At 63.8% G+C, this 40,927-nt stretch carries 37 protein-coding genes, 1 tRNA gene and 1 pseudogene; 17 read left to right on the top strand and 22 right to left on the bottom strand.

Annotated elements, in window-relative coordinates; all coding sequences use genetic code 11:
• Together LQ952_RS06310 and LQ952_RS06305 are read left to right on the top strand one after the other, a co-directional pair.
• Positions 1-1,038, top strand: a 1,038-nt coding sequence (locus LQ952_RS06310) for a toxic anion resistance protein (protein ID WP_238621805.1), incomplete at its 5' end; no start/stop codon positions are given.
• Positions 1,039-1,445: 407 nt separating this feature from the next.
• Positions 1,446-1,808, top strand: coding sequence for a hypothetical protein (locus LQ952_RS06305; protein WP_238621804.1), 363 nt, complete (start codon positions 1,446-1,448; stop codon positions 1,806-1,808).
• 155 nt (positions 1,809-1,963) lie between these two features.
• Here LQ952_RS06305 and LQ952_RS06300 read toward each other — a convergent pair whose 3' ends face one another.
• Positions 1,964-2,977, bottom strand: coding sequence for a thioredoxin family protein (locus LQ952_RS06300; protein ID WP_430733413.1), 1,014 nt, complete (start codon positions 2,975-2,977; stop codon positions 1,964-1,966).
• Positions 2,978-2,996: 19 nt separating this feature from the next.
• Entirely contained in the window at positions 2,997-4,280 is a 1,284-nt protein-coding gene (gene serS / locus LQ952_RS06295) for a serine--tRNA ligase (protein ID WP_238621803.1), read from the bottom strand.
• Positions 4,281-4,419: 139 nt separating this feature from the next.
• Between serS and LQ952_RS06290 the strand changes: the two genes are divergently transcribed.
• The 6 genes from LQ952_RS06290 (at position 4,420) to LQ952_RS06265 (ending at position 12,334) form a co-directional block, all read left to right on the top strand.
• Positions 4,420-5,937, top strand: coding sequence for an FAD-linked oxidase C-terminal domain-containing protein (locus tag LQ952_RS06290; protein ID WP_238621802.1), 1,518 nt, complete (start codon positions 4,420-4,422; stop codon positions 5,935-5,937).
• 342 nt (positions 5,938-6,279) lie between these two features.
• Complete coding sequence (locus LQ952_RS06285; RefSeq protein WP_347402053.1) at positions 6,280-8,259, top strand: propionyl-CoA synthetase; 1,980 nt, start codon at positions 6,280-6,282, stop codon at positions 8,257-8,259.
• 139 nt (positions 8,260-8,398) lie between these two features.
• Complete coding sequence (locus tag LQ952_RS06280) at positions 8,399-9,157, top strand: GntR family transcriptional regulator (protein WP_238621800.1); 759 nt, start codon at positions 8,399-8,401, stop codon at positions 9,155-9,157.
• Between the two features lie 36 nt (positions 9,158-9,193).
• Entirely contained in the window at positions 9,194-10,078 is an 885-nt protein-coding gene (gene prpB / locus LQ952_RS06275) for a methylisocitrate lyase (RefSeq protein ID WP_238621799.1), read from the top strand.
• Positions 10,079-10,095: 17 nt separating this feature from the next.
• Positions 10,096-11,250, top strand: coding sequence for a bifunctional 2-methylcitrate synthase/citrate synthase (prpC, locus tag LQ952_RS06270; RefSeq protein ID WP_238621798.1), 1,155 nt, complete (start codon positions 10,096-10,098; stop codon positions 11,248-11,250).
• A gap of 121 nt (positions 11,251-11,371) precedes the next feature.
• Complete coding sequence (locus LQ952_RS06265; RefSeq protein ID WP_238621797.1) at positions 11,372-12,334, top strand: MBL fold metallo-hydrolase; 963 nt, start codon at positions 11,372-11,374, stop codon at positions 12,332-12,334.
• A gap of 120 nt (positions 12,335-12,454) precedes the next feature.
• On the opposite strand, the gene LQ952_RS06260 is transcribed toward LQ952_RS06265, so the two are convergent.
• The 6 genes from LQ952_RS06260 to LQ952_RS06235 form a co-directional block, all read right to left on the bottom strand.
• A complete protein-coding gene (locus LQ952_RS06260) occupies positions 12,455-14,629 on the bottom strand; it encodes a malate synthase G (protein WP_238621796.1) in 2,175 nt (724 codons plus the stop codon).
• Between the two features lie 60 nt (positions 14,630-14,689).
• Positions 14,690-15,208 (bottom strand): L,D-transpeptidase, encoded by a 519-nt coding sequence (locus tag LQ952_RS06255; protein ID WP_238621809.1) that lies wholly within the window; start codon positions 15,206-15,208, stop codon positions 14,690-14,692.
• A 142-nt stretch (positions 15,209-15,350) separates the two neighbouring features.
• Entirely contained in the window at positions 15,351-16,859 is a 1,509-nt protein-coding gene (gene purF / locus LQ952_RS06250) for an amidophosphoribosyltransferase (protein ID WP_238621795.1), read from the bottom strand.
• Positions 16,860-16,901: 42 nt separating this feature from the next.
• Positions 16,902-17,396: a CvpA family protein gene (locus LQ952_RS06245; protein WP_238621808.1), complete on the bottom strand. Its 495-nt coding sequence runs from the start codon at positions 17,394-17,396 to the stop codon at positions 16,902-16,904.
• A gap of 77 nt (positions 17,397-17,473) precedes the next feature.
• Positions 17,474-18,061 carry an SPOR domain-containing protein gene (locus tag LQ952_RS06240; protein ID WP_238621794.1) on the bottom strand — a complete coding sequence of 196 codons (588 nt, stop codon included), beginning with the start codon at positions 18,059-18,061 and terminating at the stop codon, positions 17,474-17,476.
• Positions 18,062-18,122: 61 nt separating this feature from the next.
• Positions 18,123-18,635, bottom strand: coding sequence for a GNAT family N-acetyltransferase (locus LQ952_RS06235; RefSeq protein WP_238621793.1), 513 nt, complete (start codon positions 18,633-18,635; stop codon positions 18,123-18,125).
• Positions 18,636-18,772: 137 nt separating this feature from the next.
• Here LQ952_RS06235 and hpnC point away from each other — a divergent pair, with 137 nt between their 5' ends.
• The 4 genes from hpnC to LQ952_RS06215 are packed head-to-tail and all read left to right on the top strand — an operon-like array spanning position 18,773 to position 22,632.
• Positions 18,773-19,642 (top strand): squalene synthase HpnC, encoded by an 870-nt coding sequence (gene hpnC / locus LQ952_RS06230; RefSeq protein ID WP_238621792.1) that lies wholly within the window; start codon positions 18,773-18,775, stop codon positions 19,640-19,642.
• Positions 19,643-19,694: 52 nt separating this feature from the next.
• Positions 19,695-20,558 carry a presqualene diphosphate synthase HpnD gene (hpnD, locus tag LQ952_RS06225; protein WP_238621791.1) on the top strand — a complete coding sequence of 288 codons (864 nt, stop codon included), beginning with the start codon at positions 19,695-19,697 and terminating at the stop codon, positions 20,556-20,558.
• Entirely contained in the window at positions 20,555-21,889 is a 1,335-nt protein-coding gene (gene hpnE / locus LQ952_RS06220; RefSeq protein WP_238621790.1) for a hydroxysqualene dehydroxylase HpnE, read from the top strand. The genes hpnD and hpnE overlap by 4 nt, the downstream gene beginning before the upstream one ends.
• Positions 21,886-22,632, top strand: a complete 747-nt coding sequence (locus LQ952_RS06215; RefSeq protein ID WP_238621789.1) for a YciK family oxidoreductase — start codon at positions 21,886-21,888, stop codon at positions 22,630-22,632. Before hpnE ends, LQ952_RS06215 begins: the two co-directional genes overlap by 4 nt.
• Here LQ952_RS06215 and LQ952_RS06210 read toward each other — a convergent pair.
• Positions 22,599-23,207 (bottom strand): endonuclease III domain-containing protein, encoded by a 609-nt coding sequence (locus LQ952_RS06210; RefSeq protein ID WP_238621807.1) that lies wholly within the window; start codon positions 23,205-23,207, stop codon positions 22,599-22,601. The two genes, LQ952_RS06215 and LQ952_RS06210, sit on opposite strands and share 34 nt — an antisense overlap.
• Before the next feature lie 53 nt (positions 23,208-23,260).
• The gene (rluB, locus tag LQ952_RS06205; RefSeq protein WP_238621788.1) at positions 23,261-24,052 is read right to left on the bottom strand and encodes a 23S rRNA pseudouridine(2605) synthase RluB; all 792 of its coding nucleotides are present in this window, start codon (positions 24,050-24,052) and stop codon (positions 23,261-23,263) included.
• A gap of 73 nt (positions 24,053-24,125) precedes the next feature.
• Here rluB and moaB point away from each other — a divergent pair, with 73 nt between their 5' ends.
• Complete coding sequence (gene moaB / locus LQ952_RS06200; protein ID WP_238621787.1) at positions 24,126-24,647, top strand: molybdenum cofactor biosynthesis protein B; 522 nt, start codon at positions 24,126-24,128, stop codon at positions 24,645-24,647.
• Positions 24,648-24,658: 11 nt separating this feature from the next.
• Here the strand turns inward: moaB and scpB are convergent, their stop codons facing one another.
• The 5 genes from scpB to LQ952_RS06175 are packed head-to-tail and all read right to left on the bottom strand — an operon-like array spanning position 24,659 to position 28,668.
• Positions 24,659-25,234, bottom strand: coding sequence for an SMC-Scp complex subunit ScpB (scpB, locus tag LQ952_RS06195; RefSeq protein ID WP_238621786.1), 576 nt, complete (start codon positions 25,232-25,234; stop codon positions 24,659-24,661).
• Complete coding sequence (locus tag LQ952_RS06190; protein WP_238621785.1) at positions 25,224-26,069, bottom strand: segregation and condensation protein A; 846 nt, start codon at positions 26,067-26,069, stop codon at positions 25,224-25,226. Before LQ952_RS06190 ends, scpB begins: the two co-directional genes overlap by 11 nt.
• Positions 26,066-27,283, bottom strand: a complete 1,218-nt coding sequence (locus tag LQ952_RS06185) for a tryptophan--tRNA ligase (protein ID WP_255722268.1) — start codon at positions 27,281-27,283, stop codon at positions 26,066-26,068. The genes LQ952_RS06190 and LQ952_RS06185 overlap by 4 nt, the downstream gene beginning before the upstream one ends.
• Before the next feature lie 49 nt (positions 27,284-27,332).
• Positions 27,333-28,013: a site-2 protease family protein gene (locus tag LQ952_RS06180; RefSeq protein WP_238621784.1), complete on the bottom strand. Its 681-nt coding sequence runs from the start codon at positions 28,011-28,013 to the stop codon at positions 27,333-27,335.
• 28 nt (positions 28,014-28,041) lie between these two features.
• Positions 28,042-28,668: an L-threonylcarbamoyladenylate synthase gene (locus LQ952_RS06175; protein ID WP_238621783.1), complete on the bottom strand. Its 627-nt coding sequence runs from the start codon at positions 28,666-28,668 to the stop codon at positions 28,042-28,044.
• Between the two features lie 551 nt (positions 28,669-29,219).
• Here LQ952_RS06175 and LQ952_RS06170 point away from each other — a divergent pair.
• Positions 29,220-29,519 carry a YciI family protein gene (locus LQ952_RS06170; protein WP_238621782.1) on the top strand — a complete coding sequence of 100 codons (300 nt, stop codon included), beginning with the start codon at positions 29,220-29,222 and terminating at the stop codon, positions 29,517-29,519.
• 46 nt (positions 29,520-29,565) lie between these two features.
• On the top strand, positions 29,566-30,402 hold the full coding sequence (locus LQ952_RS06165; protein ID WP_238621781.1) for a peptidylprolyl isomerase: 837 nt from the start codon (positions 29,566-29,568) through the stop codon (positions 30,400-30,402).
• Between the two features lie 100 nt (positions 30,403-30,502).
• Here LQ952_RS06165 and LQ952_RS06160 read toward each other — a convergent pair whose 3' ends face one another.
• From LQ952_RS06160 to LQ952_RS06140, 5 genes are all read right to left on the bottom strand, one after another.
• Positions 30,503-31,864: a phosphohexomutase domain-containing protein gene (locus tag LQ952_RS06160; RefSeq protein WP_238621780.1), complete on the bottom strand. Its 1,362-nt coding sequence runs from the start codon at positions 31,862-31,864 to the stop codon at positions 30,503-30,505.
• A gap of 33 nt (positions 31,865-31,897) precedes the next feature.
• Positions 31,898-32,905 (bottom strand): NAD-dependent epimerase, encoded by a 1,008-nt coding sequence (locus LQ952_RS06155; RefSeq protein ID WP_238621779.1) that lies wholly within the window; start codon positions 32,903-32,905, stop codon positions 31,898-31,900.
• Entirely contained in the window at positions 32,906-34,186 is a 1,281-nt protein-coding gene (locus LQ952_RS06150; protein ID WP_238621778.1) for a nucleotide sugar dehydrogenase, read from the bottom strand.
• A gap of 78 nt (positions 34,187-34,264) precedes the next feature.
• Positions 34,265-37,570, bottom strand: coding sequence for a DEAD/DEAH box helicase (locus LQ952_RS06145; RefSeq protein ID WP_238621777.1), 3,306 nt, complete (start codon positions 37,568-37,570; stop codon positions 34,265-34,267).
• 142 nt (positions 37,571-37,712) lie between these two features.
• On the bottom strand, positions 37,713-38,714 hold the full coding sequence (locus LQ952_RS06140) for a TIGR00341 family protein (RefSeq protein ID WP_238621776.1): 1,002 nt from the start codon (positions 38,712-38,714) through the stop codon (positions 37,713-37,715).
• Between the two features lie 82 nt (positions 38,715-38,796).
• Here LQ952_RS06140 and LQ952_RS06135 point away from each other — a divergent pair, with 82 nt between their 5' ends.
• Complete coding sequence (locus LQ952_RS06135) at positions 38,797-39,282, top strand: DUF2721 domain-containing protein (protein WP_238621775.1); 486 nt, start codon at positions 38,797-38,799, stop codon at positions 39,280-39,282.
• A gap of 268 nt (positions 39,283-39,550) precedes the next feature.
• Here the strand turns inward: LQ952_RS06135 and LQ952_RS06130 are convergent.
• A pseudogene (locus LQ952_RS06130) lies at positions 39,551-39,967 on the bottom strand (secondary thiamine-phosphate synthase enzyme YjbQ); the annotation flags it as partial.
• Between the two features lie 170 nt (positions 39,968-40,137).
• Here LQ952_RS06130 and LQ952_RS06125 point away from each other — a divergent pair.
• Positions 40,138-40,214 (top strand) — tRNA-Arg (locus tag LQ952_RS06125).
• 132 nt (positions 40,215-40,346) lie between these two features.
• Here the strand turns inward: LQ952_RS06125 and bfr are convergent.
• Positions 40,347-40,811: a bacterioferritin gene (bfr, locus tag LQ952_RS06120; RefSeq protein ID WP_238621774.1), complete on the bottom strand. Its 465-nt coding sequence runs from the start codon at positions 40,809-40,811 to the stop codon at positions 40,347-40,349.
• Positions 40,812-40,927 lie beyond the last annotated feature (116 nt).

The raw sequence follows: 40,927 nt of genomic DNA, 5'->3' as shown, positions 1-40,927 counted from the left end.
CAGATTGACCCCCGGCAACGCCGGGCTGTGGACGAGATGGGGCTGGACATACAGCGTCAGGCGGCCCATCGCAGCAAGTTGTTGCAGACCCCCATCCGCAAGCTGGCCCATCAGGGGGATGAGGGTGGGCCGGTGGCCCGTTCCCTGATCGATCTGCGTACCCGCATGCTGGAACTGGACCCCCGCAATCACAATCTGAGCCGTGAAGGGATCGGCCGCATCCTGGCCTTGATCCCCGGGGTCGGCACCCCCCTGCAGCGTTATTTCCACAGGTTCGAAACCGCCCAGGAGGCCCTGGACGCCATCATCAGGGACCTGGAGGCGGGCAGGGACATGCTGCACCGGGACAATCTCACCCTGAGCGATGACCAGCAGTCCCTGCGGGAGAGCCTGGTGCAGCTCCAGCGGCAGATCGCCCTGGGACGGATCATCGACCGCAAGCTGGCCGGCGAGGCCGCCACCCTGCCCCAGGACGCCGCCAAGCGCCGATTCCTGGAAGAGGAGCTGCTGTTTCCCCTGCGCCAGCGGCTCGTCGATCTGCAGCAACAACTGGCCGTCAGTCAGCAGGGCATCCTCGCCCTGGAGGTGGTGATCCGCAATAACCGGGAACTGATGCGGGGTGTTGACCGGGCCATCAATGTGACCGTCTCGGCGCTGAATGTGGCGGTGACGGTGGCCCTGGCCCTGGCCAATCAGCGGCTGGTGCTGGATCGGGTCGAGGCCCTCAACACCACCACCTCCAGCCTCATCGCCGGTACCGCCGAGGCCCTGCGAACCCAGGGGGTGGAGATCCAGAACCGGGCCGCCTCCACGGTGCTGGACATGGAGCAACTCGAATCCGCCTTTACCAACGTCATCGGCGCCATCGACGAAGTCTCCCGCTATCGCCGCGAGGCCCTGCCCAGGCTGGATGCCCAGATTGACCGTCTGGAGGCGCTGGCGGCCCAAGGGGATGCGGCGATCCGGCGCATGGACAAGGGTGACGGGATCGAGATGGACAAGGTGGTGGCCCGGCAGGGCGCAAATGATATCCCGTAGAGGGGCACAGCCTCGCACCGGGGCATTCCCACGTGCGCGGGAATCCAGCTTTGCCCGGCACCACCCGGCCGACCAGAAAGCCGTCATTCCCGCGCACGCGGGAATCCAGGCCAGGCCGGCAGTGACCAGCCAGGCGAGGCTCAGTCATTCCCGCGAACGCGGGAATCCAGGGGGGGTAGCTGTACTTGCCCTGCTCCCTATCCCGTCATTCCCGCGAACGCGGGAATCCAGTCAACTGTTGAAGGCTGAAAATCCTTGACTCCCGCTTTCGCGGGAGTGACAGCATGGGTAATACGGGAGTGACGGCATGGGTAGCGCCGGAGTGACGAAATATGCAGCGCGGGAATACCTGCGTCGGCGCGATGTCGTAGACTGGATTCCCCTCTCCCCTGCCCGCCTGGAACCCCATGCCTTCGAACCCGACCTCCGACCTGCCTGTCCACCACGCGGTGATCGCCTACTTCTGGGCGCCCTGGCATCTTCGCCGGATGCCGAGGGCCACGCCGGAAGACCGGATGGCTCGGGCCGTCTGGTGCCGGGATCACTGCGCCACCCTGGCGGGACGCTGGATCCTGCTGGGCTTTGCCCTGTGGATGATCCAGATTTCCCCGCTGGGCTTTGTGTTCGTGATCGGGGGCTGGCCGGTACTGGGCCTGCTGTTTCCGGTGACCTTCATGGTGGGCATCGGTCACCTGGTGGCCCATCTGGTGGCCCAGAAAAAGGCCGGACCACCGAAGATCGATCCGCCGGTGGAACGGGACGAGGAATGAGCGACCGAACCCGCCGCCGCCGTATCCCTAACTCTCATGAATCTTGGTGGCGATACACCCTCGATGATGAAGGACGGCCATAGGGGGGGTGTACCACGCCCTTCTCCCCCAAGGGGAGAAGGGCGTGTCTGTGACTGAACCCGGCTTCTTTCGCGTTAACGGTTGCGCCAGCGCTGGAATGAGGGGTATGCCTCGTAACCCCGGGTGAGCACATATTCCAGCACCGCCTGCAGGCGATGCAGGCGGATCACCGAGTCCACCCGCAGGACCTCCTCCCCCAATTCATCGAAGAACACCAAGGTGGGGGCATAGAACAGGTCCATCTCCTCGGCCCACTGTCGGGCCGTCAGGTGACGGCCATTGGGTGTCACCACCGGGGTGTCGGACCACATGTCCAGCTGCACCACATCGAACAGGGACAACAGTTTCAGCACCTCAGGATCACCCAGCGGCTCGGTGTGCAGCACGTCGCAGGCATGACATTCCCCCTGCTCGAAAAACACCACCAGGGGTCGTTCGGCCGCCACCTGCGAGCGGTCCAGCTGATGGGGAGGCGCACTGAAAAAGTCCCGATGATTAAGATCATCGGCATCAAAGCGCGGCGGCGGATCGGCCCGGGCCAGATAATCTCGGAAGCTCTCGCGCTGGTAGTGGGCGTCGGCCACGTATTCCAGCGCGGCACGGAAACGGTAGGGGGAATGGTAGCCCCGCAGGATGAAGACCGGCTCCCCTTCCAGATCATGGAAGAGGAAGGAGGGGGTAAAGTTCAGGCGCTGCCGGATGGCGAACTCCCGTTCCGTGAGTGACCGACCTTCCAGGGTGATCATGGTACGACTGCCCAGCACGTCCAGGGCCACCACCAGAAAGTGCCGACGGGTGTATTCGACGATGTCCGGCTGCTGGAAATTGACCTGGAACAGGGCCTCGCAGTAGGGACAGTCATCCATGCCCAGATAGACCACCAGCCCGCGCTTGCCCTCATCGCGGGCGGTCTGCAGGTCCTCGCCCAGGTCCAGGAACGACAGATGGAACCAGTCCGGGGCCTGCAGGCCGATGAGCCTGGGACGGTCATCGATCGGCGGCTGGTCGTCAGCGCAGACGACACCGGCCAGGATCAGGACCAGCCATCCGAGAATCAGTCGGGCAAGGCGGGATGACAGTCTCGGCACGGTTCAACCTCCAGCGGGATCAGGCCCCGGGATCAAGCACCGTCATGCCCCCCATGTAGGGCTGCAGGACCGACGGGATGTGAATGCGGCCCTGGGCATCCTGACCATTCTCCACCAGGGCCACCAGGGTGCGGCCCACGGCCAGACCCGAACCATTGAGGGTATGCAGCAGTTCCGGCTTGCCCGTCTCGGGGTTGCGGCAACGCGCCATCAGGCGCCGGGCCTGGAAATCCTCGAAGTTGGAACAGGAGGAAATCTCCCGATAGCAGTTCTGGGCCGGCAGCCACACCTCGATGTCGTAGGTCTTGGCCGCCGCAAAGCCCATGTCCCCGGTGCACAGGGCCATGACCCGGTAAGGCAACTCCAGCCGCTGCAGGATCGATTCCGCATGACCGGTCAGCGCCTCCAGGGCATCCCAGGACTCGCCGGGGCGCACCAGCTGCACCAGCTCCACCTTCTCGAACTGGTGCTGGCGGATCAGACCCCGGGTGTCCTTGCCGTAGGATCCGGCCTCGGAACGGAAACAGGGGGTGTGACAGACAAACCGGGCCGGCATGGCGTCGGCGTCCAAAATGCTGTCCCGGGCCAGGTTGGTCACCGGCACCTCTGCCGTGGGGATCAGGTAGTAACCGGGATCACCACCCATGCGGAACAGGTCGGCCTCGAACTTGGGCAATTGTCCGGTCCCCCGCAGGCTGTCCGCGTTCACCAGGTAGGGCACATAGACCTCCTGGTAGCCATGCTCCCGGGTATGCACGTCCAGCATGAACTGGATCAAAGCCCGGTGCAGGCGGGCCATGGGGCCGCGCAGTACCGCAAAGCGACTGCCGCTGAGCTTGGCAGCGGCCTCGAAATCCATCCAGCCCTGAGGGGCGCCCAGATCCACATGGTCCAGGGGCGTGAAGTCCAGACGTCGGGGCTCACCCCAGCGGCGCACTTCCTGATTCTGGGCCTCATCCCGTCCCACCGGCACGGATTCATGGGGCAGGTTGGGAATTCCCATCATGAAGTCGGACAGGGACTGCTGCAACTCCGCCAGACGGGCCTCGCAGGCCTTGAGTTCGTCCCCCAGTCGCCCCACCTCCGCTTTCAAAGGCTCGATATCCTCACCCCGGGCCTTGGCCTGACCGATGGACTTGGACCGGGTATTGCGCTCGTTCTGCAGTTCCTGGGTCCGTACCTGCAGGGCCTTGCGCTCGGACTCCATGTGGTTGAAGGCCTCCACATCCAGGGCAAAACCCCGGGTGGCCAGGCGGGCGGCAACGGTATCCAGGTCGGTACGGAGGGTCTTGGGATCGAGCATGAGGTCTGGGTCCGGGATTGAATGGACGGTTTGTTTTGGTCTCGGCGATGGTAGCACAGGGCCACCGCCGGTGATTGACCCGGGTGCGCGCCGGGTAGACACTCAGACCTGAATGCCCGGCAAGCGCAAGGAGTCCGCCATGGCTGACCATGATCCCGCTCGCGACCCGCTCTATCCCGACCCTCGGCGCCAGGTCTCCCCCCAGGAGCGAGACGCCCTGATTGCGGCCCTGGACCAGGTGCTCCCCAAGGACGCCCTGCTCCACCACGGGGAAGACCTGCGGCCGTACGAGTGCGACGGCCTGTCCGCCTATCGACGTCTGCCCCTGGCGGTGATCCTGCCCCATGATCTGGACCAGGCCCGGGCCGCCCTCGGCATCTGCCGGGAGCGAGGCATCCCGGTGACGGCCCGGGGCGCCGGCACCGGCCTGTCCGGCGGTGCCCTGCCCTTTCCCGACGGCGTGCTGCTGAGCCTGGCCCGCTTCAACCGCATCCTGGAACTGGACCCGAACCGCCGTATCGCCCGAGTCCAGCCCGGGGTCCGCAATCTGGCCATTTCCGAGGCTGCCGCACCCCATGGTCTCTACTATGCCCCCGATCCGTCTTCCCAAATCGCCTGCTCCATCGGCGGCAACGTGGCGGAAAACTCCGGCGGGGTGCACTGCCTGAAATACGGCCTGACGGTCCACAATGTGCTGGCCGTGCAGATGCTGACCATCGATGGTGAACTGCTCACCTTGGGTGGCGAGGCCCTGGACAGCCCGGGCTATGACCTGCTGGCCCTGGTCCACGGCTCCGAAGGCATGCTCGGCATCATTACCGAGGTCACGGTCAGGCTGCTGCCCAAACCGGAACGGGCACAGGTGCTGATGGCGGCCTTTGATGATGCCCAGAGCGCTGGCGAGGCGGTGGCCGGCCTGATCGGGGCCGGGATCATCCCCGGCGGCCTGGAAATGATGGACAACGACGCCATCCGGGCGGCGGAGGATTTCGTTCATGCGGGCTATCCGGTGGACGCCGCCGCCATCCTGCTCTGTGAGCTGGACGGCACCGAAGCGGAGGTCTCGGAACAGGTGATACAGGTACGCAACCTGCTGCTGGAAAGCGGCGCCACCGAGGTGCGCACGGCCCGGGACGAACAGGAACGCATGCGCTTCTGGGCCGGCCGCAAGGCCGCCTTCCCGGCGGTAGGCAGGATCTCCCCGGATTACTACTGCATGGACGGCACCATTCCCCGGCGCCATCTGGGTAAGGTCCTCGGGGGCATCGCCGAGCTATCCCGCGCCTACGGGCTGCGGGTGGCCAACGTCTTTCATGCCGGTGACGGCAACCTGCACCCGCTGATCCTGTTCGATGCCAATGTGTCCGGAGAGCTGGAAAAGGCCGAGGAACTGGGCGGGCAGATCCTGGAGCTGTGCGTGGAGGTGGGCGGCACCATCACCGGGGAGCACGGGGTGGGCATCGAAAAGATCAACCAGATGTGCGTGCAGTTCCAGCCGGCGGAGCTGACCCAATTTCATGCAGTCAAGGCGGCCTTTGACCCGAAAGGCCTGCTCAATCCGGGCAAAGCAGTGCCCACCCTGCATCGCTGCGCCGAATTCGGCGCCATGCACGTGCACCGCGGGCAGCTCCCCTTTCCCGATCTGCCTCGATTCTAGGACGCCGGCCAGCCGGCGCAATGCCCGGCCCCCCCCGGCAAAACGTTATCAATCGCCCGGCACACTGCCGGGGAGAGCGGGATTTTTTGCTTTTGAAGCCTGCAGGGAAAATACGGAACAAGCGCCTCTGCCCTCCCTCCCGCGCTCGCGGGAATCAATGATTTTCAGCCTGTTACCGGATCCCCGCGGGCGCGGGAATGACTGACTCAGAACATTCTGACCGACGCAGAACAGTCTAAAGGAATGACCTTAGTCCAAAACCTGCACCAGGATTGTTGACACTTTTCAAAAATCCTCTAAGGTCATGCCCTGACAAGATAACCACAAGCACCCCGGCCGAGGGTGCGGACACCACGATGCCGCGCAGACGCAGGCAGCACTACCCCCGCCTGGGGCACTAACAAGCAGGAGCGAGTCATGGGTTATGCAGAGGTTTACGCACGCGCAGTAAACGATCCCGAAGGCTTCTGGGCCGAGGCCGCGCAGGCACTCACCTGGTCCAAGCCGTTTGAGAAAGTGCTGGATGACAGTGCCGCCCCCTTCTACCGCTGGTTCGCCGGCGGGGAGATCAATACCTGTTATAACGCCGTGGACCGGCACGTGGAAAACGGCCGTGGTGAGCAGACGGCCATCATCTACGACAGCCCGGTCACGGACACCAAGCGCTGCATCAGCTTCCGCGAATTACAGGACCAGGTCGCACGCTTCGCCGGCGCCCTGGCCGACATGGGTGTGACCAAGGGTGACCGGGTCATCATCTACATGCCGATGGTGCCCGAGGCCCTGGTGGCCATGCTGGGCTGTGCCCGCCTGGGGGCGATCCACTCCGTGGTGTTCGGCGGTTTCTCTGCCCGAGAGCTGGCCACCCGCATTGACGACGCCACCCCCAAGGTGGTGGTGGCCGCCTCCTGCGGCATCGAACCCTCCCGGGTAGTGAAATACAAGCCGCTGCTGGACCAAGCCATCGAGATGTCCACCCACAAGCCTGAGCGGACCCTGATCCTGCAGCGTCCCCAGTCCCCCTGCGACCTGATCCCGGGACGGGACATGGACTGGACCGCGGCCATGGCCGCCGCGGCCCCTCATGACTGCGTCCCCGTCTCCGCCACCGACCCTATCTACATCCTGTACACCTCCGGCACCACCGGCAAGCCCAAGGGGGTGGTGCGTCACAACGGCGGTCATGCGGTGGCCCTTAACTGGAGCATGAAGCATATCTACGGCATGGAACCCGGCGAGGTGTTCTGGGCCGCCTCCGACGTGGGTTGGGTGGTGGGACACTCCTACATCGTCTATGGTCCCCTGCTCTACGGCTGCACCACGGTGGTCTACGAGGGCAAGCCGGTGGGCACCCCGGACCCCGGCGCCTTCTGGCGGGTGATCGAGGAATACAAGGTCTCGGTGATGTTCACCGCCCCCACCGCCTTCCGTGCCATCAAGAAGGAAGACCCCGGCGCCGAACACCTCAAGCGCTACAACCTGGATCAGTTCCGCGCCCTGTTCCTGGCCGGTGAGCGTTGCGATCCGGACACCCTGGAATGGGCACAGAAGATCCTGCAGCGTCCGGCCATCGACCACTGGTGGCAGACCGAGACCGGCTGGGCCATCGCCGGGAACTTCCTGGGGATCGAACAGCTGCCCATCAAGCCCGGTACCGCCGGCAAGCCCACCCCGGGTTATGACGTGCAGATCCTGGATGACAGCGGCAAGCCGGTATCCGCCGGAGAGATGGGGCGGATCATGATCAAGCTGCCCCTGCCACCTGCCTGTCTGCCCACCCTGTGGAACAACGACGCACGCTTCAAGGAGTCCTATCTCAGCGCCGAACCCGGTTACTACCTCACCGGAGACTCGGGCTACATGGACGAGGACGGTTTCCTGTACGTGATGGGGCGGATCGACGACACCATCAATGTGGCCGGGCATCGCCTGTCCACCGGTGCCATGGAAGAGGTGCTGGCCTCTCATCCGGCCGTGGCCGAATGTGCGGTCATCGCCGTGGCGGATGAACTCAAGGGCTCGCTGCCCATGGGTCTGGTGGTGATGAAATCGGGTGTGGACCAGGCCCCGGAGGCCCTGAGCAAGGAACTGGTGAATCTGGTACGCGAGCGCATCGGACCCGTGGCCGCCTTCAAGCTGGTGGCCGTGGTCAGCCGCCTGCCCAAGACCCGTTCGGGCAAGATCCTGCGGGCCATCATGCGCAAGATCGCCGACAACGAGGCCTATCAGACCCCGGCCACCATCGATGACCCGGCGATCCTGGACGAGATCCGGGAAAGCCTGAGCCGGATGGGATATGCAGAGGGTCGGGAAACGGCCTGAGGCAAAGCCCTTCTCCCCCCAGGGGGAGAAGGGCCTCTGGCTCCGGCAAACAGGGACAGGCGCAGATTGTCACCAGAAATACCACTTTATCTCCAGGAAAAGGCCTGATACCCTAATATTGTCAACAATCGGACGACATATGCCAGATTTCAACGACCAACTCGGGCAACAGGGCGTCACCTTGGCGGATCGGGTCTTCGCGCGCCTGCGCCAGGCCATCGTCGAGGGTGAGATCCCTTCGGGCACCAAGATCAGCGAACCGGAACTGGCCGGCGAATACGGCATCAGCCGTGGCCCGCTCAGGGATGCCATCGGTCGTCTGGAAGCCTGCCACCTGGTGGAACGTCGCCCCAATGTGGGTGCCCGGGTGGTCTCCCTCACCCAGGAAGACCTGCTGGAACTCTACCTGCTGCGAGAAGCCCTGGAGGGCATGGCCGCCCGTCTGGCCGCGGAGCGCATGTCCGGCCGGGACATCGATGAGCTGCGCAAGCTGCTCAAGCAGCACCAGGAACGGGCGGAACTGCAGGAAGGCATCGCCTATTTCCAGACCGAGGGCGATCTGGACTTTCATTACCGCATCATCAAGGCCAGCGGCAATGCCCGCCTGATCAAGCTGCTGTGCGACGACCTCTACCACCTGATGCGCATGTACCGTTTTCAGTTCGGCATGGCCAGCTCCCGGGCCCTGATCGCCTTTCGGGAACATGGCCACATCGTCGAGGCCATTGCCGACCGGGACCCGGAGATGGCAGAACTCATCATGCGCCGCCATATCCGCAGTTCACGGATCAACGTGGAACTGCTGTTTGACGAGAAGGCGCCCAAGGGAGCCAAGGCCACCCCGGCCATCCGCTCCGCCGGCGCCGGGAACAGCGCCGGCGCACCTCCGCCGCTCTGACCACCCCGCATCATCCCCTCAACACAAGGAGATCCAATGACCGAGCCATCCACGCCAGGCGCGCGTCTGCGTCGCGCCGTTGAAGAAGAGCACCCGCTGCAAGTGGTGGGCACCATCAATGCCTATCACGCGATGATGGCCGAACACGTGGGCTACCGGGCACTGTACCTGTCCGGTGGTGGTGTTGCCGCCGGCTCCCTGGCCCTGCCGGACCTGGGTATCAGCACCCTGCACGACGTGCTGGAAGACGTGCGCCGCATCACCTATGTGACCGATGTCCCCCTGCTGGTGGATGCGGATACCGGTTTTGGCCCCAGCGCCTTCAACATCGGGCGCACGGTCAAGGAACTGATCCGCGCCGGTGCTGCTGGCTGCCATATCGAGGACCAGGTGCAGGCCAAGCGTTGCGGCCATCGCCCCGGCAAGGCCATCGTCACCAAGGAAGAGATGGTGGACCGCATCAAGGCCGCTACCGACGCCCGTGACCGGGATTTCGTCATCATGGCCCGCACCGATGCCCTGGCCGTGGAAGGCATGGACTCCGCCATCGAACGGGCCGTGGCCTGCGTCGAGGCCGGCGCCGACATGATCTTCCCCGAGGCCATCAACACTCTGGAGCAGTACCAGCAGTTCGTAGACGCCGTCGGCGTCCCGGTACTGGCCAATATCACCGAGTTCGGCAGTACCCCCCTTTTCACCACTGAAGCGCTCAAGGGCGTGGGCGTGAGCCTGGTGCTCTACCCCCTGTCCGCGTTCCGCGCCATGAACAAGGCGGCCCTGAACGTGTTCGAGGCCATCCGCCGCGACGGCACCCAGCAGGGCGTCATCGATACCATGCAGACCCGCATGGAACTCTACGAGCACCTGGGCTACCACGCCTACGAAGAAAAACTGGACCAGCTATACCGCAAAGGCGGCTAAGACGGAGAATGATGAAAATGAGTGAGACCGAAATCGCCAAGCCCAAACCGAAAAAGTCGGTAGCCCTGTCGGGCACGACCGCCGGCAATACCGCCGTCTGCACCGTGGGCCGTACCGGCAACGACCTGCATTACCGGGGCTATGACATCCTGGACTTTGCCGATGAGGCGGAGTTCGAGGAAATTGCCCACCTGCTGATCCACGGCACCCTGCCCAATGCCGCCGAGTTGGCCCGCTACAAGGCCCGTCTGAAATCCATGCGCGGTCTGCCGGCCGCCCTGCAGAGCGCCCTGGAGCAGATTCCGCCCTCCGCCCACCCCATGGACGTGATGCGCACCGCCGTGTCCATGCTGGGCACCCTGGAGCCGGAAAAGGAAGACATGAACGTGGCCGGTGCCCGCCTGATCGCCGACCGCCTGTTGGCCTGCCTGGGTTCCGCCCTGCTCTACTGGTACCACTTTGCCCATAACGGCCGCTGCATCGACGTGGAGACCGATGACGACAGCGTGGGCGGTCACTTCCTGCACCTGATGCACGGCAGCACCCCACCCGAGGCATGGGTGCGGGCCATGCACACCTCACTGAACCTGTATGCGGAGCACGAGTTCAACGCCTCCACCTTCACTGCCCGCGTGGTGGCCGGTACCAACTCGGATATCTACTCCGCCATCACCGGCGCCGTCGGCGCACTGCGGGGTCCCAAGCACGGCGGTGCCAACGAGGCGGCCTGCGACATCCAGCAGCGCTATCACAACGCCGACGAGGCCGAAGCGGACATCCGCGAGCGCGTGGCCCGCAAGGAGATCGTGATCGGCTTCGGCCACCCGGTCTACACCATCAGCGACCCGCGCAACAAGGTCATCAAGGACGTGGCCCGCCGCCTGTCCGAGCAGGAGGGCTCCATGCGCATGTATGACGTGGCCGATCGCCTGGAAACGGTGATGTGGGACCTGAAGAAGATGTTTCCCAATCTGGACTGGTTCTCCGCCGTGTCCTACCACATGATGGGCATCCCCACCGCCCTGTTCACGCCGATCTTCGTCATTGCCCGTACCACCGGCTGGGCGGCTCACGTGATCGAGCAGCGTCAGGACGGCAAGATCATCCGTCCCAGCGCCAACTATGTCGGCCCGGAAAACCAGTCCTGGCTGCCCCTGGACAAGCGGGCCTGAGTCTGACGGTCCGGCAGTTCGGAAAGCCCCTCTTTCCCAGGTGGAAAGAGGGGCTTTTTTGTCGTGAGCCCTATTTTTTGTAGCCTGGGAACATCATCTCAATCACCCGAGGAGCCCTTTGATGAATCAACCTCACTTCCAGGACCTGGACCATGGCATCACCCTCATCGATGCCCAGGTGGTGCGCCCCGGTCTGGCCGCCAGCTATCTGATCGTGGAAAACGGCCGCGCCGCCTTCGTGGAGACGGGCACATCCCACTCCGTGCCGATGCTGCTCAAGGCGCTGGAACAAAAGGGTCTGTCACGGGAACAGGTGGACTACGTCATCCCCACCCATGTGCATCTGGACCATGCCGGTGGTGCCGGGACCCTGATGGAGCAGCTTCCCAATGCCGAACTGGTGATCCATCCCCGAGGTGCCCGGCACATGATCGATCCGTCCAAGCTCATTGCCGGTGCCACGGCGGTGTACGGTGAAGCGGTCATGGCGCGGGATTTCGGCACCATCCTGCCGATTCCGGAATCCCGAGTCATTCAGGCGGATGATGGTGGGAGTGTGTCGCTGAATGGCCGTGAACTGGTATTCCTGGACACCCCGGGACATGCCCGGCATCACTTCTGTGTGGTGGACGCAAAGGGCCGGGGCATCTACACCGGTGATACCTTCGGTATTGCCTATCGGGAACTGGATACCGAGCGCGGGGCCTTTGTGTACCCCACCACCACGCCGGTGCAATTCGAACCGGAGGCCCTGCATGCCTCGGTGGATCGACTGGTCGGCCAGGGGCTGGATTACATGTATCTGACCCATTTCGGACGGGTGGGCGGCGAGGAATTGAGCCGGCTGCAGACCGAGCAGCATGAGATGATCGAGGAATTTCTTGTGCTGGGTCGCGCCCACAGGAAGGATGGCGAAGGAAGGCACCAGGCCCTGTGCGATGGCATGATGGCCCTGTTCGTGAAACGACTGGCCGCCCATGGCTGCCGGCTGCCGGAATCCAGGATTCGGGAACTGCTGGCGATGGACGTGGAACTGAACGTGCAGGGGCTGGAGGTGTGGCTGGACAAGCAGCCGGCGGGGTAGATCGACCTCCCGGGTGCCCTGGGTCCGGCTTATTGCCGAAGGTCGGCCCCCCTCATCCCCGGCCCTTCTCCCCAGGGGGAGAAGGGAGAGGGGTTGGGGTGAGGGGAATCAGGGCTACGACTACCGCAGACCCTTCGCCTTGGCCTCAATGCGACGACGGTGCAGGACCGGCTCGGTATAGCCGTTGGGCTGCTCCCGACCACGGAACACCAGATCGCAAGCGGCCTGGAAGGCCACGGAAGCTTCGAAGTCCGGGGCCATGGGACGGTAGGCCGGATCGCCGGCATTCTGCTCATCCACCACACCGGCCATGCGCTTCAAGGTCTCCATCACCTGCGCTTCGGAGCAGATGCCGTGATGCAGCCAGTTGGCAATGTGCTGACTGGAAATGCGCAGGGTGGCCCGATCTTCCATCAGGCCCACGTTGTTGATGTCCGGCACCTTGGAACAGCCGATGCCCTGGTTGATCCAGCGCACCACATACCCCAGGATGCCCTGGGCATTGTTGTCCAGCTCCTGCTGGATCTCCTCGGCCGTCCAGGCGGGACCGGCTTCCACCGGAATGGTAAGGATGTCGTCCAGACCGGCGCGGCGTTGGCCCGCCAGCGACTCCTGCACCTGGGCCACGTTCACCTGGTGATAATGCAGAGCATGCAGGATGGCCGCCGTGGGGGATGGCACCCAGGCGGTGTTGGCACCGGCCTTGGGATGGGCCACCTTCTGCTGCAGCATCTGCGCCATCAGGTCCGGCATGGCCCACATGCCCTTGCCGATCTGGGCGCGGCCCTTGAGACCACAGGCCAGACCCACGTCCACGTTCCAGTCTTCATAGGCGGATAGCCAGCGGGCCGCCTTCATGGCGCCCTTGCGCATCATGGGGCCGGCCTCCATGGAGGTGTGCATCTCGTCGCCGGTGCGATCCAGGAAACCGGTATTGATGAAGACGATGCGTTCCTTCACGGCACGGATGCAGGCCTTGAGGTTCACCGTGGTGCGGCGCTCCTCGTCCATCACGCCCATCTTCAGGGTGTTGCGCTTCATGCCCAGGACATCTTCCACCCGGGCGAAAAGTTCGTCGGCAAACGCCACTTCCTCCGGGCCGTGCATCTTGGGCTTGACGATGTAGACCGAACCGCAGCGGGAGTTGTGCAGACCGTCGCCGCGCTTGAGATCGTGCAGGGCGATCAGACTGGTGAACATGGCGTCCAGGATGCCCTCGGGCACCGGGTTACCGTCCTGGTCCAGCACGGCGTCGATGGTCATCAGATGACCTACGTTGCGCACGAACATCAGGGAACGCCCCGGCAGGGTCAGGGTGCCGCCCTGGGGGCGGGTGTATTCCCGGTCCGGTTCCATGCGCCGGATCACTTCCCGGCCGGCCTTGTGGAAGCTGGCGGTGAGATCCCCTTTCATCAGGCCCAGCCAGTTGCGATAGACCACTACCTTGTCCTCGGCATCCACCGCGGCCACGGAGTCCTCGCAGTCCATGATGGTGGTGAGGGCCGCTTCCATAAGCAGGTCCTTGATGCCGGCACTGTCGGTCTTGCCGACCGTGCTGGCGGCATCGAACTGGATCTCGAAATGCAGATCATTGTGCCCCAGCAGGATGGCCTTGGGTGCCCCGGCATCGCCCTGGTAGCCGCGAAGCTGTGCCGGGTCCTTGAGTTCACTCAGGCTGCCGTCGGCCAGGGTGACTTGCAGAACGCCCTCCACCACGGCATAGCCCCGGGAACCCACATGACTGCCGCGGGCCAGGGGCGCAGCCTGATCCAGGAAGTCACGGGCAAAGGCGATGACCCTGTCGCCGCGCTTGGGATTGTAGCCAGTGCCGCGCTCGCAGCCATCATCTTCGCTCAGGGCGTCGGTGCCGTAGAGGGCATCATAGAGACTGCCCCAGCGGGCATTGGCGGCGTTCAGGGCGTAGCGAGCATTCATTACCGGCACCACCAGCTGGGGTCCGGCCTGGCGGGCGATCTCCGGGTCCACCTGTTCGGTGGTGACCTGGAAATCCTCCCCTTCCGGCTGCAGGTAGCCGATCTCGGTCAGGAAGGTCTTGTAGACCGCCATGTCCACCGCGCCGGGATGCTGGCGATGCCAGGCATCGATACGGGCCTGGAGATCATCCCGTTTGGCCAGCAGTTCGCGGTTTTTCGGCGCCAGCTCGTGGATGACGGCATCCAGACCGTTCCAGAAGGCATCGGCGGCCACACCCGTGCCGGGCAGCGCCTCGTTATTGATGAAGTCGTGCAGCTCCCGGGCAACCCGCAGGCGACCCGCTGAGACGTAATCATTCATGAAAGCTGTCCTCTGCTCGAAATTCAGGAGGGTGGGTCGTCAACACCCCACGCAACTCGACTACTGGATCACCACCAGCGAGCCGTCGGGCATCAAATCGTACAGTTCTATCACATCCCGGTTGGTCATGCGCACACAGCCCTCGGAAGCCGGGCGTCCGATCAGGCCTTCCTCATCGGTACCGTGGATATAGATGAACCGGGAGAAGGAATCGATCCCCTCCCCCCGATTGATGCCGTATTCCAGCCCTTCCAGCCACAGGATGCGGGTGGTGATGTTGTCCTCGGGGGTGCGCCGGGGGTCGGTGACGATCTCGGCGATGCGGCCGGTATCCACCCGCCCGCGGAACACGGTGCCCAGGGGCGCCTCATCGCCGATCTTCTGGCTGATCCGGTGCACGCCCAGAGGGGTCCGGTAGCTGCCCGCCTGGTTGCCGATGCCATGACGGGAGGTGGAAATGGGATATTCCCGCTGGATTCGCCCCTCCCTGACCACATAGAGACGCTGACTGGCCACGTTCACGATAGCCACCGGGTCCGCCATGAAGTATTCGGGAAAATCCGACTCCAGCCGTTCCATGACGGGCTGATACCAGGGCAGCACGATCTTGTCATCGTCATGCACGGGATCGGTCTCCTCCAGCGCCCAGGCCCCCACCGAATTCAAGGGAAACAGACACACACATACCCAGCATGCCAAGGCCAGGCACAGGCGTCTCATGTCAGGCGTTGTTGTGCAGATCCAGGTTGGCGTATTCGCGGTCCTTCTTCCGTTTTGCCAGATCATTGCGGCGTTGTTCCAGGTGTGTCAGGTAGTCGGGGCTGATCTGAGTGACGTATTCACCGGTGAATACGGAACAGTCAAACCGTTCCAGCCGTGGGTTGCCCTTGCGCACGGCGCCCATCAGGTCATCCAGATCCTGATAGATCAGGCGATCGGCCGCAATAGCCTCACAAACCTCGTTTTCGGTCCGCCCGTGGGCGATCAGTTCCTGGGCGGCGGGCATGTCGATGCCGTAGACGTTGGGGTAGCGCACCGGCGGTGCGGCGGAGGCGAAATAGACCTTCCTGGCCCCGGCCTCGCGGGCCATCATGACGATCTCCCGCGAGGTGGTGCCGCGGACAATGGAGTCATCCACCAGCAGCACGTTCTTGCCCTTGAACTCCAGGCCGATGGCGTTGAGTTTTTGGCGCACCGATTTTCTGCGCTGAGTCTGGCCCGGCATGATGAAGGTCCGGCCGATGTAACGATTCTTGATGAAGCCTTCCCGGTATTTCACATTCAGCTCATGGGCCATTTCGATGGCCACGGTGCGACCGGTATCCGGGATGGGGATGATCACGTCGATATCGTGATCCGGCCATTCCCGCAGGATCTTCTTGCCCAGGCGTGTCCCCATGCGCATGCGGGCCCGATGCACCACCACATCGTCCATCACCGAGTCGGGGCGGGCGAAGTAGACATACTCGAAAATGCAGGGAGACAGGACGGGATTCTCCACACACTGCTGCAGATGCACCGTGCCATCCATCTCGATGTAGATGGCCTCACCCGGTGCCAGGTCACGCACCAGCTCAAAGCCCAGGGTGTCCAGGGCCACGCTCTCGGAGGCCACCATGTATTCCGTACCCTCCTCCGTCTCCCGCCGGCCGTAGACCACCGGCCGGATGCCGTGGGGATCACGAAAGCCCAGGATGCCGCGCCCGCAGAACATGGCCACCACCCCATAGGCACCCTGGCAGCGCCGGTGCACACCGTTCACCGCCCGGAACAGGGCCTCGGGATTCAGGGACAGATTCTCCTGACGGATCAGTTCCTGGGCCAGGATGTTGAGCAGGATCTCGGAATCGGATTCCGTGTTGATGTGGCGCCGGTCCTGCAGGAACAGTTCGCGCTTGAGCTCGGCGGCATTGGTGAGATTGCCGTTATGCCCCAGGGTGATGCCGTAGGGGGAGTTTACATAGAAGGGCTGGGCCTCCGCCGAGGAAGCACTGCCGGCGGTGGGATAGCGCACATGGCCGATCCCCATGTTGCCGGTCAGACTGCGCATGTGCTGCTGAGTGAATACGTCCCGCACCAGGCCGTTGTCCTTGCGCAGATGAAGATGACCATCCTCGTCGCAGGTCACGATACCGGCAGCGTCCTGACCGCGATGCTGCAATACCAGGAGGGCGTCGTACAGCGCCTGATTGACGGGGCTGCGACCGACTATTCCGACTATCCCGCACATGGGGTGTGCCTCTTTGGTGATTCTGGGAAGACAGGGAGCTGATCAGCCCCCGAAAGAAAAGTGAGACGCCAGATCCGGTGGCAGATAATCGCGCAGCCAAAGGGCGATGCGCTCAAAGTGGGGAACCAGAAGGCTCTCCTGCCACCAGGGTTCCTGCGGAATCACCGTCAGGCCCATGAGCAGGATCACCACGGCCACGATCAGACCGCCGCGGGCCAGACCGAACACCGCACCGATGCTCCGGTCCGTCCCCGACAGGCCCGTCTTCTTGACCATCTGACCGGCCAGGACATTGACGATCCCGCCCACCAGCAAGGTAACGATGAACAGGATGGCAAAGGCAATGCCCAGCCGGAGGGTGGGATCTTCCAGACCGAACGGCAAATGCCCGGCCAGGACACCGGAATAAGCCAGGGAGACCCAGAAGGCCAGAATCCAGGTGGCCAGGGAGATGGCCTCCTTGACGAAGCCACGAAACAGGCTGATCACCGTAGAAACCGCCACGATACCCAGGATAACGAAATCGATCCAGATCATATTCACAGAGATGAAATTATCATGACGCGGAGTTTAACAGAGATTGGGGCGTTCATCGGCAACCGGATGGCGAGCCGTCAGGGATGGCTGACGACAATCCCTCTGAGTGAGTGTTCATCCTGAAGCCTGACCTGCAGGGACTGGGCGGCATGACGCTCCAGTTCCGGGCCCACCTTGACCCGGTAGAAGACGCGGCCATCGGCACTCGTGCGCTCCACGAAGGCCGGAAACCCTGCCTGGCGCAGCCGGTCCGCCTCGCCTCGCGCATTGGTTTCCTGACCGAAACTGCCCACCTGGACCACCCAGCCGCCGGCAACCGGTGTATTGGGGTCGGGAGAACGCACCGGAGTCGGACTGCGGGATTCCGCGGGCGGGGGTGGCGGCGGCGACGCCTCCGGCACGGACCGGGCCTGGGGCCGGACCTGAGGGGGAGGCGTAGAAGGCACCGGCGAGTCAACCGGCGACGGCGGGGCCATGGTGGCCGGGCGCCGCTCCTGGATCGGTGCCGGCACGGGGCGCTCAAAGAGCGGTTCCGGCGGCACCGGTTCAGACAGGCTCAGGCGTGCCTCCCGTCCAGCACCATCCAGCAGCATGGGAAGGAAGATGACGGCCAGGGCCACCAGCACGGCAGCCCCGACAAGGCGTTGTTTCAATGGTGTTTCCACGGCTTGGGCGTCCTCGGGCGGCAAGTATAAACCATTCCCCTCCCCAAGGCCCCCTTCCGCTTCAATCCCCCTCATCGAATTCACGTCGCCCCAGCCTCAGATGCATGAGCACACCGGCACGCCCCTGAGCATCCTCATGGCGATCCATGCCGTAGGGCATGAAGCCCTTCTCGTAGCACATGAGCAACGCCGGGACATCCTCGGTGGAGACCCGCACATGCATCTCCCGGCAACGCACCTCCCGAAAGGCGCAACCCATGAGATGGTCCAGCAGACGGGAGCCGATACCACGCCCCCTCAGATCGGCGCGTACCACCAGGTGCCCCACAAAACCCGCCGCCCCCGGCTCCAGGGATTCCAGGGTACCGAAGGCCACCACCTCGCCCCGATATTCCACCACCTGCGCGCGGGCACTGTCGGCAACCACCCTCTGCAGCCATTCCGGCGACACCGGATGGGCCGCGCCGGGAAATACCCAGTCCGCCTCACGGGCATCCTCCGGCAATTGAGTGATGACGCCCAGATCGCTCGACGACACAGGGCGGATGAGAAGACGCGATGGATCGTACTTCACGTTCGATGAAACCTCGTTGGTTTGGTCCGGCAGAGCCCTCCAGGATCCCGGCCCGGGGGCACGTCCCTCAGACGATAACGGTCGCTCCGGTGGCATGGTAGACTGACCCATTCCCACATTGCCTGCGACCCGACGCGATGCACGCCGTTTCACTCAGCACCCGGGAAGCCTATCGCGAATGCCTGCGGCAGGCCCACAGTCACTATGAAAACTTCCCGGTGGCCTCCAAGCTGGTGCCGGCCCGTCTGCGCGGACCCATCGCCGCCATCTACAGCTTTGCCCGCCGCGGCGACGATCTCGCCGACGAGGGGGAGCGCCCCGCCCCGGAACGCCTGGCCGCACTGGATGACTTGGCGGCCCGCCTGGATGCCGCGGTGGCGGGGACGCCGGATCCTGACCCGACCTTCATCGCCCTGGCCCATGCCATCCCCGCCCACGACCTGCCCCCATCGCTGTTCCACGATCTGCTGAATGCATTTCGCCAGGATGTCGTCAAGACCCGCTACGAGGACTTCGGCGAGCTGGTCCAGTACTGCCGCTGCTCCGCCAACCCGGTGGGCCGCCTGCTGCTTCACCTGAGCGGCGAGGCCGACGAGCGGCGCCTTGCCCTGTCCGATGCCGTCTGCACCAGCCTGCAGCTGATCAACTTCTATCAGGACCTGGCCCAGGACTATCACGAGATGGGGCGGATCTACATCCCCCGGGATGACATGGCGCGCTTTGGCGTCACCGAGGCCCATTTCCGCGACCGCATCACCGACCCGCCCTTTCGCAGCCTGATGCGCTACCAGTACCAGCGCGCCGACCAGCTGCTACGCAACGGCGCCCCTCTGGGCGGCCTGCTGAAGGGACGCATCGGCCTGGAGATCCGCCTCATCATTGTGGCCGGCGCCCGGGTCCTGTGGCACCTGCAACGCCAGCAGGACGACCTGTTTTCCCGACCTCGCCTGCGGGCCCGGGATTATCTGGTCATTCTGCGCGACGGCCTCATTCCCCGTCGCCGCTGAAGACCCGACCTGTGGTAGTTTAAGCCCCTGGCGACAACCAGAACCAAGGCCCATGACCCCCGACCAGTACTGTCAGGAAAAGGCCGCCGGCAGCGGCTCCAGCTTCTATTACAGCTTCCTGTTCTTACCCCCGGAACGGCGCCGGGCCATCACGGCCCTGTACGCCTTCTGTCGGGAGGTGGACGATGTGGTGGACGAGTGCCATGACCCGGCCGTGGCCCGCGCCAAGCTGGACTGGTGGCGGGAGGAAGTCACCCGCACCTTCCAGGGTCAGGCCACCCACCCGGTCTGCCAGGCGCTGCAGCCCTTGCTGGAACGCTTCAACCTGCCGCAGGAGCATTTCCGGGAAATCATCGACGGCATGCAGATGGATCTGGACCATGATGCCTATCCCACCTTTACGGAACTCTCCCTGTATTGCTATCGAGTGGCTTCGGTGGTGGGTCTGATGTCGGCGGAGATCTTCGGCTACGAGGATCGCCGGACCACCCGCTACGCCCACGATCTGGGCATGGCCTTCCAGCTCACCAACATCCTCAGGGACGTGCTGGAAGATGCCCGGCGAGGCCGCCTCTACATCCCCCTGGATGAACTCAAGCAGTTCGACGTACAGCCGGTGGACCTGCAAAGACCCCAGACCTCCGAACACCTCCAGGCCCTGTTCGCCTTTCAGGCGGACCGCGCCCGGGAGTACTACCGCCGCGCCTTCGAGCATCTGCCGGAGGGTGATCGCTATGCCCAGCGCCCCGGCATCATCATGGCGGGCATCTACCGCACCCTGCTGGATGAGATTGCCACCGACGGCTACCGGGTGCTGGAACAGCGGGTCCGGCTGACGCCCCTGAGAAAATTCTGGATCGCTTGGCGGATTGCCCGGCAGGAAAAACGTCGTCACAGAAAGGCCGGACGGCAATGAACCACCCTGATACCGACATCTGTATCGTGGGCGCCGGCTGGGCCGGGCTGAGCGCGGCGGTGCGGCTGGCCCAGGCGGGTCGACAGGTCACGGTACTGGAAGCGGCCCGAACCCTGGGGGGACGGGCACGGCAGGTGGACCTGGACGGTCTTCCCCTGGATAACGGCCAGCATCTGCTGCTGGGCGCCTATACCCATGTCCTGCGGATGATCGAAACCATGGGTCTGCAGGAGTCCCGTATCTTCCTGCGCCTGCCCCTGGACCTGAGCATGCGGGAATCGGGGATGCCGGAACTGTCCCTGTCCAGCCTGTTCCTCCCGGCCCCCTTCCATCTACTGGCCGGGCTGCTCACCGCCCGCGGCATGCCCGGCAAGGACCGCCTGCAGGCCCTGCCCGGCCTGGCGCGGCTGATGCGGTGGAAGGGTCCGGAAGACATGCCGGTATCCCGACTGCTGCATGAACACAAGCAACCCGACACCCTGATCCGGCAGCTCTGGATCCCCCTGTGTCTGGCCACCCTCAACACCCATCCCGCCGAAGCCTCGGCCCGGCTGTTCACCGCTGTGCTGCAGGGTACCTTCTCCGGTCATCGCAGCCATGCGGACCTGCTGATTCCCAAGGTCAGCCTGAGCGAGGTCCTGCCCGAGCCTGCCCGCCGCCATCTGGAATCCCTGGGTGGGGCGGTCATCACCGGCGCCCGGGTCCAGGCCGTGCAGCGCGACGGCCACGGTTTCCGACTGCAGCTGCGGGAAGGGGAGGCATATCGGTGCCGGCAAGTGATTCTGGCCACGCCCCACGGGATCGCCGCCCAGCTGCTGACCGATTTTCCCGCCCTGGCGGAGACGGCTGCCAATCTTGAAGCCCTGCCCTGCGAACCCATCTGCACCGTCTACCTGCGCTATCCGGAAGACACCCGCCTGAGCACGCCTTTCCACGGCATGCTGGGCACCACCGGACAATGGGTCTTCGACCGGCGCTTCACCGGCCAGCCCGGGGTCATGGCGGTGGTCATCTCGGCCTCCGGCCCGCACATGGACCTGGACAATCAGGCCCTGGCGGCCCAGATCCAGGCTGAGTTGCACATGCTCTTTCCCGCCTGGCCCACCCCCCTGCAGCACTGGGTGATCCGGGAAAAGCAGGCCACCTTCAAGGCGGCGGTGAACTGCGACCAACTGCGCCCCGGCAATCGCACCGCCGAGACCGGCCTCTGGCTGGCAGGCGACTACACGGCCAACGGCTTGCCGGCCACCCTCGAAGGGGCGATCATCAGTGGTCTGGAATGCGCCGAATCACTGCTGCAATCGAATGATTCAACCACGGAATACCCATGATCCCGCAACAACTGCTCACCTATTCTCCGGCCCCGGATCTGCTCAAGGACCGGGTCATCCTGGTGACCGGTGCCACGGGCGGCATCGGCCGTACCCTGTCTCTGACCTGCGCCGCCCATGGCGCCACCGTGATCCTGCTGGACAAAGTGATCAAGTCACTGGAAAAGGTCTACGACGAGATCGAAGCCGCCGGTGGTCCCCAGCCGGCCATCTACCCCATGAACCTGGAAGGTGCCACCGCCAAGGACTATCAGGATCTGGCGGAGAACGTGGGCAACGAGTTTGGCCGTCTGGACGGTCTGGTCCACAATGCCGCTTTCGTGGGCTACCTGACCCCACTCAAGCACTATGACCTGGAGCTGTGGGCCAAGGTCATGACAGTGAACCTGCATGCCCCCTTCCTACTCACTCACGCGGTGCTGCCGCTGCTGGAACAATCCCCTGACCCGGCCGTGGTGTTCTCCACCCATGACTGCCAGAAGGCATACTGGGGAGGATTCGGGGTGGCCAAGGCAGGACAGCAAGGCCTGATGGACATTCTGGCCAAGGAGTATCAGGGGGACCGCAAGATGCGGGTCAACGGCGTAGACACCGGCCCGATCCGCAGCCGGTTGCGGGCGGAGCAGTATCCGGGTGAGGACCCCACCACGCTGGCCACCCCTGAAGAGGTCATCGGGCCGTATCTGTATCTGCTGGGACCGGACGCCGGTCAGACCACGGGACAGAACCTCAAGCTGGCCTGACACATCGCCCGCAAGGGGCAGCTTTCGCAACGGGGCCGGGGACGGCAAAAGGTCTTGCCGTGGGCGACGATCAGGGCATGGAACTCGTTCAGGGCTGGGACATCCTCCCCCAGCACCGTCTCGACTCCGGTCCTGAGCACGTCATAGGGCGCATCTCCCCCGGCCAGTTCCAGGCGGGCAAACAGGCGCCGGGTATAGGCGTCCACCACGAACACCGGCCGCTCAAAGGCGTACAGCAGGATGTCGTCCGCCGTCTCCGGCCCCACGCCCTTCACCGACAGCAATCCCCGGCGCAGGGCCTCGGTGGACCAGCCCCGCAGGGCGGTCTCCCCGCCCTGCTCCAGATACCAACAGCAGAAGGCCTGAAGCCGCCCCGCCTTGACGTTGAAATATCCGGAAGGCCGGATCAGACCGGCAAGATCATTGCGAGGCAGGGCCGCCAGGCTCTCCGCGTCCAGCACTTCGGCCGCTTTGAGGTTGGCGATGGCCCGCTCCACGTTGGTCCAGGCGGTATTCTGGGTGAGGATCGCCCCCACCATCACCTCGAAAGGCGTCTCCCCCGGCCACCAGTGCATCGGCCCGTAATGGGCCGATAGCCGTTCCAGGACCGGATGAAGACGCTCCGGATTCACCGCCCGGGGGCTCGACGGGTCTTGGGAGGACGGATGATGCGCGCCTTGCGGGGCGGCTTCCAGGACAGGCCCGCCTGCTGATACAGGGCCTTCATCTCCTGGGACTCCAGCTCCCGCCAACGGCCCAGGCGCAGCCCGGTCCCCAGCTGGATGCAGCCGTAGCGTACCCGGATCAGGCGGCTGACGGTGATGCCCTGGGATTCCCACAGGCGCCGCACCTCACGGTTACGGCCTTCCTTGAGGGTCACGTGGTACCAGTGATTGGCGCCGGTACCCCCAGCCTCCCGGATATCATCGAAGCGGGCCGGGCCATCCTCCAACTCCACGCCGGCCAGCAGCCGCTGGATTGCCGCCGGTTCCACCGCGCCCAGCACCCGCACGGCGTATTCCCGCTCCACCTCGGTGGAAGGATGCATGAGCCGATTGGCCAGCTCGCCGTCGGTGGTGAACAGCAACAATCCGGAGGTGTTGAGGTCCAGCCGGCCGATGCTCACCCACCGGCCCTGGCGCAGCCGGGGCAGGTGTTCGAACACGGTGGGGCGACCTTCGGGGTCGGAGCGGGTGGTCACTTCCCCTTCCGGCTTGTGATAGACCACCACCCGTTGTGCGGGGGCCTCCACTGAGACGGGGCGCCCGCGCACGGCGATCTGGTCTTCCGGGCCGGCCTGATCCCCTAACTGGGCCACCTTGCCGTTGACGGTCACCAGGCCCTGGGCGATCCAGCGCTCCACCTCTCGACGTGAACCCAGACCCGCCTGGGCCAGCAATTTGTGGAGACGTTCGGTCATGATGTGTTATCCATCGCTGTCAAACCGGTAGTGTACTGATCCGCCCCCCCTTTCCGCCACAGGACGATCCGCCATGAGCGACACCCGCGACTTCATTCCACTGGACATCGCCGTACTGACGGTCTCCGATTCACGCACCCTGGCGGAGGATACCTCCGGGCAGGTGCTGGTGGACGGGCTGACCCAGGCGGGGCATCGGGCAGCCGACCGGCAACGGGTGGCGGACGACATCTACCAGATCAGGGCCGTGGTCTCGGCCTGGATTGCCGACCCGGAGATTCAGGTGATTCTCACCACCGGCGGCACCGGCATCACCGGTCGGGACGGGACACCGGAGGCGGTGGCGCCCCTGCTGGACAAGGAAATCGCGGGGTTCGGCGAGCTGTTCCGGATGCTCTCCCACGAGGAAATCGGCACCTCCGCCCTGCAGTCCCGGGCTCTGGCGGGGGTGGCCAACGGCACCTATGTGTTCTGTCTGCCCGGCTCTTCCGGTGCCTGCCGCACCGCCTGGACCCGGCTGATCCAGTCCCAGCTTGACCACCGGACCCGGCCCTGCAACCTGGTGATGCTGATGCCCCGGCTGAAGGAGCAATAGGGCTCTGCCCCTCATTTCCGACCCTGCTCCCCCGAGGGGGGAAGCGGGTCAAGGGCTGAGCCCAGGTCCCTTAGTGCCATCAAACTGGGCAACTCATCCAGGGACGACAGATTGAAATAGTCCAGAAACCGGGGTGTCGTCCCGTACAGGGCCGGCCGCCCCGGCACCTCCTTATGACCCAGCACACTCACCCACTCCCGTTCCGTCAGGGTCTTGATGATCTGGGTGCTCACCGTCACCCCGCGCACTGCCTCGATCTCCGCCCGGGTGATGGGCTGACGGTAAGCAATCAGGGCCAGGGTCTCCAGCAGGGCGCGGGAATAGCGGGGCGGCCGTTCTTCCCACAGACGGGCGATCCAGGGCGAGAGCGACTCCCGCACCTGGAAACGGTAGCCGCTGCCCACCTGACGCAACTCGTAGCCCCGGTCGTCACAGGCCTGGGCCAGGGCATCCAGGGCCTTGCGCAGTTCGGCCCGGGAAGGCCGCTCGGCGTCCTCGAACAGCCGTTCCATCTGTTCCAGGGAGAGGGGGCGATCAGCGGCCAGAAGGGCGCCTTCCAGAATGCGGCAGAGCAGTTCAGGTGTCATGGGCAACATCGGCGCGTCTTGCCGCGCTCAGATAGATGGGGGCAAACAGTTCCGCCTGCGCCAGCTCCACCAGATGGGCCTTGAGCAGTTCCAGCACCGCCAGGAAGGTGACCACCACCCCCCGCCGGCCTTCTTCCAAGGTGAAGAGGGCCGCGAACGGCACCGGCCCTTGCCCCAGGGCTTCCAGCACCCGGGACATGCGCTCGCGCACCGACAGGGGTTCCCGCCGGATCTGGTGATGAGTGAACATATCCGCCCGCTGCAGCACCTCGCGCAGGGCCAGCAACAACTCGTCCAGCCCCACCTCCGGCAGCGGTCGCTCACCCGTGAGCGGCGGCGGCGCCAGGGTGGCCGGGAAGAGGTCCCGCTCCAGCCTGGGCAGGTCATCCAGGTCCTGTGCCGCCTGCTTGAACTGTTCGTATTCCTGCAACCGCCGCACCAGTTCGGCACGGGGGTCGTCCTCATCCTCCACCGCGGCGGACCGGGGCAGCAGCATGCGTGACTTGATCTCCGCCAGCATGGCCGCCATCACCAGATACTCCGCCGCCAGTTCCAGACGCATCTCCTGCATCAGCTCGATATACCCCATGTACTGGCGGGTGATCTCGGCAATGGGGATGTCCAGGATATCCAGGTTCTGACGCTTGATCAGGTACAAGAGCAGATCCAGCGGCCCCTCGAAGGTCTCCAGGAAGACCTCCAGGGCATCCGGTGGGATGTACAGATCCCGGGGCACCAGGGTTAGCGGCTCCCCTCGGACAATGGCCAGAGGCGGACCCTCGGCCTGCCCGGCACCGTCCGGCGCCGGTGACAGGGCCGCGGGTTCGGCATTCATCGGTAAGCCAACCCCATGCTGCGCCGGACTTCGTCCAGCGTGTCCCGGGCGATGTCGCGGGCGGCCTCACAGCCTTCCGCCACCACGGACCGGACCAGGTTCGGATCGGCCTCGTATTCGCGGGCACGGGCCTGCATGGGCCGCAGTTCGTCAAGCACCGCATCCACCACCGGCTGCTTGCATTCCAGACAGCCGATGCCGGCACTGCGACACCCCTCCTGCACCCACTGATGGACATCCTCGCCGGTGTAGATCTGGTGCAGGGACCAGACCGGGCACTTGTCCGGATTGCCGGGATCGGTGCGACGCACTCGGGCCGGGTCCGTCGGCATGGTGCGAACCTTTTTCTCCACCTCTGTCGGCTCATCCCGCAGGGAGATGGTGTTGCCGTAGGACTTGGACATCTTCTGGCCGTCCAGGCCCGGCATCTTGGAGGCCTTGGTGAGCATGGGATGGGGCTCGGGCAGGATGATACGTCCGCTGCCTTCCAGATAGCCGAACAGACGCTCCCGGTCTCCCAGGGAGATGTTCTGCTGGCTCTCCAGCAGGGCGCGGGCCACGTCCAGGGCCTCGTCCTCGCCCTGCTCCTGATAGCGGCGACGCAGATCCCGGTACATGCGGGCGTTCTTCTTGCCCATCTTGTTGGCGGCCGCCTCGGCCTTTTCTTCGAAGCCGGGTTCGCGCCCATAGAGATGGTTGAAGCGACGCGCCACCTCGCGGGTGATTTCCAGATGGGCCACCTGGTCCTCGCCCACCGGTACTAAACCCGCCTTGTAGATGAGGATGTCCGCGCTCTGCAGCAGCGGATAGCCCAAAAAACCGTAGGTGGCCAGGTCCTTTTCCTTGAGTTTTTCCTGCTGATCCTTGTAGGTGGGCACCCGCTCCAGCCAGCCCAGGGGGGTGATCATGGACAGCAGCAGATGCAGTTCCGCATGTTCCGGCACCCGGGACTGAATGAAGATGCGCGCCGAACCGGGGCTCACGCCCGCCGCCAGCCAGTCCACCACCATGTCCCAGACGCTCTCGCCGAGGATGCTCGGATCTTCGTAATGGGTGGTGAGGGCGTGCCAGTCGGCCACGAAGAACAGACATTCGTAGGAATGCTGCAATTCGACCCAGTTCTTGAGGACGCCGTGATAATGACCCAGATGCAGTCGGCCCGTCGGGCGCATGCCGGACAGGACGCGCTGATTTTGTGCAGGCAGGGAACTCAAGTGGACTCCTTGGGTGTGTTCAGTCGCAGGGGTTTGAAGGGAAAGGGTGCTACATGCGCCATGACGGCAGCGCAAACAGGGTCTGGATCAGGTCCACGAAGAACCCGAAGACAGGAAGGAGGATCGCCCACAGCACGCCCGTGAGCAACAGACCCAGGACGATCACCAGACCATAGGGCTCCACACGCTCGTAGCGGGCGGCGATCCGGGCCGGCAGGAAACCGGCCACCACCCGCCCCCCGTCCAGAGGCGGGATGGGTAATAGATTCAGCACCATCAGCAGGATGTTGATGGTGATCCCCGCCATGCCCATGTAGATCAGCGGCACGGCCGCCCAGTCGAAGGACCCCTGCAACAGCAGGCCGATCTTGATCATCAGCGCCCAGAACAGGGCCATGAGCAGGTTGGCGGTGGGGCCGGCGGCGGCCACGATGGCCATGTCCCGCTGGGGATTGCGCAGATTCCGGGTGTTCACCGGCACCGGCTTGGCCCAGCCGAAGACAAAGGGAGGCGCCGGGGTCAGGGCCGTGAAGATCAAAAGACCGATGGGCACGGCGATGGTCCCCACCGGATCGATGTGCTTGATGGGGTTGACGGTCAGACGACCCAGCATCTTGGCGGTGGGGTCTCCCAGCTGCTTGGCCACCCAGCCGTGGGAAGCCTCGTGCAGGGTGATGGCGAACAGCACCGGCAGGGCCCAGATGGCGATGATCTGCAGGATACCGTCCATCAGCCGCTCCTCCGTATCGCCACCGGCATCACTCCTCCACCCCGGGAGGCACTTCGCCCTTGCCGCGACGCACCAGTCGGGGGACATCGCTTTCCATATCGATCACGGTGGTGGGCTCCAGGCCACAGGGACCCCCATCGATGATCAGGTCAACCTGGGAGGACAGGCGTTCCTGAATCTCGTAGAGGTCGGTCAGCGGCAGATCATCGCCGGGCATCTCCAGACTGCTGCTCATGAGCGGCTGGCCCAGGGACTTGAGCATGGCCTGGGTGATGGGATGATCCGGCACCCGCAGACCCACGCTCTTGCGTTTGGGGTGCTGCAGCCGTCGGGGCACCTCATGAGTGGCCTTGAGCAGGAAGGCGTAGGGACCGGGGGTGAGGCTCTTGAGCAGTCGGTAGGACGTATTGCCTACCTTGGCATAGGTGGCGATCTCGGACAGATCGCGACAGACCAGAGTGAGGTAATACTGTTCATCCAGCTGGCGGATGCGACGGATGCGCTCCATGCCGGACTTGTTGCCGATGGCGCAACCCAGGGCATAACAGGAATCCGTGGGGTAGACGATGACCCCTCCGCCCTGTACCACCTCCACCACCTGCTGGATCAGGCGGGGCTGGGGGTCTACCGGATGGATCTCGATCACGCGGCTCATGGCAATTCCAGGTTGTTCGGTATCGGAGGTTGATTTTATCAGACCTGCGGGCTTGTGCCCGAATGATCTTGGCAGTTCTGAAAAAGCCAACCCTTCACGGCCATCCCCTCGTCACCGTCATTCCCTCCTCACCGTCATTCCCTCCTCACCGTCATTCCCTCCTCACCGTCATTCCCTCCTCACCGTCATTCCCGCGAAAGCGGGAATCCAGGGGTGTCTGTCGGCCCCGCACTGGATTCCCGCTTTCGCGGGAATGACGTAGTTCTGGACCGTAGCGTCCTCAGCCATCGGGAATGACGCAGTTCTGGACCATAGAGTCCTCAGCCGTCGGGAATGACGTAGTTCTGGACCGTAGCGTCCTCAGCCTTCAGGAATGACGTAGTTCTGGACCGTAGCGTCCTCGGCCATCAGGAATGACTGGGTTCCGAACTATAAATCCTCAACCACGCGGGAACGAAGTCCTAACTGAATTTGGTGACCCGTACCCTGTGCCGACCCGCCGCCATGCGCTACCCTAAGCGCCATGATCCATCAACCAGGGAACCCCATCGATGCTCTACGCCATCATCAGTCAGGACGTGGAAGACAGCCTGGAGCAGCGCCACGGCGCCCGGCCCGCCCACCTGGAACGCCTGCAGATCCTGCAGGATGCGGGGCGTCTGGTACTGGCCGGACCTCACCCGACCCTGGACACGGAAGACCCCGGCCCGGCGGGATTCACCGGCAGCCTGGTGGTTGCCGAATTCGATTCCCTGGATGCCGCCAAGGCCTGGGCCGACGCGGACCCTTATGTGGCGGCCGGTGTCTATGCCCAGGTGATCGTCAAGCCCTTCAAGCAGGTGTTTCCCTGATCCCCCTGCCTGGAACCCGCCCATTTCAACAAGGACCCCATTGCAGATGCACCCCTTCAAGCTGATTCCCCTGGCAGCCGCCCTGGCCTTCACGCTGTCGGCCTGCTCCGGCAACGACCCCGAAACAACGATCGATGCCGGGCGCGGCGAGCCGGTGGCCATGGTCAACGACACCCCCATCTATGAAAGTGATCTGGCCGACTTTCTGTCGCTGAGCCGCATGTCCGGCCACCAGGGTGGCATGCAACCCCCGGAGATGGCTCTAAATGAGCTGATCAACATGGAACTGCTGCGCCAGACAGCGGTGAAGGCCGGCCTGGACAAGGAACCCGAGGTGATGCGCCAGATGGAGCGCATGCGCACCAATCTGCTGATCAATGCCCAGGTGGAGCGGTACCTGCAGAACCTGCGCTTCACCGAGGCGGATCTGCGCGCCGAATATGATCGCCAGGTGGCGGAGATGGACACCCAGGAGTTCAGGGCCCGTCATATCCTGGTGGCGACAGAGGAAGAAGCCGCCGCCCTGATCGCACGCATCAAGGCGGGAGAAGACTTTGCGACCCTGGCCCGGGAACATTCAGAGGATGGCTCCGCCGCCGCCGGCGGTGACCTGGGCTGGTTCAGTCGGGACATGATGGTCCCGGATTTTTCCGATGCAGTACTGGCGTTGGGCGATGGCCAGTTCACCCAGGAACCGGTGGAAACGGAATTCGGCTGGCATGTCATCCTGCGGGAAGGCGCCCGGGAGAGCGAGCCGCCGGCCTTTGAAGGCGTACAGGACCAGTTGGAACAGATCCTGACCCGGCAGTCCCTGCAGGATTATGTGGACGGGCTGTGGCAGGACGCGCAGGTGGAGGTGTTTGAGGATCGCCTGATGCGCTGATCCCGTCTTGTGTGTGCGGCCCTTCTCCCCCGAGGGGAGAGGGGAGCAAGACAAGCCCCTCGCCCTTTGGGAGAGGGGTTGGGGTGAGGGAAAAGAGGACTCAGGCCTCCTGAATCAAGCCGGATAGCAGCGCCGTCTGGGTGCGCATCAAGGCCTCGTCACCCCGTGATTCCACATTCAGCCGGATCACCGGCTCCGTGTTGGAACCCCGCAGGTTGAAGCGCCAGTCGCCAAACTCCATGCTCAGGCCGTCTGTGTCATCCTCTTCCAGGGCCCGACCCCGGAATGCCGAGCCAATTCGGGCAATGGTCCGCCCCACATCGACCACCCGGAAATTGATCTCGCCGCTGCAGGGAAAGGCCTGCATCCGCTCATCCACCAGGGCCGAGAGGGGCTGGCCGGTCCGGCACAGGCGCTCGGCCACCAGCAGCCAGGGGATCATGCCGCTGTCGCAGTAGGCAAAGTCCCGAAAGTAATGATGGGCCGACATCTCCCCGCCATAGAGGGCATCTTCAAGACGCATCCGCTCCTTGATGAAGGCATGTCCGGTCTTGCTCATCACCGGCACCCCACCGGCTGCCTGCACCATCTCCAGCGTGTTCCAGGTCAGACGGGGATCATGGACGATCTTCTCTCCCGGAGAACGTTCCAGCAACTGGGCCGCCAATAGTCCCACCACGTAATAGCCTTCCACGAACCGGCCCTGCTCATCGAACAGGAAACAGCGGTCAAAGTCACCATCCCAGGCGATCCCCAGATCCGCCCCGTGGGCCTTCACCGCGTCGGCGGTGGCGCTGCGATTGTCCGGCAGCAGGGGATTGGGAATGCCATTGGGGAACCGACCGTCCGGCTCATGGTGCACCCGGGTTACCCGGAAGGGCAGCCGGGCGGCCAGGGCATCGAAGGTGGGACCAGCGGCCCCATTGCCCGCATTCACCACCAGATGCAGGGGCTTGAGCACCGTCCCATCCACCAGACCCAGTACCCGTTCCACATAGCCGGGCAACACGTCCAGCGGCTCATCCCGTCCCGCTTGAACACCGGCCTCGACCGGGACGGGATCACGGGCCAGTACCTCGATCTCGTTCAGACCGCTGTCACCGCTGACGGGCACGGCGCCCGCCTGCACCAGCTTCATGCCGTTGTAGTCCATGGGATTGTGGCTGGCGGTGACCATGATGCCGCCCCCCATGCCGTGCAGTGACGCGGCATGGTAGACGGTCTCCGTGCCGCACAGGCCCAGGGATCGGGTATCCACCCCGGCCTCATTCAACCCCTGCACCAGCGCTCGCGCCAGCGCCGGACTGCTCAGACGGATGTCCTCCCCCACCGCCACCGGCCCCGCCGGGCGGATGACACGGGCATAGGCCCGACCGATGCGCCGGGCCAGTTCCGGATTCAGTTCATCGGGGACACGACCGCGGATGTCATAGGCCTTGAAACAGGCAAGACGCTCAGTCATTCAATCATCCTTATGCTGACACCAGGAAAAGGATCAGACCCGGTAGAAATCCCGATACCAGCGCACGAAGTTTTCCACCCCCTGCTCCACCGGCGTGCAAGGTCGATAGCCCACGTCTTTCGCCAGGTCCTGCACGTCTGCGTAGGTATCCGGCACATCTCCCGGCTGCAGGGGCAGCAGGTTCTTTTCCGCCTTCATGCCCAGGCAGTCTTCCAGCACCTGGATGTAGTGGAGCAGTTCCACCGGCTGATTGTTGCCGATGTTGTAGAGCCGGTAGGGGGCAAAGCTGGTGGCGGAGTCGGGGTCGGCTCCGGACCAGGCAGGGTTCGGTGCCGCCACCCGGTCCAGGGTACGGATCACCCCTTCCACGATGTCATCAATGTAGGTGAAGTCCCGGCGATGGCGACCGTAGTTGAAGACATCGATGGGTTTGCCCTCCAGGATGTTGCGGGTGAACATGAACAGGGCCATGTCCGGGCGCCCCCAGGGGCCGTAGACGGTGAAGAAACGCAGCCCCACCGTGGGCAGGCCGTAGAGAGAACTGTAGGTATGGGCCATGAGTTCGTTGGCCTTCTTGCTGGCGGCGTAGAGGCTCATGGGGTGATCCACGTTGTCGTGGACGGAGAAGGGCATGGTGGTGTTGGCCCCGTAGACGGAGCTGGAGGAGGCGTAGACCAGATTCTCCACCCCGTGGTGACGGCAGCCTTCGAGGATATTGATGAACCCCACCAGGTTGGTTTCCACATAGGCGTGCGGATTCTCCAGGGAATAGCGTACCCCGGCCTGAGCCGCCAGATTCACCACCCGCTGGGGCTTGTGACGGGCGAACAGGTCTTCCATGGCGGCCCGATCGGCGATATCGGCCCGCACGTCCGTGAAGCCGGGATGGGCCTTCACCCGCTCCAGGCGGGCCAGCTTCAGGTTGACGTCGTAATAGTCGTTGAGATTATCGACACCGATGACCTCATCGCCCCGCGCCAGCAGGCGCAGGGCCAGGGCCGAGCCGATGAATCCGGCAGTGCCGGTGACCAGAATTTTCATCTACAGACTCCAGTAGGCCTGGGAGGCCCCCACCACGGACGGAGACAAGGCCGATTTCACGTCGATCAGCACGCCGCCGGAAACCAGGCGTCGGGCAAAGCTGTCGGGCCCCGCCGCCAGATAGGCCCGGTGAGGCACGGCCAGGATCAGCCCGTCCAAGTCCTGGAAGGACTCCAGGGGCGAGAGGGTCAGACCATATTCATGGTGCGCCTCCCGGGCATCTGCCAGTGGGTCGTGGATCAGGGGTTCGATGCCGAACTGACGCAGCTCCTTGATGATATCGGGCACACGGGAGTTGCGAAGATCCGGGACGTTTTCCTTGAACGTAAGCCCGAGGATACCCACCCTGCCCTGCTTCACCGGACGGTCCTGCTCGATGAGCAGCTTCACCAGGCGCTGGGCCATATAGGCCCCCATGCCGTCATTGATGCGTCGCCCGGCCAGGATCACCTGGGGGTAGTACCCCACGGCCTTGGCCTTGGTGGTGAGGTAATAGGGGTCCACCCCGATGCAGTGCCCCCCCACCAGACCGGGACTGAAGGGCAGGAAGTTCCACTTGGTACCGGCGGCGGCCAAGACATCCCGGGTGCGGATGCCCAGACGATCGAAGATCAGCGCCAACTCGTTCATCAGGGCGATGTTCAGATCCCGCTGGGTGTTCTCGATCACCTTGGCGGCTTCGGCCACCTTGATGGTGGGTGCCCGATGCACGCCGGCCTCGACGATGCGCCCGTAGACCTCGGCCACCCGCTCCAGCGTCGCCTCGTCCTCGCCGGAGACCACCTTCACGATGCGGGTCAGGGTATGTTCCTTATCACCGGGGTTGATGCGCTCGGGAGAATAGCCCAGCTTGAAATCCACGCCCTGACGCAAGCCGGAAATGCGGGCCAGGAGTGGTCCGCAGATCTCCTCGGTCACCCCGGGATAGACCGTGGATTCGAACACCACCACCGCTCCGGGGGACAGTACCCGCCCTACGGTCTCGCAAGCGGACAGTACCGGTCGCAGATCGGGCTGACGATTGTCATCGATGGGGGTGGGGACGGTGACCACGAAGAAGGTGGTTCCCACCAGATCCCGAGGATCGGTGGTGCATTGGAGGGTACTGGCTCCGAGTTCTTCGGGCGTGACCTCACCCGTGAAATCATGGCCTTCCCGGAGTGTGCCGACCCGACGTTCACTGATATCAAAGCCGACCGTTCCCGGATAATGGGCTGCAAACCCCATGGCCACGGGCAGCCCGACATACCCGAGACCGATGACACCGATCTTTTCGCTCATTGCGTTGGGTTCCTTGGAAAGGGAGTGTTCCTGAATGTCCGCAAGATACCGGAAATCCCAGGTGCTGGCGACAGGACATCAGGCCCCCAGCAGGTCTTCGATCATGCGGGCGTCGATGGGGGGTGAATCCGGCGCCCGCTCGCCACCGCGATAGATCTGATCCGCCAGTTGCTGCTTGCGGGCCTGCAGGGCCAGTATCTTCTCCTCCACCGTATTCTCGGTGATGAGTTTATAGACGAAGACCGGCTTGTCCTGACCGATGCGATGGGCCCGGTCGGTGGCCTGCGCCTCCACGGCGGGATTCCACCATGGGTCGTAGTGAATGACGGTGTCCGCCTGCGTGAGATTGAGCCCGACCCCGCCCGCCTTGAGACTGATCAGCATCAGCGGGACGTGACCGTCACAAAAGCGGCTGATCACTTCTTCCCGTTTGCGGGTCTGACCGGTCAGTTTGGTATAGGTGATCCCTGTCGGGGCCAGTTCCTGTTCGATCAGTCCCAGCATGGTGGTGAACTGGGAAAACAGCAGCACGCGCCGCCCCTCGCTGATCAGCTCCGGCAGCATCTCCATGAGCATCTCCAGCTTGGCCGAGGGGACCTTCTTCCCGCCGCCCCCGCGCAACGCCTCCGGCAACAGGCGGGGATCACAGCAGACCTGACGCAGTTTGAGCAGGGCATCCAGGATGGTGATCTGACTCCGGGCCAACCCCTTTTGCGCAATGGCATCGCGCACCTTCTTTTCCATGGCCAGGCGGATGCTCTCATACAGCGCCGCCTGCTTGCCGCCGATGGGGGTACTTCGCAACAGCTCGGATTTCTCCGGCAGTTCCCGGGCCACCACATCTTTGGTGCGTCGCAACATGAACGGGGTGATGCGCCGGGTGAGCCGTTGCAGTTTCTCACCATCACCGTGTTTTTCGATAGGCGTGCGGTAGTTGCGGGTGAACAGTTCCTGAGTGCCCAGAAAGCCTGGCAGCAGAAAATCGAACTGAGCCCACAGTTCGCCCAGATGATTTTCCATGGGAGTACCGGTCAGGCACAACCGGTGATCGGCCTGCAGGCGCCGAACCACCTGTGCGGCTTGGGCGCGGGGGTTCTTGATCTGCTGGGCTTCATCCAGAATCAGATGGGAAAAATGCTGCTCCAGCAGGCGCTTGCTGTCCCGGGGGAGCAGCGGATAGGTGGTGAAGATAAGATCGTAATCATCCAGGGTGTCGAAATGGGACTTGCGATCCACCCCGTGCAGTACCAGGGTCTTGAGCGCCGGACAGAACTGGGCCGCTTCGCGACGCCAGTTGCTCAGCAAACTGGTGGGAGCCACGATCAGGCTGGGTCGGGTGAGCCGTCCGGCCGCCTTCTCCACCATCAGATGAGCCAGGGTCTGAACGGTCTTTCCCAGGCCCATGTCGTCCGCCAGCACGCCGGCCAACTCGTGTTCCCGCAAGAACTGCATCCAGTCCAGACCATGCTGCTGGTAGGGACGCAGCCGACCGACAAACTCCGGCGGGAGCGGCACCGTGCGCAGGCCGTCGAAGTGGGCAAGCTGCCGGGCCAGTCGTTCGATGCCCTCGCCACCTTTCACCGGAATCGGCCCCAGTTCCAGCACCCGAGGGGCATCCAATCGTGACAGGCGCAATTCGTCCTGATCCGCGCTCAGGTGATCATGCAGATCCACCAGGGTCTGCAGCACTGGTTCGATTTGTTCCCGGGCTACTCTCACATACTGCCCCCCCTCCATGGGCAACCACAGGGTCTCCGGCAAGGTGCCGGGCACATAATCGGCCAACAGGTGGGTGACTAGGGGCAACAGGGGGATCCTGCGCCCATCCACCTCCAGGTCAAACCTCAGATCAAACCAACCCTGACCCTCCTCCACCCGGGCCTGCAGTGCATCGGCCCGCAGCAAACGGGGGGCATCGCCCTGGACATGTTTGATGCGCCAGCCCTGGACTTGCAGGCGCGGCAGCACCGTGTCCAGCACCTCGAACCAGCGACCCAGGGCGGTCTGGCGATCCACCTCGCCCATGGCGGGGCGCCACAACTCCGGCCGCTGGGGCCAGGGTTCCAGCACCTCGGCGCGGATCACGTCCAGTGCTTGCTGTTCGGCGGCCCGGTGGCGGTGAACATCCAGCAGTTCACCGTTCGCTTCCCCCCTGACCAGGTCATGGGGGGCATGGGGCATCACCACCACGTCGTCTTCATAAATGAAATGGAATAACAATCCCGATTGCAGCAGATCCGGGTCGTACAGCATCACCGCCAGGGCCGGCGTCGGCGCCTGGTCACGGATCTCGCGTCGGGACACCGGCGTGGGCGTGGGTAAATCGGGAAACTGTCGTGCCAGACCCAGGCTGACCTGTTCCACCTCGGTGGCGGCCACCGGCGGTGAGCTGGGTATCCTGGCCAGGCAGGCCGGGTCCATGCCTGTTGGGATTTCCAGGGCACCAACCTGAAGATCCAACGGGTCCAGATAACAGAATGGGTGAACCAGAATCAGATGGATCTTGCGGTCCTGGTTGGCCCGCGGCACCAGGCGATACTGATCATCGGCAACCTCCCAGGCCAGTTCTAGCTGTCGTGATGCGCCTCGCGTCAACGGCCGATCCGGCACTTCCGACCAGTACAGCCGTCCGGAATCGAGCATCATCTCCAGTGCCAATGCACCGGCACGGCCCTTGAGACGGGTGCCTTGGCCATCACGAGCATGGCGGTGATAGGCGGTACGTTGATAAGCCGTATTGCTCCAGCTTGACAGTTGCTGCGCGATATCCCTGTCCAGTTCGGTCATCGCTCGCTGGGTGGACCCATAGGGTTCCAGCAGACTGGCCAGCCTCACCTCCCGCCCTTTGGTCGGTGTGCCGTCCTTGCGGTATATGGCCACCCGGAAGCTCACGCTGGTACTGCCATCGGCGGCATGGAAGGTCAGCTGGTACAGCAGACATTCCTGGTTCGGCACAGCCTCCGCGGCCTGATTGGATGCCTGTGATGACTGCTCGGACACGTGTTCCAGCCACTGCAGGAACATGGGTCTGCCCAGAGAGGAGGCCGCCAGGTCATATGTCTGTTCACGCAGGGCCAGGGCTGCCGATACGACGTGCTTACAGTTATCTCCCACGGGGCAGCCGCACTCACCATGCAGCACCACAAGCTCCTGCCCATTATCCGTCTGCAGACGGATGAACCGGACGAACTGTTCATAGGTGCGGCCATCACTGCCCTGTGTCACCGCCTGACAGCTCAACTCCTTCTCGTCGCGCCGGATGATCCTGACTTGGCCGGTACGTCCTTCCTCGAAATAGCGGGTACCGCGCTCGTAGCTTCTTTGTCCGCAATCGCGACGAATGCCGCTCAGGCTAATCCACTGTTTCTGTTTTTTCGAGGCCATGGGGTCCAATCTTGAGTTCTTGAGTGTCGAAAGCGCCTGGGGGGATATTCGCGGATCCGGGATTGGCGCCTCTACGCGTTAAATCCCGGGAATTTTTGCACAGCTTTGGGTATGTCATCGAAGCATAACGAGCGCCTGCGTGTCAGGGCATCCCACGCGAGAGGATCAGAAACACCAGGCCAGCCAAGAGGAGCGTGCCAATCAACAGCCAGATGAACCAGTCCTTCGGGGTGAATCGCTCTACATGCCCTACGCCCACCCACCGACGAGGCCTGACACCCTGGAACAGGAATACGAACTGGGCTGCGATAACCACGCAGATCACATTGACGCCGAGCAGTAGCGCCGCACCGGTGGCCAGCTCGAATTCCCCTTTGCCCAGCAGCATGCCCAATACGGAAGCAGGCGGTAGCAAGGCAACGGCCACCATGACCCCCACCAGTCGGGTGGTGATGCCGCTGGTGAGGGCGAGGACACCCGCGGCACCCGCGGTGAGGGCAAGCACCACATGAGCCAGATTGACCCCGGTGCGCGTCATCACTTCCTGGCTGCTGATGCTCACCGGCCACAGATAACCGATGATCAGGCTCAGCAGGATGGCCAGGCCCAGCCCGACAACCGCAGTGAACAGGGCGCGCATGGCCAGGGCCCGCACGCCCATGGAGATACCGAAGGCAAAAGTGATGACCGGTCCCAGCAATGGGGCAATCACCATGGAACCGATGACCACCGCCGTGTTGTCTTCGGCCAGGCCGATGGTGGCGGCAATGGTGGACAGGAAAATCAGCATCACATAGTTGCGATCCAGATTTCCCTCCTTGGCCATCCTGGTATACAGCTCCTCAAGGGTGAGATCCCTGCCCCCCGGGGTGTTGGGCCGGGGGGCAGTGCCCGGTTGCCCCGGCATCGGCACCGTGGTTTCAACGGGCAGCACGACGATGCGCGCCGTGGGTTCTTTCAGCATCGTGCCCTGCAGGGCCTCCATCAACCGCTGGGTATTTTCCGCGCCGACGACCATGCGCACGGAGATTCGGCCGTCCTCATTGGTGGCCCCGCACCAGGCGTCGATGGCATGATGGGCGTGTGCCAATGCCAGCAAACGTGGCCGCAGATACTCGGGGCTGATGACTTCTATGAGTCGCATGACGTATCTCCATGCTCCTGCCCCCCGTGGCCTGCATTGCGGTATCGGAAACCACATACCTCAACCGCAAGGAGCCTTTCAGATGACAGAAGGCACTTCACCGGTCCTGATTTCTCAGGTCATCCAGTTTTCCGTCGCCCCGGTGTTCCTATTGGTGGGAATTGCCGGATTCATCAATGCCTTCGTGGTGCGTCTGGCCAGGATCGTGGATCGTAAGCGGGAACTGGCAGACAGGTTGCGGGCGCCCGAACCCGTGCGGTTTGAACTGCATCGCCGGGAAATAGACATCCTGGATGAACGCGCGGGCCTGATCAACCTGAGCATCAAACTCAGCATCGCCACGGCCATGCTGGTCTGCCTGACCATCCTGACCGTGTTCATCGATTTCCTGCTGAGCATGGAACATCCGCGCCTGATCGGCACCATGTTCGTGTTTGCCATGGCAAGCCTGATCGCCTCCTTGGGGATGTTCGTGCGCGACCTGCAGCTGGCCTCGGCGGCCATGGCACTGGACGACGAGGACGTGCCGCGTACCCGGAACACTGCCCCGGACACACCGGCACAATGACCCCCGGGCCGGCGATGTGCCGGTGGCCCGAGACTGACAAGACTCAGCCTCCGCCGATATCCCGCAGTCGTGCCATGATGGCCTGCAGCTCCGTCCGGGTATCCTCCGAGGCCTGGATCCGGCCCTGCATCTCCGCCAGGGCCGCCGTGGCCTTCTGCAGTTCGGCAAGGGCCTGATCCCGTTCCGCCGTCAGGGTCGTCAGGGCCTGCCGCAGTTCATCAGCGTCCTCATTACGGCGCTCCGGCAGCGTTCCCGGTGACGCCGGTGCCTCTCCCTGGCAAGTCACGATCACCCGGCGGCCATGGCCATGGGTGCGATGCTCCCACAGGAAAATTCCCTGCCAAGTTCCCAGGGACAGACGCCCCCGGGCGAAGGGCACGGTCAGGCCGGCGCCGGTCAGCACGCTGCGGATGTGGGCCGACATGTCATCCGGCCCCTCCATGTCGTGAGCATACCGGGGATCACCGTCGGGAATGGTCCGGACCAGATGTCCCTCCAGGTCCTGCAGTACCGTAGGATCCGCGTTTTCAGTGATGGTCAGAGACGCACTGGTGTGGCAGCAGAACACATGACACAGCCCCGTTTCCAGGCCGGACTGCTGCAGGAGTTCATTGACACGGTGGGTGATCTCGACCGGGCCACGGCCCAGGGTGGTGACGGCGAACTGCGCTTGGTGAATGGGCATGGGCATGGGCATCGTCCGGGGCTTTGGCATGGCATGAGTCTATCCTGTCCCGGCGGCAAAATGGCGATATGTCCCGCGGCCGAGCGGCGGGGACGGGATGCTCTCCTTGCAGGGAATTTGTGCCATAATTATCGACGTTCGCGCTCCGGCACCCGGAGTGCTTTTTTACTGCCCCGGTAGCTCAGGTGGATAGAGCGTCCCCCTCCTAAGGGGAAGGTCCCACGTTCGAGTCGTGGTCGGGGCGCCAAACAGGCTGCCAGCCCGAAGAATCCCGCATGGGTCGTTCTTGTCGGCCTCAAGCTTATTGCCGGCATTCACTTTCCCGGGCGGTTTTTTGCGAGAGGACCGTGGGGAACTGGTTCCCCACGGTGGACCCCGACTACAGCATGGACTGTTCGTACTTGGTCAGTCCCAGGCGCTCGATCAGCTCCAGCTGGGTCTCGATCCAGTCGATGTGCTCCTCCTCCTCGGCCAGGATGGCGGCAAACAGATCCCGGCTGGGATAGTCTCCCACCTTCTCCGCGTAGGCCACGGCCTCCTTGTAAACGGCATGCCCCTCATGCTCCAGCTTGAGGTCGCACTCCAGGATTTCCTTGGTGTTTTCACCGATGTAAAGCTTGCCCAGATCCTGCAGGTTGGGTAGGCCCTCAAGGAACAGGATGCGCTCGATGAGCTTGTCCGCATGCTTCATTTCATCGATGGACTCGTGATATTCGTATTCGTCCAGCTTGGTCAGCCCCCAGTTCTTGAATATGCGGGCGTGCAGAAAATACTGGTTGATGGCGGTGAGTTCGCCTTTGAGGGCCTTGTTCAGGTATTCGATGACTTTCTTGTCGCCTTTCATGGTGGGATCTCCTTTAAAGCGGATTGGGCCTGGATCGGCACCTCTATCTCTATAGCTCTCTATAGCTTGCTCTATAGCTTGCCTTTCCAATAAAGACTTAGAATTACTCTAAAAGT

It is taken from the genome of Ectothiorhodospira lacustris (assembly GCF_022227785.1).
Classification (GTDB): Bacteria; Pseudomonadota; Gammaproteobacteria; order Ectothiorhodospirales; family Ectothiorhodospiraceae; genus Ectothiorhodospira; species Ectothiorhodospira lacustris.
The sequence above is the reverse complement of the archived record's forward strand: the minus strand, read 5'-3'. Positions and strand labels throughout refer to the sequence as shown.

Coding starts and splice junctions, on each gene's coding strand:
- LQ952_RS06150 (WP_238621778.1), bottom strand. CDS start 34,186: ATGAGCGAAAAGATCGGTGTCATCGGTCTCGGGTATGTCGGGCTGCCC.
- LQ952_RS06160 (WP_238621780.1), bottom strand. CDS start 31,864: ATGACTGAGCGTCTTGCCTGTTTCAAGGCCTATGACATCCGCGGTCGT.
- LQ952_RS06165 (WP_238621781.1), top strand. CDS start 29,566: ATGCACCCCTTCAAGCTGATTCCCCTGGCAGCCGCCCTGGCCTTCACG.
- LQ952_RS06290 (WP_238621802.1), top strand. CDS start 4,420: ATGGCTGACCATGATCCCGCTCGCGACCCGCTCTATCCCGACCCTCGG.
- LQ952_RS06170 (WP_238621782.1), top strand. CDS start 29,220: ATGCTCTACGCCATCATCAGTCAGGACGTGGAAGACAGCCTGGAGCAG.
- LQ952_RS06255 (WP_238621809.1), bottom strand. CDS start 15,208: ATGGAACGGCTGGAGTCGGATTTTCCCGAATACTTCATGGCGGACCCG.
- LQ952_RS06190 (WP_238621785.1), bottom strand. CDS start 26,069: ATGAATGCCGAACCCGCGGCCCTGTCACCGGCGCCGGACGGTGCCGGG.
- LQ952_RS06145 (WP_238621777.1), bottom strand. CDS start 37,570: ATGGCCTCGAAAAAACAGAAACAGTGGATTAGCCTGAGCGGCATTCGT.
- serS (WP_238621803.1), bottom strand. CDS start 4,280: ATGCTCGATCCCAAGACCCTCCGTACCGACCTGGATACCGTTGCCGCC.
- hpnD (WP_238621791.1), top strand. CDS start 19,695: ATGACCCCCGACCAGTACTGTCAGGAAAAGGCCGCCGGCAGCGGCTCC.
- rluB (WP_238621788.1), bottom strand. CDS start 24,052: ATGACCGAACGTCTCCACAAATTGCTGGCCCAGGCGGGTCTGGGTTCA.
- LQ952_RS06140 (WP_238621776.1), bottom strand. CDS start 38,714: ATGCGACTCATAGAAGTCATCAGCCCCGAGTATCTGCGGCCACGTTTG.
- bfr (WP_238621774.1), bottom strand. CDS start 40,811: ATGAAAGGCGACAAGAAAGTCATCGAATACCTGAACAAGGCCCTCAAA.
- prpB (WP_238621799.1), top strand. CDS start 9,194: ATGACCGAGCCATCCACGCCAGGCGCGCGTCTGCGTCGCGCCGTTGAA.
- LQ952_RS06155 (WP_238621779.1), bottom strand. CDS start 32,905: ATGAAAATTCTGGTCACCGGCACTGCCGGATTCATCGGCTCGGCCCTG.
- LQ952_RS06135 (WP_238621775.1), top strand. CDS start 38,797: ATGACAGAAGGCACTTCACCGGTCCTGATTTCTCAGGTCATCCAGTTT.
- LQ952_RS06260 (WP_238621796.1), bottom strand. CDS start 14,629: ATGAATGATTACGTCTCAGCGGGTCGCCTGCGGGTTGCCCGGGAGCTG.
- scpB (WP_238621786.1), bottom strand. CDS start 25,234: ATGACACCTGAACTGCTCTGCCGCATTCTGGAAGGCGCCCTTCTGGCC.
- prpC (WP_238621798.1), top strand. CDS start 10,096: ATGAGTGAGACCGAAATCGCCAAGCCCAAACCGAAAAAGTCGGTAGCC.
- LQ952_RS06280 (WP_238621800.1), top strand. CDS start 8,399: ATGCCAGATTTCAACGACCAACTCGGGCAACAGGGCGTCACCTTGGCG.
- hpnE (WP_238621790.1), top strand. CDS start 20,555: ATGAACCACCCTGATACCGACATCTGTATCGTGGGCGCCGGCTGGGCC.
- LQ952_RS06180 (WP_238621784.1), bottom strand. CDS start 28,013: ATGGACGGTATCCTGCAGATCATCGCCATCTGGGCCCTGCCGGTGCTG.
- LQ952_RS06265 (WP_238621797.1), top strand. CDS start 11,372: ATGAATCAACCTCACTTCCAGGACCTGGACCATGGCATCACCCTCATC.
- LQ952_RS06215 (WP_238621789.1), top strand. CDS start 21,886: ATGATCCCGCAACAACTGCTCACCTATTCTCCGGCCCCGGATCTGCTC.
- LQ952_RS06175 (WP_238621783.1), bottom strand. CDS start 28,668: ATGAGCCGCGTGATCGAGATCCATCCGGTAGACCCCCAGCCCCGCCTG.
- moaB (WP_238621787.1), top strand. CDS start 24,126: ATGAGCGACACCCGCGACTTCATTCCACTGGACATCGCCGTACTGACG.
- hpnC (WP_238621792.1), top strand. CDS start 18,773: ATGCACGCCGTTTCACTCAGCACCCGGGAAGCCTATCGCGAATGCCTG.
- LQ952_RS06245 (WP_238621808.1), bottom strand. CDS start 17,396: ATGATCTGGATCGATTTCGTTATCCTGGGTATCGTGGCGGTTTCTACG.
- LQ952_RS06305 (WP_238621804.1), top strand. CDS start 1,446: ATGCCTTCGAACCCGACCTCCGACCTGCCTGTCCACCACGCGGTGATC.
- LQ952_RS06210 (WP_238621807.1), bottom strand. CDS start 23,207: ATGCACTGGTGGCCGGGGGAGACGCCTTTCGAGGTGATGGTGGGGGCG.
- purF (WP_238621795.1), bottom strand. CDS start 16,859: ATGTGCGGGATAGTCGGAATAGTCGGTCGCAGCCCCGTCAATCAGGCG.